Source organism: Chryseobacterium sp. UF-81 (assembly GCF_058245105.1).
In genome coordinates this window covers 519,045-576,715 of sequence record NZ_JBSIBX010000001.1, presented here as the reverse complement: position 1 = coordinate 576,715, position 57,671 = coordinate 519,045, and the positions used below count along the sequence as shown (strand labels likewise).

Annotated in this window: 54 protein-coding genes (2 of these 54 cut by a window edge); 19 read left to right on the top strand and 35 right to left on the bottom strand. The window is 37.0% G+C overall.

Translation table 11 applies throughout. The annotated features are described in order from the left end of the window. The 19 genes from AC4IFE_RS02740 to AC4IFE_RS02650 all read right to left on the bottom strand — a co-directional run. Positions 1-8, bottom strand: the 5' end (the start) of a protein-coding gene (locus tag AC4IFE_RS02740; RefSeq protein WP_490754680.1) for a COG1470 family protein. The gene continues 2,797 nt to the left of window position 1, outside the view; only the first 8 of its 2,805 coding nucleotides appear in the window; its start codon is at positions 6-8; the stop codon falls past the left edge of the window. A gap of 9 nt (positions 9-17) precedes the next feature. After that, positions 18-818: a fimbrial biogenesis chaperone gene (locus tag AC4IFE_RS02735; protein WP_490754679.1), complete on the bottom strand. Its 801-nt coding sequence runs from the start codon at positions 816-818 to the stop codon at positions 18-20. 81 nt (positions 819-899) lie between these two features. Then, complete coding sequence (locus AC4IFE_RS02730; RefSeq protein ID WP_490754677.1) at positions 900-1,445, bottom strand: peptidoglycan-binding protein LysM; 546 nt, start codon at positions 1,443-1,445, stop codon at positions 900-902. 207 nt (positions 1,446-1,652) lie between these two features. Continuing rightward, positions 1,653-2,198 (bottom strand): peptidoglycan-binding protein LysM, encoded by a 546-nt coding sequence (locus AC4IFE_RS02725; protein ID WP_490754675.1) that lies wholly within the window; start codon positions 2,196-2,198, stop codon positions 1,653-1,655. 200 nt (positions 2,199-2,398) lie between these two features. Further along, positions 2,399-2,944 (bottom strand): peptidoglycan-binding protein LysM, encoded by a 546-nt coding sequence (locus tag AC4IFE_RS02720; protein WP_490754673.1) that lies wholly within the window; start codon positions 2,942-2,944, stop codon positions 2,399-2,401. 652 nt (positions 2,945-3,596) lie between these two features. After that, the gene (locus AC4IFE_RS02715) at positions 3,597-4,142 is read right to left on the bottom strand and encodes a peptidoglycan-binding protein LysM (protein ID WP_490754800.1); all 546 of its coding nucleotides are present in this window, start codon (positions 4,140-4,142) and stop codon (positions 3,597-3,599) included. A gap of 202 nt (positions 4,143-4,344) precedes the next feature. Further along, positions 4,345-4,887 (bottom strand): peptidoglycan-binding protein LysM, encoded by a 543-nt coding sequence (locus AC4IFE_RS02710; RefSeq protein WP_490754672.1) that lies wholly within the window; start codon positions 4,885-4,887, stop codon positions 4,345-4,347. A gap of 549 nt (positions 4,888-5,436) precedes the next feature. After that, positions 5,437-5,955 (bottom strand): DUF2911 domain-containing protein, encoded by a 519-nt coding sequence (locus AC4IFE_RS02705; RefSeq protein ID WP_490754671.1) that lies wholly within the window; start codon positions 5,953-5,955, stop codon positions 5,437-5,439. Between the two features lie 22 nt (positions 5,956-5,977). Further along, the gene (locus AC4IFE_RS02700; RefSeq protein ID WP_490754670.1) at positions 5,978-7,669 is read right to left on the bottom strand and encodes a sodium:solute symporter family protein; all 1,692 of its coding nucleotides are present in this window, start codon (positions 7,667-7,669) and stop codon (positions 5,978-5,980) included. A 100-nt stretch (positions 7,670-7,769) separates the two neighbouring features. Beyond that, positions 7,770-10,274 (bottom strand): PIG-L family deacetylase, encoded by a 2,505-nt coding sequence (locus AC4IFE_RS02695; protein WP_490754668.1) that lies wholly within the window; start codon positions 10,272-10,274, stop codon positions 7,770-7,772. Between the two features lie 145 nt (positions 10,275-10,419). After that, positions 10,420-10,791 carry a VOC family protein gene (locus AC4IFE_RS02690; protein WP_490754666.1) on the bottom strand — a complete coding sequence of 124 codons (372 nt, stop codon included), beginning with the start codon at positions 10,789-10,791 and terminating at the stop codon, positions 10,420-10,422. 35 nt (positions 10,792-10,826) lie between these two features. Continuing rightward, positions 10,827-11,570, bottom strand: coding sequence for a helix-turn-helix domain-containing protein (locus tag AC4IFE_RS02685; protein ID WP_490754665.1), 744 nt, complete (start codon positions 11,568-11,570; stop codon positions 10,827-10,829). Positions 11,571-11,911: 341 nt separating this feature from the next. Further along, a complete protein-coding gene (locus AC4IFE_RS02680; RefSeq protein WP_490754663.1) occupies positions 11,912-12,730 on the bottom strand; it encodes a helix-turn-helix domain-containing protein in 819 nt (272 codons plus the stop codon). 123 nt (positions 12,731-12,853) lie between these two features. Next, positions 12,854-13,582 carry an SDR family oxidoreductase gene (locus tag AC4IFE_RS02675; protein WP_490754662.1) on the bottom strand — a complete coding sequence of 243 codons (729 nt, stop codon included), beginning with the start codon at positions 13,580-13,582 and terminating at the stop codon, positions 12,854-12,856. A gap of 10 nt (positions 13,583-13,592) precedes the next feature. Then, a complete protein-coding gene (locus AC4IFE_RS02670) occupies positions 13,593-14,588 on the bottom strand; it encodes an SDR family NAD(P)-dependent oxidoreductase (protein ID WP_490754660.1) in 996 nt (331 codons plus the stop codon). A 227-nt stretch (positions 14,589-14,815) separates the two neighbouring features. Further along, on the bottom strand, positions 14,816-15,343 hold the full coding sequence (locus AC4IFE_RS02665; RefSeq protein WP_490754659.1) for an SRPBCC family protein: 528 nt from the start codon (positions 15,341-15,343) through the stop codon (positions 14,816-14,818). A 27-nt stretch (positions 15,344-15,370) separates the two neighbouring features. Then, positions 15,371-16,240 carry an SDR family oxidoreductase gene (locus tag AC4IFE_RS02660; protein WP_490754658.1) on the bottom strand — a complete coding sequence of 290 codons (870 nt, stop codon included), beginning with the start codon at positions 16,238-16,240 and terminating at the stop codon, positions 15,371-15,373. 165 nt (positions 16,241-16,405) lie between these two features. Further along, complete coding sequence (locus AC4IFE_RS02655) at positions 16,406-17,233, bottom strand: AraC family transcriptional regulator (protein ID WP_490754656.1); 828 nt, start codon at positions 17,231-17,233, stop codon at positions 16,406-16,408. Positions 17,234-17,481: 248 nt separating this feature from the next. Continuing rightward, a complete protein-coding gene (locus tag AC4IFE_RS02650; protein WP_490754654.1) occupies positions 17,482-18,123 on the bottom strand; it encodes a DUF2652 domain-containing protein in 642 nt (213 codons plus the stop codon). Between the two features lie 277 nt (positions 18,124-18,400). Here AC4IFE_RS02650 and AC4IFE_RS02645 point away from each other — a divergent pair, with 277 nt between their 5' ends. After that, positions 18,401-18,817, top strand: a complete 417-nt coding sequence (locus tag AC4IFE_RS02645; RefSeq protein ID WP_490754652.1) for a nuclear transport factor 2 family protein — start codon at positions 18,401-18,403, stop codon at positions 18,815-18,817. Positions 18,818-19,004: 187 nt separating this feature from the next. On the opposite strand, the gene AC4IFE_RS02640 is transcribed toward AC4IFE_RS02645, so the two are convergent. Further along, positions 19,005-19,946 (bottom strand): alpha/beta fold hydrolase, encoded by a 942-nt coding sequence (locus tag AC4IFE_RS02640; RefSeq protein ID WP_490754651.1) that lies wholly within the window; start codon positions 19,944-19,946, stop codon positions 19,005-19,007. Between the two features lie 294 nt (positions 19,947-20,240). After that, on the bottom strand, positions 20,241-20,612 hold the full coding sequence (locus AC4IFE_RS02635; protein WP_490754649.1) for a helix-turn-helix domain-containing protein: 372 nt from the start codon (positions 20,610-20,612) through the stop codon (positions 20,241-20,243). Between the two features lie 211 nt (positions 20,613-20,823). Between AC4IFE_RS02635 and AC4IFE_RS02630 the strand changes: the two genes are divergently transcribed. The 3 genes from AC4IFE_RS02630 to AC4IFE_RS02620 all read left to right on the top strand — a co-directional run bounded on the left by AC4IFE_RS02630 (position 20,824) and on the right by AC4IFE_RS02620 (position 22,464). Continuing rightward, a complete protein-coding gene (locus AC4IFE_RS02630; RefSeq protein WP_490754798.1) occupies positions 20,824-21,579 on the top strand; it encodes an SDR family oxidoreductase in 756 nt (251 codons plus the stop codon). A gap of 359 nt (positions 21,580-21,938) precedes the next feature. Then, a complete protein-coding gene (locus tag AC4IFE_RS02625) occupies positions 21,939-22,259 on the top strand; it encodes a hypothetical protein (protein WP_490754648.1) in 321 nt (106 codons plus the stop codon). Between the two features lie 34 nt (positions 22,260-22,293). After that, positions 22,294-22,464 carry a lmo0937 family membrane protein gene (locus tag AC4IFE_RS02620; RefSeq protein WP_490754646.1) on the top strand — a complete coding sequence of 57 codons (171 nt, stop codon included), beginning with the start codon at positions 22,294-22,296 and terminating at the stop codon, positions 22,462-22,464. A gap of 135 nt (positions 22,465-22,599) precedes the next feature. Here the strand turns inward: AC4IFE_RS02620 and AC4IFE_RS02615 are convergent, their stop codons facing one another. Beyond that, a complete protein-coding gene (locus tag AC4IFE_RS02615; protein WP_490754644.1) occupies positions 22,600-23,529 on the bottom strand; it encodes a glutaminase in 930 nt (309 codons plus the stop codon). A 379-nt stretch (positions 23,530-23,908) separates the two neighbouring features. Between AC4IFE_RS02615 and AC4IFE_RS02610 the strand changes: the two genes are divergently transcribed. After that, positions 23,909-24,787, top strand: coding sequence for a DJ-1/PfpI family protein (locus tag AC4IFE_RS02610; RefSeq protein ID WP_490754643.1), 879 nt, complete (start codon positions 23,909-23,911; stop codon positions 24,785-24,787). Between the two features lie 193 nt (positions 24,788-24,980). Here the strand turns inward: AC4IFE_RS02610 and AC4IFE_RS02605 are convergent, their stop codons facing one another. After that, entirely contained in the window at positions 24,981-26,201 is a 1,221-nt protein-coding gene (locus tag AC4IFE_RS02605; protein WP_490754641.1) for a serine hydrolase domain-containing protein, read from the bottom strand. A 35-nt stretch (positions 26,202-26,236) separates the two neighbouring features. After that, positions 26,237-27,043 (bottom strand): class I SAM-dependent methyltransferase, encoded by an 807-nt coding sequence (locus AC4IFE_RS02600; RefSeq protein ID WP_490754640.1) that lies wholly within the window; start codon positions 27,041-27,043, stop codon positions 26,237-26,239. A 402-nt stretch (positions 27,044-27,445) separates the two neighbouring features. Between AC4IFE_RS02600 and AC4IFE_RS02595 the strand changes: the two genes are divergently transcribed. The 10 genes from AC4IFE_RS02595 to AC4IFE_RS02550 all read left to right on the top strand — a co-directional run bounded on the left by AC4IFE_RS02595 (position 27,446) and on the right by AC4IFE_RS02550 (position 39,353). Next, positions 27,446-28,957 carry a serine hydrolase domain-containing protein gene (locus tag AC4IFE_RS02595; protein ID WP_490754638.1) on the top strand — a complete coding sequence of 504 codons (1,512 nt, stop codon included), beginning with the start codon at positions 27,446-27,448 and terminating at the stop codon, positions 28,955-28,957. A 351-nt stretch (positions 28,958-29,308) separates the two neighbouring features. Next, positions 29,309-31,192, top strand: a complete 1,884-nt coding sequence (locus tag AC4IFE_RS02590; RefSeq protein WP_490754637.1) for a type VI secretion system Vgr family protein — start codon at positions 29,309-29,311, stop codon at positions 31,190-31,192. 90 nt (positions 31,193-31,282) lie between these two features. Continuing rightward, positions 31,283-32,956: a PAAR-like protein gene (locus tag AC4IFE_RS02585; RefSeq protein WP_490754636.1), complete on the top strand. Its 1,674-nt coding sequence runs from the start codon at positions 31,283-31,285 to the stop codon at positions 32,954-32,956. Further along, on the top strand, positions 32,937-33,512 hold the full coding sequence (locus AC4IFE_RS02580) for a hypothetical protein (RefSeq protein WP_490754635.1): 576 nt from the start codon (positions 32,937-32,939) through the stop codon (positions 33,510-33,512). Before AC4IFE_RS02585 ends, AC4IFE_RS02580 begins: the two co-directional genes overlap by 20 nt. A gap of 17 nt (positions 33,513-33,529) precedes the next feature. Continuing rightward, on the top strand, positions 33,530-35,197 hold the full coding sequence (locus tag AC4IFE_RS02575; protein WP_490754633.1) for a hypothetical protein: 1,668 nt from the start codon (positions 33,530-33,532) through the stop codon (positions 35,195-35,197). Next, a complete protein-coding gene (locus AC4IFE_RS02570; RefSeq protein ID WP_490754631.1) occupies positions 35,194-35,676 on the top strand; it encodes a hypothetical protein in 483 nt (160 codons plus the stop codon). The genes AC4IFE_RS02575 and AC4IFE_RS02570 overlap by 4 nt, the downstream gene beginning before the upstream one ends. Positions 35,677-35,723: 47 nt before the next feature. Beyond that, entirely contained in the window at positions 35,724-36,593 is an 870-nt protein-coding gene (locus tag AC4IFE_RS02565; protein ID WP_490754630.1) for a hypothetical protein, read from the top strand. After that, complete coding sequence (locus AC4IFE_RS02560) at positions 36,580-36,774, top strand: hypothetical protein (RefSeq protein WP_490754628.1); 195 nt, start codon at positions 36,580-36,582, stop codon at positions 36,772-36,774. Before AC4IFE_RS02565 ends, AC4IFE_RS02560 begins: the two co-directional genes overlap by 14 nt. A 7-nt stretch (positions 36,775-36,781) precedes the next feature. Next, positions 36,782-38,374 carry a hypothetical protein gene (locus tag AC4IFE_RS02555; RefSeq protein WP_490754627.1) on the top strand — a complete coding sequence of 531 codons (1,593 nt, stop codon included), beginning with the start codon at positions 36,782-36,784 and terminating at the stop codon, positions 38,372-38,374. Then, positions 38,367-39,353, top strand: coding sequence for a hypothetical protein (locus AC4IFE_RS02550; RefSeq protein WP_490754625.1), 987 nt, complete (start codon positions 38,367-38,369; stop codon positions 39,351-39,353). The genes AC4IFE_RS02555 and AC4IFE_RS02550 overlap by 8 nt, the downstream gene beginning before the upstream one ends. Positions 39,354-39,400: 47 nt before the next feature. Here AC4IFE_RS02550 and AC4IFE_RS02545 read toward each other — a convergent pair whose 3' ends face one another. Beyond that, positions 39,401-40,111 carry a hypothetical protein gene (locus AC4IFE_RS02545; RefSeq protein ID WP_490754624.1) on the bottom strand — a complete coding sequence of 237 codons (711 nt, stop codon included), beginning with the start codon at positions 40,109-40,111 and terminating at the stop codon, positions 39,401-39,403. A 519-nt stretch (positions 40,112-40,630) separates the two neighbouring features. After that, a complete protein-coding gene (locus tag AC4IFE_RS02540; protein WP_490754622.1) occupies positions 40,631-41,155 on the bottom strand; it encodes a hypothetical protein in 525 nt (174 codons plus the stop codon). A gap of 812 nt (positions 41,156-41,967) precedes the next feature. Here AC4IFE_RS02540 and AC4IFE_RS02535 point away from each other — a divergent pair. After that, on the top strand, positions 41,968-42,201 hold the full coding sequence (locus AC4IFE_RS02535) for a helix-turn-helix domain-containing protein (protein ID WP_490754621.1): 234 nt from the start codon (positions 41,968-41,970) through the stop codon (positions 42,199-42,201). Between the two features lie 194 nt (positions 42,202-42,395). Next, positions 42,396-42,542: a hypothetical protein gene (locus tag AC4IFE_RS02530; RefSeq protein WP_490754619.1), complete on the top strand. Its 147-nt coding sequence runs from the start codon at positions 42,396-42,398 to the stop codon at positions 42,540-42,542. Between the two features lie 179 nt (positions 42,543-42,721). On the opposite strand, the gene AC4IFE_RS02525 is transcribed toward AC4IFE_RS02530, so the two are convergent. After that, entirely contained in the window at positions 42,722-43,435 is a 714-nt protein-coding gene (locus AC4IFE_RS02525; protein ID WP_490754617.1) for a hypothetical protein, read from the bottom strand. A 45-nt stretch (positions 43,436-43,480) separates the two neighbouring features. After that, a complete protein-coding gene (locus AC4IFE_RS02520) occupies positions 43,481-45,394 on the bottom strand; it encodes an ATP-binding protein (protein WP_490754615.1) in 1,914 nt (637 codons plus the stop codon). Positions 45,395-46,795: 1,401 nt separating this feature from the next. Between AC4IFE_RS02520 and AC4IFE_RS02515 the strand changes: the two genes are divergently transcribed. Then, on the top strand, positions 46,796-47,260 hold the full coding sequence (locus tag AC4IFE_RS02515) for a hypothetical protein (RefSeq protein ID WP_490754613.1): 465 nt from the start codon (positions 46,796-46,798) through the stop codon (positions 47,258-47,260). A 166-nt stretch (positions 47,261-47,426) separates the two neighbouring features. Here AC4IFE_RS02515 and AC4IFE_RS02510 read toward each other — a convergent pair whose 3' ends face one another. Beyond that, positions 47,427-48,023, bottom strand: coding sequence for a Crp/Fnr family transcriptional regulator (locus AC4IFE_RS02510; protein WP_490754611.1), 597 nt, complete (start codon positions 48,021-48,023; stop codon positions 47,427-47,429). A 369-nt stretch (positions 48,024-48,392) separates the two neighbouring features. Here AC4IFE_RS02510 and AC4IFE_RS02505 point away from each other — a divergent pair, with 369 nt between their 5' ends. Next, positions 48,393-49,664, top strand: coding sequence for an NAD(P)/FAD-dependent oxidoreductase (locus AC4IFE_RS02505; protein WP_490754609.1), 1,272 nt, complete (start codon positions 48,393-48,395; stop codon positions 49,662-49,664). A gap of 33 nt (positions 49,665-49,697) precedes the next feature. On the opposite strand, the gene AC4IFE_RS02500 is transcribed toward AC4IFE_RS02505, so the two are convergent. The 6 genes from AC4IFE_RS02500 to AC4IFE_RS02475 all read right to left on the bottom strand — a co-directional run. Beyond that, on the bottom strand, positions 49,698-50,879 hold the full coding sequence (locus tag AC4IFE_RS02500) for an alpha/beta hydrolase (protein ID WP_490754608.1): 1,182 nt from the start codon (positions 50,877-50,879) through the stop codon (positions 49,698-49,700). 4 nt (positions 50,880-50,883) lie between these two features. Continuing rightward, positions 50,884-53,544 carry a TonB-dependent receptor domain-containing protein gene (locus AC4IFE_RS02495; protein ID WP_490754606.1) on the bottom strand — a complete coding sequence of 887 codons (2,661 nt, stop codon included), beginning with the start codon at positions 53,542-53,544 and terminating at the stop codon, positions 50,884-50,886. A 10-nt stretch (positions 53,545-53,554) separates the two neighbouring features. After that, positions 53,555-54,433 (bottom strand): prolyl oligopeptidase family serine peptidase, encoded by an 879-nt coding sequence (locus AC4IFE_RS02490; protein ID WP_490754604.1) that lies wholly within the window; start codon positions 54,431-54,433, stop codon positions 53,555-53,557. Continuing rightward, entirely contained in the window at positions 54,430-55,962 is a 1,533-nt protein-coding gene (locus AC4IFE_RS02485) for a long-chain-fatty-acid--CoA ligase (protein WP_490754603.1), read from the bottom strand. The genes AC4IFE_RS02490 and AC4IFE_RS02485 overlap by 4 nt, the downstream gene beginning before the upstream one ends. Before the next feature lie 230 nt (positions 55,963-56,192). Further along, on the bottom strand, positions 56,193-57,068 hold the full coding sequence (locus tag AC4IFE_RS02480) for a helix-turn-helix transcriptional regulator (protein ID WP_490754601.1): 876 nt from the start codon (positions 57,066-57,068) through the stop codon (positions 56,193-56,195). Between the two features lie 61 nt (positions 57,069-57,129). Beyond that, on the bottom strand, positions 57,130-57,671 hold the 3' portion of the coding sequence (locus tag AC4IFE_RS02475; protein WP_490754599.1) for an alpha/beta hydrolase-fold protein. 589 nt of this gene lie beyond the right edge of the window; the window shows 542 of its 1,131 coding nt (coding positions 590-1,131); its start codon lies beyond the right edge, outside the window — the gene reads right to left on this strand; its stop codon occupies positions 57,130-57,132.

Sequence of the window (57,671 nt, the reverse complement as noted above, 5' to 3'; positions counted from 1 at the left end):
GGTTTCAAAGCTTAATTTTAAAATTTAAAGTTTTTTTCTCCTACACGTAAATCATTGGATTCTGCCATTTTGATAATAACCACGCCAAGGAAGTTCCCTGAAATGTTCTCTGGTAAAGAAAACTGAACAACCTGATTGGTATCCGGAAGCATGGAGATTGAAATTGCGGGTAATTTTATTTCCTTACCACTGTCTGTATCGGTAAGTTCAAACTCAACGGTGGCATCATTGATGGTGTTTCCGTCATTATGGATGCTTACTGCGACTTTTCTGTTCGCTGCATTCTCCTTACTTACCTCTGAAATATTGGTAATATCCAAACTTTTTACATGGTTTCCCGGTGGAGTATAAAAGATGTGAAGTCCCACCTCAAATAAGGTAATAATACCAATACCATTCTGAATACGTGCCTTATCTGCCTGCTGAGGAAGCTGGGTGAAAAACAACATGCTGTTCGTAACGGCAGATTGTGATGCGTTCGCCGGAATCTGCATGGTTACTACAATCTCCTTTGTACTTTTCGCAGGAACTGTTACAGCATTTTCTAAGGTGGACACCCAGGAAGCATTGGAAGTTTTTGAACTGCCTGCTTCAAGATAAACCTTATTTCCGTCTTCTTCTCTAACCCAATCTTTATAGTTGAGATTAAAAACATAATCCTTATCCGAGCTGTTTTGAAGCGTGACTGTCTTTGTCACTTTTTCTCCTGGATTACCTGTGAAAAACAAGCGCGTAGGCGACATGGAGATACTTTGTGCCAGAAGTGAAGAAGATCCTGTGAGGATAAAGAAAATGAAAAGGTGAATGAACTTGTGCATGGTGTAAATAGTTTAATAATAAAAGATTCCCAAAACTACTGAAAACACAGCAAAAGGAACCTTTGCAAACTAAAAATTTTATTATAAAGCAGTCGCCGTATAAGTTACTGTTTGCGTGTAAGTTCCGGCCGGTTTACCTAAAATATCAGAAGATGATGATTTTGCCGCTGGAATAGTGTAGTCCAGATTCAGTGTTAATGCACTTCCAAGCGGAGCATTTGATACTAAGGTTTGATCCGTTGCAGATAAAACTACAGCGCTTTTTGTTCCGCCCATTGTTCCGGCTGCTGTAGCTGCTTTGATCGTCAGAACATTGACAGGGATTAGGTTGGTTCCATTCATAAAATTAGCACCTCCTGCTTTTACTTTAACATTAAAGTTCTTCGTGGAAGTAACTTTTAAAGAGTTCGCTTTAGTAATTGTTTGATCAGAGTTATAGTCTGCTGCAGTAGCATAGTTGAAATCAACCGTATTACCAATTGCAGTACTTCCTGCATCGATAGAGATTACATCGTTCAGGGTAATGTTTACCGTTGTGGTTGCGGTTGTATTTTGAGCCTGAACATGGTTAGTTCCTAATATCATGGCTCCAATAGTTAAGGCTGTGATTACGATTTGTTTTGTCATGGCAGTAATATTTAATTTTTATTCTTGTTTAATTGTTCTCTTTTGAACACTACAAATCTACAGCGGCAATAAAAGTTTCTTTGTAGTGGAAAAAGGAAGTTCATGTAGTAAAATCACTACAGGGTTACTCCTTTGGCTTAAATAAAAAACCCTCAATACTGGAAAGTGCTGAGGGCGCATATATATTGATGTGTTTTTTTATTTTTTTTATAAAGCAGTCGCTGTATAAGTTACCGTTTGCGTATAAGTTCCGGCCGGTTTACCTAAAATATCAGAGGATGATGATTTTGCCGCTGGAATAGTATAGTCCAGATTCAGTGTTAATGCACTTCCAAGCGGAGCATTTGCCACCAAGGTTTTTTCTCCTGCAGATAAAACCACATCCGTTTTTGTTCCGCCCATAGTTCCAGGAGCTGCTGCAGCTTTAATTGTTAAAACATCTACAGGGATTGAGTTTGAACCATTCACGAAATTCGGGCCACCTGCTTTTACTTTTACATTAAAATTCTTTGTTGAAGTAACTTTCAAAGCGTTGGCTTGGGCCACTGTTTTTTCCGAATTATAGTCTGCTGCAGTAACATAGTTAAAGGCAACTGCACCACCAATTGCGGTACTTCCTGCATCGATAGAGATTACATCGTTCAGGGTAATGTTTACGGCTGTGGTTGCAGTTGTATTTTGAGCCTGAACATGGTTAGTTCCTAATATCATGGCTCCAATAGTTAAGGCTGCGATTGCGATTTGTTTTTTCATGATCGTAATATTTAATTTTATTTTTATTTAATTGTTCTCTTTTGAACATTACAAATCTACAGCGGCAATAAAAGTTTCTTTGTAGTGGAAAAAGGAAGTTCATGTAGTAAAATCACTACAGGATTACTCATTGGGTTTAAATAGAAAAACCCTCAATACTGGAAAGTGCTGAGGGCAGATATAATGATGTGTTTTTTTTATTATAAAGCAGTCGCCGTATAAGTTACTGTTTGGGTATAAGTTCCGGCCGGTTTCCCTAAAATATCAGAAGATGATGATTTTGCCGCTGGAATAGTGTAGTCCAAGTTCAGTGTTAATGCACTTCCAAGCGGAGCATTTGATACTAAGGTTTGATCCGTTGCAGATAAAACTACAGCGCTTTTTGTTCCGCCCATTGTTCCGGCTGCTGTAGCTGCTTTGATCGTCAGAACATTGACAGGGATTAAGTTGGTTCCATTCATAAAATTAGCACCTCCTGCTTTTACTTTAACATTAAAGTTCTTCGTAGAAGTAACTTTTAAAGAGTTGGCTTTGGTAACCGTTTGATCAGAGTTGTAGTCTGCTGCAGTAACATAGTTAAAATCAACCGTATTACCAATGGCAGTACTTCCGGCGTCGATAGAGATGACATCGTTCAGGGTAATGTTTACCGTTGTGGTTGCAGTTGTATTTTGAGCCTGAACATTGTTAGTTCCTAATATGATGGCTCCAATAGTTAAGGCTGTGATTACGATTTGTTTTGTCATGGCAGTAATATTTAATTGTTATTCTTATTTAATTGTTCTCTTTTGAACACTACAAATCTACAGCGGCAATAAAAGTTTCTTTGTAGTGGAAAAAGGAAGTTCATGTAGTAAAATCACTACACGGTTTATTCATTTGACTTAAATAGTAAAACCCTCAACACTTTCTAAGTGTTGAGGGCGTATATAAATTCCTGTTATTTCTATTATAAAGCTGTCGTAATATAAATTACCGTTTGCGTATAACTTTTTTTAGGTTTTCACAAAAAATATTTATAGGTTGATAAATGTGTTATCATTGTTATTTAAGAGTATATTAGTAATATAACGCAAATAACTAATATAGTTAATTTGTTATTGTAATAATACACCAAGCATTCAGCAAACTACTTTCGTAAAAGCAAGTATTAATCGCTTTTTGAGATTTGATATCTTTAAAAAGATATAAAACGGTTAATAAATTTACTGAATGTTTGGTGTGATGTATTAATTAGATTTAAATGCCCAAAAGCATAGATTCTACCTTACAGATGACAGATACTTATTCCCGGATTTTGAATTTTATCTATATCAGTACAATACATACAAAATCAAAGGCCTCCTGAGGAAGCCTTCGAAACACCAAATCACAAAATATAATATGAAAAAAATTAACTTATAAAGCTGTTGCAGTATAAGTTACTGTTTGCGTATAAGTTCCGGCCGGTTTCCCTAAAATATCAGAAGATGATGATTTTGCCGCTGGAATGGTGTAGTCCAGGTTAAGTGTTAATGCACTTCCAAGAGGAGCATTGGCTACTAAGGTTTGATCCGTTGCAGATAAAACTACAGCGCTTTTTGTTCCACCCATTGTTCCGGCAGCAGTAGCTGCTTTGATAGTCAAAACATTTACAGGGATTAAATTCGTTCCATTCATGAAATTAGCACCTCCTGCTTTTACTTTAACATTAAAGTTCTTTGTGGAAGTAACCTTCAAAGAGTTGGCTTTAGTAACCGTTTGATCAGAATTATAGTCTGCTGCAGTAACATAATTAAAGTCAACCGTATTACCAATGGCAGTACTTCCGGCGTCGATAGAGATTACATCGTTCAGGGTAATGTTTACCGTTGTGGTTGCAGTTGTATTTTGAGCCTGAACATTGTTAGTTCCTAATATGATGGCTCCAATAGTTAAGGCTGTGATTACGATTTGTTTTGTTATGGTAGTAATATTTAATTGTTATTCTTATTTAATTGTTCTCTTTTGAACATTACAAATCTACAGCGGTGATAAAAGTTTCTTTGTAGTGGAAAACGGAAGTTCATGTAGTAAAATCACTACACGGTTTATTCATATGATAAATAGAAAAGCCCTCAATACTTTGACGGTATCGAGGGCTTTTCTATTTAAGATTGTTATTGACTTACAATGCAGTGGCAGTATAGGTTATTTTTTGTGTGTAAGTTCCCTGTGGTTTTCCCAGAAGAACCTTGGATGCATTTTCCGCTGAAATGGAGTAAGCAATATTTAAAGACTGTTTGGTACCTAAACTTGCATTACTCACCAGCACCTGGTCATTGGTAGATAAAGTGACCTCATTCAGGGTTCCCACCAGACTTCCGCCCGGTATTGCTTTTACCTGTAATATATCTACAGGAATTAAGTTTGCGCCACTTACAAAATGTGCACCTTCAGATTTTACTTTTACATCGAAATTTTTGGAGGAAATAACGACTAAACTGTTGGGAACCGTCACATTTTTTGATGAATTATAGTCTTTTGTATTCCCATAATTAAAATCTACAGAGCCTTCTGAAGCAACAGAGCCAATGTCCATTGCAATAACGTCCGATAAAATAATATTTACTGATGTACTCAACTGCTCTGAATTTTGTGCCATAACCTGTTTGGTTCCTAAGGCTATTGCTCCCAGAGACAGCGCAACGATAAAGATTTGTTTTTTCATGATTAATAAATTTAGTGAGGTGTAATAATATTGTAATTCAGAATTCAGAATTCATTATAAATCTAATAACATTATCTGAAATTACCAAAGTATTTTTCATCATTATTTAAGTATTATCATCATAAAGTTTGCAGATATTCAATGTGATAGATTTATTTCTTATTATTCACTATAAAAAACACTTTATCAAAATGAGATTTGTAATTCTTGTTTAATTGGGCTCAATCGAACCAAATCATCTATAAAAGTGTTTGAAGATATGCTTGTCTTGGTCACACAAAGCCAAATGAGGCTGTCTCAAAAGACAGTCTCTTTTTTATAAGTATAAAAACCTATTTATCAAACTCTTACAATCTGATATTAGTGTTCGATATTTTAAGCATAATATGCTTAGTTTGTTTTAAATAACAGACTGAAATTATCCCAGTAGGCTTATAATCTATTATCCTTGCAAGTTCGAAATATCCTTAAAGTACAATAGTAATTTTGATACAATATCAAACAAAAAAAATCCCACATTAACGGGATTTTAATTTTTCATACTTAAAATTATTTTATCTCTACAGGAACTGAAATTTTATCCCAATCCATTGTGAATCCATTATTATTTATTTTATAAACTAAAGTTTCCTGTGTTGCCGGTAAAGCCTTTGTTTTTACATCAACACGTAAAGCATCTTTAGCTTGTTCGTATTTATAAGCACCCCATTGTTTTGGCTCTTTGTTAAAAATGGCAGTCCAGGTTCCGCTTTGTTTAGGGATCAAGAAAAAGCTGTATTTACCCGCAGGCAGAGGTTTACCCTGAACGGTAATGTCTTTATCCGTTTCGAAAGTCGTTGCTTCATTGGCTCCCGCACGCCAAACTTTATCATAAGCTTCTAAACCACCCCAGATGGTACGTCCTTTTACTGAAGGGCTGCTATAGGCAATTGTAATGGTTGCATCTTTAATTTTCCCCGTTGCAGTAGCCGGAGGGCTCGCTGGTTTTTTAGTATCCTGTGCAAATGCATTTACTGAAATAGTCATTGCAGCAAAAAGTACGGTAGCAGATTTGATCATTGTTTTCATAATATTTTTGTTTGTTGTTTGTTTACGAATTTACTGCTTTCGGCTTATAAAACAATAACCCGATTGCTGAAAATATAATGACTGCCGCTGCCCCAATGACATTAAGCCAAAGGAAAGAAACGACATCGAACTGATAAACGGCAATAACCGCAATTTCTGATAAGATTGCAGAAATAAATACATTGGAACCGGTGATTTTTTTATAATAAAATGCAACAAGAAAAATCCCCAATATCGGGCCGTAGAAAAGAGAACCTAATACGTTAACCGCTTCAATAAGAGAACCCATCTGCGTTGCAAACATGGCTACGCCGATTGAGAAAATACCCCAGGCTAAAGTGTGCAGGCGACTGTACTTCAATTCGGTTTCATCATCAGGAATTTCTTTTTTAAATATCAGATGAACATCTTTTAATGAACAGGCAGCAAGGGAATTCAGTGCTGCAGAAATTGAACCCCAGCTGGCCAGAAAAATGACGGCAAACAGTAAACCGATCATCCCTACAGGCAGTGTATTTTTCACGAAATACAGGAAAATGTAGTTGGTATCCGTTTTCTCAGCATTATAGTTTGAATTATTGATCGCTTCTTCTACCCTGCCGTGAAGTGCTTTTACCTGGGTTTGTGTATGTTTAAAATCCTGAATTGTTTTTTTAAGTTGGGGAGAATGAGTTTCTTTCAACTTTAGAATTTCTTTCGATTCTGCATTAAATTTTATCTGCAAATCCTGATGCTCTTTTTCGAATACCGCAGCCTGTTCAGGTTGTGTTTCCTTTAAATATTGATAAGAGCGTTCGTTAAAATAAATGGGAGCCGGTTTCAGAGAAAAGAATGCAAAAAGTAAAGCTCCGATCAGGAGAATAGCAAATTGCATCGGAATTTTAACCAATCCGTTCAACAGCAAGCCCATTTTTGCGTTGGTATTGTCTTTCGCAGTGATATACCTCCCGACCTGACTCTGGTCCGTACCAAAATAAGAAAGTGCCAGAAAAAAACCACCAATCAGCCCGCTCCAGATATTGTATTTATCTTTCCAATCAAATTCTGTGGTGATTACATTGAGCTTTCCGGATTTCCCCGCCAGATAAAGCGCATCCTTAAAACCAACTCCATTCGGCATATTCTGTATAAGCAGATAACCTGCAAAAGCCATGGTTCCCAGAATAATGAGAAACTGTAGTTTTTGGGTGTGAGCGATCGCTTTTGCTCCGCCAACATAGGTATAAATCAACAGAATGCCGCCCGTTAAAACATTGGTTACATAAATATTCCAGTTTAAAACGCTTGACAAGATGATACTCGGAGCGTAAATGCTGATTCCTGTTGATAAGCCTCTTGAAAAAAGAAAAAGCAGTGAAGTGAGGACCCTTGTTTTTTTATCAAAACGGTTTTCTAAATATTCATAGGCCGTGTAAACATTTAAGCGCTGAAAAATCGGGATGAAAGTAATACAGATCACAATCATCGCCAAAGGCAGACCAAAATAATACTGAACGAAACGCAGGCCGTCTGTATATGCCTGGCCCGGTGCTGAAAGAAATGTAATGGCACTTGCCTGCGTGGCCATAATACCGATAAGCACAATGTACCAGGGCATTTTATTATCTGCTTTCAGGTAGGATTCGTTGCTTTTTTGGCCACGACCGATAAATACGCCATAAACCACCACTGCGACAAGTGTAAAAATGAGAACTGTCCAATCTATATTACTCATGCCCAGAATTTAGTAAACAAATAATAAAATATGATCTGGAATACTAATGCAGCTGCTAATAATATGTACCAGGTATTCCAGTTTTTAAGTTGCTTATTCATCAGTTTTTCTGTGCAGATAAAAAGTTTAAAAATAAACGTGCCGCCCCAACATTTCCCGCAGGCAGCTGTCTGAAAAATGCCAATGGTGTATAAACAAAATTACCCTTCCCGTATTTGGCATATAAAGTTGATCCCTGCAGAGGCTCTTCATCGGTATCGTGCATTTCAAAAAGCGGTTCATACGCTGCATCCCATTGAGCCGGGAAATAGGCGCCACGCTCCTGTACCCAACCTTTAAAATCATCCGCAGTAATTTTGTTCGGAAAGTTCAGTAATTTATGATTTGGATTTAAAAACGTAACCGCAGCATTTTCTTCGGTAACCCGCTTATTGGCAATACTGAAATTGTATATCCCCAATTTGTCAACGGTTGTATCCTGGCTGGTGTTATACTGCATCACCAGATTACCCCCGCCTTTTACATAAGACCATAAAAAAGGCATCCATCGACCCAGCTTTTTCTCTGTGTTATTGGCACGAACACCAAGTATAATGGCATCATATTGCGAGAGCTTGTTTTGACTGCCGTTTCCAGCAGATTCATCTGAGTTGCCATAAAAATCTTCGTCTTTCAGGACCTCTACCTGAATACCTGCAATGCGCAGGAACTCAGGAATGAAATCGCCCGCACCTTCTATGTAACCCACTTTTTTAGCTTTCGCCTGAATATCACCTTTCATCACGGTTACTGTTGCAGGCACAAAATATTGTAAGGAGGGTAAATGCGGGTACTGAATTAATACCTGTTTTTTATTATAAGTTACTCCTTCTGCAACAAAATTGGCATCCAGTTGCAAACGAGCCGAATTGATAGAGGCAAGCTTATTTTTTGGAATAACGTAATCGACGGTAAAATCTTTTCCTTTTATCGAACTTAAATCAGTGCCGCCTAACCGTTCTCCGTTATACATGAGGTTTAGATTACCGTTACTGTACTGTCTGTTAGAATTAACCTTAACATTTAAACTCAAATGTAAATCTTCATTTTCTTTGACCACATAAAGCGGTTGTGTAAATTTCAGTTCCAGTGCAGGAACAATACGCAAGCCTTCGACCACATCACCCCGCACCGGGTCTAATTTCTTGAAAGACAGAGGAAGTTTAACCTGAAAGTTTTCCGAACCGATTTTTAAATCAAGCAAAACATTCAGTGGTGATTCTGCCTCTGGCAAACCGACTAAAGTATCATTCGGAACAGAGAAAGTTGCCGCGTTCGTGGCTGGTTTTGCCAACCAATAAGGTTCTGTGAGTGCCGCATCTGCAGGAATCTGAAGGTTATGTTCAATGGTAATTAAAGAATCTTTTGATAGTTTTCTGTTGAAGCTTTCTGACTTACTTAACCATTTTACATTGTCTAAAACGACAGGGTTTGCAGCTCTTGAAATCAGATTCAACTTAAAATTGTAATGATCTCCGGCAACAGCCTCAGCCTGATTGGTAACTACTTCACCCATAAACCCTGCACAGCTTAAAATGATATTGTCAAGAGATTTAATTTTATCCTTTTTCAGGTCTGAATCTTGCAGTGCCATGACCTTTTTTCGCAAAGCAAGCAATGCAGGCAAGCTAAGTTCAGGATTATTGAAATTGAAAGCGGAAATAATTTTATCCAATGACTGGTCAATCTCAGCGTTTCCTTTTGCAGTCCAGGTTTTAAAGACTCCGTCAAAAAGTGTTGCTTTTGCAGGCTCGCCAGTAACGTGGGCAAAATATTCAGTTCTGATCCCGGCTACAGACTGTGTTCCCGCACCCTGGCTTTTATGTAAACTTCTGCTTAATCCTGCCAGTTCACCGTAGCCCATTCCCAATTGCGCATCATACTGCCCAACGGTAACTTTCAATTGATTTTCAGCTGTCGTATTAACCCCACCAAATCTGAAAGTATTCCACAATACGCGTTTTGGCTGCCATACATTTACATATTTTAGCTGATTTGGAAAAGCTGTTTTATCTCCTGCCAGCTTGAAAGCTTTTTCTGCAACCACAGCCGAAGCCGCATGCTGTCCGTGGCCTGCCGCAGCCGTAGGAGGAAAACGACAAATGATCACATCAGGACGGAATTTACGGATGACCCAAACTACATCAGCTGTAATACTATCTGCATCCCATTGTTTAAAGGTATCGGTCGTATTTTTAGAAAACCCGAAATCAATCGCCCGGGTAAAAAACTGTTGGGCACCGTCTAACTTTCTTGCCTCTAAAAGCTCATGCGTTCTGATTAAACCCAGTGCAGCACCTTGCTCTGTACCTAATAAATTCTGACCACCATCACCTCTGGTTAAAGACAGATAGCCCGTTTCTACATTTTGGTCGTTGATTAACCAGGAGAGTAGTCCTGTATTTTCATCATCGGGATGAGCTGCAAGGTATAGAACTTTCGGCAGCTGTTTAAGTGTTTTGAGTTCACGGTAAATTTCAGATGATTTGGAGGGCCGAACCTGTTGGGCCGAACAAAAAACCGTATTAAAGCCAAGGATAAGTACAGTGATTACTTTTTTGAACATTTGAATTTGCTTTGCAGGGCAAATATAAGTAAATCATCTTTCTTTCAACTAAAAAGAAAAAGCAATGAGCAACTCCAAACATTCTATTATATTCTTTGTCAAATCTTTGTGTGAAAGGTAAAAAACAATTGAAATAAACTAAAGATTAAAAGGGATTTACACTGACCTCAATCATCAGATTCTCAAAGTAAAAATAAAATCCAAAGGTATTCCGTATTTTTTTGGGTACGCCTTCCATTCTTAGATACAGTTCATCTTTAATTTTATCATAGATCTGCCATACGGCATTTTCATTTTCCTGATAAAATCCGATGTGAAAGTTTTGCGGATAATCCGGTATTTTTTCTTCATTGTTCATTACCTGTCCCCAAATTACCAGTGCGAAATTCTTGTTATTTTCCATAACAGCCATCTTACTATTGCGATTGGTAAGCAGCTCAAAGCCCATGTGTGTTCCGAACAGTTCAACAGCTTTATCGACATCTTTTACAACCAGATTAATGTGATTTAATTCCATTTTATTTAAGATTTGCTTTATTTTACAAAACAAAATTAATCATCAGATAATGTTGTCAATTGGATAAATCGGTCATTATTATTTTTGCTTAAAACACTAGGTTTAGTTCCGGAAAATTTCTTGACAGCTCTTATAAAGTGTGATTGGTCTGCATAGTTTAATTCTGGATAAAAGTGTCCACTTTTCACATGTTTGAGTGAATTGCAGAATTTGATGATGTCAATATAGGTTTTTAAAGGTATCCCAAACCATTTTCTGAAATATCGGTTTATTTCTCTGCTACTCCATCCGATTTCTGATGCAACTGCTTCAACCTTAGTTTCTCCTTTTGAGCGGTTAATCACATCAAACAGTCTTATCTTACGGTTATCGACCGGTTCAGTCAATATACCCTGTATGGTATCGCATGCTTTCCTGTAGAAACTCTTAAAATCCTGTATGTCCTCTTTATAGAAGCCCATAAAACCAGGTGGTAAAATGATTTTTTTATTAAGGGAATCGGAAAAGGAACGCTTAAATATATATTCTGCAGCTGTGGGATAAAAGCTTATGACAAACATGACCGATTTGGGAAAAGGATGTTTTATTATGGGTTCGTTACATATCCCTCCTGTGAAAATTTCAAAATAGCCCGTCTCGTCCAGAAATAAGAAAAGATCGATCTTTCCGTCTGGAAGAATTATTGATTCCACACTGTCTTCAGAATGATTCCGTACCATCCATATACTTTCAATAAGATGGCTTAGGCATTCTTGCGGCGGTAAAAAGATGTATTCCAAATCAGTTTTCAAAGGACACCACAAATTAAAATTAATTAAACTGCTTCGAGGACAGCTCAAGACAATAACAATCAACCACTTCCCATAACAAATATAGTGAATTTGATATTTGAAGGTGTGATTCAACGGCTTGAAAATGAACTAACCGCCTTAAAGAACAAGATTAAATCTCCGCTCAGCAATGATAATAATATTACCTGAAACTTGTACAATTGAAGAGCGCCTGAATTTGCTTATAATCCAAATAAAATCTTAGTACGGCGCAGATTCCTTTCCTCCATAATTTTCATGAGCTAAAAGGTCAGAATCAAATCTTTTACCAATTTTTGAGTATGAAATACTTATGAATTGTTCAGTAGATTCAGCAGTTCTGTAGGTGCGTACCCAAACTGTTTTTTGAATGCAAAAGAAAAGTGAGATAGATTTTCGAAGCCTGTTTCGTAACAAACATCGATCGGCTTTCTTTTTTTTTCCACAAATTGATAGTGTGCAAGTTCCAGTCGTTTTTGGGTAAGCCATCGTTGGGGCGTGCTGTTAAAAACTTTGCTGAAATCCCGCTTAAAAGTGGTAAGGCTGCGCCCTGTCAGGTAACTGAACTTTTCTAAAGGAAGATTGAACATAAAGTTCTTTTCCATATAGTTGACTAAATCAATTTTCCCTGGTTCTTCAAAATTGGCCAGCACATTGTCGACCTGTTTGTCTATACTCCGAAGAATTGTGATTGCTTCTGTTATTTTCAGCGATGCAATGTCTGAAGGAAGTTCTTCCATTTCAAAGTAGGGAATAACCGAAGAAAGGCAGCTCTCCAGCAAAGGATGATTGTTGAACACAAATATTTTTGGTGTTTCCGATAATTTTGGCCTTACCTCCAAATTGGCATAGAACTCCCTCAGTTTTTCCGTGGTAAGGTGCATCACAACTGTTTTATGAGGCTCCCCGTCCCTCGGATAATTGATGATGGTAGCCAGTTGATTCCTGGGAATCAGAAAGATATCTCCTTTCCTAAAAAGGTAGGTAGCGTCGGCCTGCACAATTTTTGTTTCACCTGAAATAAACCAGATGAGCATATGATGGTCGAACATAATATCAGACTTAAAAAACTTGTCCTCATAACAGGAAAGCTTGATATCCTCTGTTATATATTTTGCCTGGTATTCCATCTGCCTGTCCTTTTATTAATATTTATCAAATAATTGTCCGAACTGCCAACCGGCAATCGGTGAACAGTGGAGATAATGTTTAAAATTATTAAATTTTTCATAGAATAAACCTATTAGATAACATTATATGGACTGTCCGCCGTCGACTAAAAAGTTAGACCCTGTCATGTAAGATGATTCATCGCCTGCTAAAAAGGTGATGAGACTGGCTACCTCGCCTGCCTCTCCCATTCTTGCTAAAGGAATGCTATTTACCAATTGCTTTTCCAGGTTGTCATCTAAACCAATTTTATTCATAATTTCTGTAGCAATAGGACCAGGGCTTACCGTATTTACCCGTATTCTGCGTGGTGCAAGCTCGAGGGCTGCAATTTTACCTACGGCATTCATAGCGGCCTTGCTTGCTGCATATACCGAAGCACTTTGAGGCGAAATGGTAGCAGATGTTGAGGATAATAAAATAACAGATGCATTATCGTTCAAGATCGGGATCAATTTACTCAGCGTAAAATATACTCCTTTGAAATTTACGTCCATTATCTCATCAAATATAACCTCTGACATCGCCTCTATGGATGCAAATTTGGTGATACCTGCATTGATGAGCAAAATATCAACTTTCCCAAAATCGGCTTTCAATACCTCTACCAGTTTGTCGATATCGTTCAAACTTGACTGGTCTGCCAACAGGCCTGTTACACCTAGGTTTTTTGCTGCATTTTCAATTGCCTCCTTTCTTCTGCCGGTGATAATTACTTTTGCACCTTTTTCACTTAGGGATTTTGCCGCAGCATAACCAATACCACTGTTGCCGCCCGTAATGACGGCAACCTTATTTTCCAAATTTTCCATTTTAATACTTTTATATATTATTGAATTTTACACCTGTCATTTCTTCACTCAATGTCCATAAGCGTTTAGCATTGTCCTTATCTACCGAATATTCTTTCACTCCATGTGATGTATTTTCATCAGAAGCCAGTACAGCCACATCGCAATCTTCGCAGTAGACGCCGCCAAGATCATTAAGCAACGGACTTGTGGCACACCAGATGGTAGTAGCAGCACCCTGTGGTATGGTCTTGAGCGAAGCGGCTACTTCAGGCAATATATTGCCATTTTCATCCAGAAATCCCATTTTCTGAAGTAATTCCAAGGATGCTTCTCTTCCCAGTTCGGTACCACCAATAGAACCCGGATGAAGGGAATAGCTACGGACATTTTGACCTTTGCCCCGCTCATCCAGTTCCATAGCAAATAAATTAGTGGCGGTTTTGGATTGTCCATAAGCCTGTAAAGTTTCGTACTCACGGTGCAGGAAATTGGGATCTTCGAAATCGAATGGTGCGAACTGATGCCCTTGAGATGAAACATTAATTACCCTTGCGCCGCCGGCCTTTTCCAGGGCAGGCCAAAGCTTTGCTGTCAAATGAAAATGTGCCAGATAGTTGGTCGCCAATTGCGATTCGATACCTCTGTTGTTTTTGCGGAGCGGTACCCACATAATACCGGCATTGTTGATCAGTGTATGCAACGGCCGCCCCGATGCAATGAAGGTTTCTGCGAATGTATCAATGGAAGCCGGATCCATTAAATCCATAGGTTCAATTTCTACATTGGCAATGCCTTCCAGATTTCGCTTAGCTTTGTCAGTATCCCGGGCAGGAACAATCACTGTTGCTCCAGCGCCAGCTAATGTTTTGGTCGTTTCCAGGCCGATGCCTGTATTACCGCCGGTAATGATGACGATTTTTCCGGTAAGATCAATATCCCTGATCACATCCTTACTTGTCGATTTTGCGTTGAAGCCAGAACCTATTGGTTGCTGCAGGGCTCCCTGATAATTGTTTTGTACCATTTTTTAATGATTAACTGTTGTTGATACAAAAGTAGAACAGAAATAGCGAGGCAGGTTTGTTCAAAAGGCCGAATCAACTTTGTTTAAAAGACCAACTTAATATAGACGCTCACAACATAACCCTTAAGATTTCAGGTTTTTTAACAATACTATTAGAATCCGGAAAAGCCATACTTCTCCGGATTCGATTTATTTTGTAATATCTGACAGAATTTTTATCTTGAAACTTATCTTTTTTCTGCCTGAATTTTAAGATTTTTCAGCCAGATCTGCAATGAATTTTCCAAGCCCTTCTGAAATGTATTGCTTAATAGGGATACCAGCCAGCCTTCCATACTTTCTTCCACTTTTACTGTTGTTTTTCCATCGTGTTCAATAAATGACCAATTGTGTATAGCAAATGCTCCGAAAGCTTTACCTGACCAACCGATTTTATGTTCCGGCTGTACGGTATGCAGGGTGGAATGAATGGTTAATCCACCACTTTTCCAGTCAAAAGTGCTTCCTTTTTTAAACACTCCATTCAGCTTAGTATCTTTAACATCACTATGCCAATCTTCCCAATGATCTATATCACTCATAATGTGATACACTTTTTGGGCAGAAGCATTTATTGTGATTTCCTGGTAGGTTTTTACAGGAGCCTTTTTATTGATAGATTCCGATACAGTATATGAAGTGAATGCTTCCAGACACATAATGGTTATGGCAAGTATCCCTATGATTAAAAGTAAACTATAAACTAACTTTTTCATTTTTTTATTATTTTTTGGATGGTTAAACTATTTGAAAAACTTTAAATGATCATGAACAAACTGCTCGAAGCCGATCGCTTGTTTTCCCGTTATATCATGCACGGTATTAAAAATTTCAGCGGCCTCCCCTCTTGCATAATGAGCATAATCTTCAATAAGCCCTCCGATCTGCCATTCCGGAAATCCGGCAACAGTTAATGCTCCTTGCATTTGTTCAGAATTTAAATCTACATATGAGATTTCTGCTTCCAGGATGCGGGAAAGTATTTCTGCCATTTGGAAATGGGTGAGAGACTCTTTTCCTGTTATGTTGTAAATTTTGTTTTCATGTCCGGTCTCTGTTAACACTTTCGCCGCGACTCCTGCGATATCCCGAATATCAACTGCACTAACAGCAGCATTTCCCAGTGAACCATAAAATTTCCCTTCGTATTTGATGGAATGTCCAAACGCTATAAGACCCTGCATAAATAAATTGGGACGTAAGAATGTATAATCCAATCCTAAGTCTTTGATGCGGTTTTCAACACTAGCATGATATCTAAGGAAACGTACCGGAGAAGTTTCGGCAGCAGCCAGCTGAGATAGCTTCACAATATGCTTTACACCGGCTTTATGTGCTGCATTGACAAAATTGAGTTGTAGCTCTTCAGCATACTCTGAAGAGTTGGTAAGCAAAAATGCTTTTTCAATTCCCTGGAGTGCCCGTGCAAGGCTGTCGCTATCCGATAAATCACCAACTACTATTTCAGCCTGTGGCCAACTGCCCATCAGGTCTCCCTGATCATTGTTTCGTACAAGTGCTCTAAAAGAGACATTCGTATTCACTAAATTTTTAACGAGTTGTGTGCCTACACTTCCCGTTGCTCCTGTAATTAGAAGATTTGTCTGTTTCATAAAAACTGTTTTTTAATACCTCAAAATTCGTCCTATCAAAGGACTTAAAATTGTAAGAAAACGAAGTTTCTCTTTTAGCTATCGGTTGGTTAAAAAACATGACGAAACCAATCAATGATAACATTAATGGGTTTATTGTTTCAGCAAAAAATTGGTGAGTGTGAGTTAATTTTTGGGATCACAGATGGATTCCTGAAATTTAAGGTATTTTGAAGGACTGAGATTAATATAAAATTTGAAGTCTTTAATAAGCTGGCTTTGATCGTAATAGCCACATCGATTGATGATATCAAACCAATCTATTTTACTGTTTTGGCAAGAAAGGGACTGGATCATCTGAATTGCTTTTAAAAAACGTTGATATCGATAAATCTCTTTGGAGGTATAGCCAAAATGTTTTTTGTGATTCACCTGCAGTGATCTTTCGGATAACCGGTTCATTTTTGAAATTTCCTTTATTGGGCTGAAGGTAGTCCGGTCAAAGCTAGCAATTTGTTTCGCGATACCATTGCGATCCCGTAAATAAGGTTTACAGAAATCCAGCACAGCCTTAACTCGATTTTCATTAGAATCGATCTTTTTCAGCTCAGACCAAAGTGTTGTAAAGCAATTTTGATGCAGTAATTCATCAGGGTGCATTGCTAAACCATCTATCAAATCCCTATTCCCAAAGAATCTGAAAAAAGCATCATCTTTAAAATTACAAACCAGGATCTCCGCTCCACCAGGCAGAATATAGTTAAAAGCATGCTTTATGGGGCCTAATACAATACATTTTTCAACCTCAATCTCCTCTTTATTCTTGGAAATAAAAGATGCGGGAATACCAAAACTGAAAATCATTATCGTTTGATATGAAGGTAATAGCGTTTTTTCTACAACTTCTTCAGACCTATTTTCTGCATAATAAAAATGCGAAAAAACATCTTCAAATTCTGCCGGAGCAGATATTCGGTAGCTACTATAATCTTCCATATTCCTGACTGTTGCCATTTAAATATTTAGCATTTTTAAAGTAAAACAAATTGAACTGGTTGTACTTCAACAGACGCTTAGCCTGAACAAATTTATTTAAAATTTTACGATTTTACAGAACAATAAAAAAGCCATTGATGAATTTTCCTCATCAACGGCAACGGCCACCGGGATATTAGTCCCAAGCCATAAAGCCTTCATAGGCAAAATAAATTAAAGCCAGGTAAAAACCATACTTAATCAATTTTTTAGTTACCTTATAGCTTTTAAACACTACTGGATGGTAAGCTGACTTGTCGAATCTGCTTTTTGTTGTCTGTTCCATTTCTGTCGTTTTTTATGGTTGTTATAAAATTGTTTTCAAATTGATAGTTAATAAAGAAAAAATCTCTCTCTTTTTCTACCGATTTATCAGAGACAATGGCATTGGTCATCAAAATATAGGTCTTACTTTTTATATTGTTTTTCAAGAATGCATGTGCTTTAACGATTGGTTCTCCATAAAGTTTTTTAAAAGTTCCGATAGTATACTCTGAGAAAATCCCATAATGTGCTACAAGTTTTAAAGACAGCCCCAGTTCGTATCCAATTACAGTTTCAATTTCCTTAAGTTTGATAGTAAAGTTCTTCAGCATTATTTCATACAGCTTTACAATTTTCTGCACAGAAGGCTTTTTACCAAATCTGTAGAATAATATGGCATCGCCTTCTATTTCTGATACGTTCATTCCGTATGTATTGGCTTGCAAAATTGCAGAAAGCAGTTCTCTGGTAATATAACGACCTGCTTCGATGCATATACTATTTACAAACTCTGTATAGCCACTAATATCAGGAATAATTACAAGTCCTTCTTCAATTCGGATATTCTTATTTTCTGACAAGTATTGTTCGTATAAATATTTCATGATGATCCATTTTTATCTTCTTTCTGAGACAAATTTAGATACATCAAGAGAGCAGAAATTGTAAGAAAACGAAATAACGAAGAGTTTATTCGTTGACAGTGCAGAATCTACTGCATTTATAAATTACGTCAGACGGACAGATTGACAAAACTTAATTTTTTTTTATAAATTTGATATCAATTCAGGTTTAGCGTTTTTGCACATTTTCCCACGCGAACGCCTGGCTCCGAACCTTTAGCGCTCATTGTAAAAAGATAACTCATTCAAATTTAAAATCATGACAAACGACAATAAACATTTAAAAGACTTTGAAAATTTTATGCAAATAAGACTTAAAGTCTCGAAAGATTTTGTAGAGGGAAAATTTGAACCTTTAGAGAAGATATCTGTAAAAAACTCTCCTGCAACAATTTTCCCGCCACAAGGAATCTGTATTCAAGGTGCCAGCGAAGTGAATACTTTCAATAAAAAAGGTTCGGAAAATTTTCTGCCCGGTGCCAAAAATGAATTTGAGGTCATGCATCAGAATGCAGATGAGCATTTGGCATACTGGACAGGCATTCAACGTTCGACAGTGAAAATGAAAGGACAAGACAACGACGTTATATTTAATTTAAGAGTGACAGAGATATTTCGAAAAGAAAATAACGAATGGAAATTAATGCATCGTCATGCAGATAAGCTAACAGAATAATAAAAGGCAATGATAGTTTTTGTTTCTTCAAAATCGTAAAGAAATAATACAACACTATATTGAAGTATTGTGAGTAGCCTAATTATGACTGGTGCATTTATATAGTAATCTCTTAATTTATATTAACTCCGATTCTGACGCATCTCAATTCATCTGAATGCAAAAGCTTATGAGGCGATTATTCTTCCTACTTACTCTTTAAGGAAGATAGACAGTTCTTGTACGTATCTATCAAAGCTTCTGCTACAATTTTAGGGTCCTGTTGGTGTATTCCATGGCTGTAACGTGGCAGCAAGATAAGCCGGCTGCTGCTGTTATTTTTTATCATCTCTGCATAATGTTTTATTCTTAATTCATCCAACTCCTTCCACCAAGGGATTAAATTGATTCCTAATTTCAGATTTTCGTTCATTTCTGTTTCATAATGTTCAATATGCTTGTTGTATGAAATCATTACGGTTACAGGAACGTCCTTAAGAGGTGGTAAGGATTTGTATCTTTTAAAGAATTCCGGTGAACTTTCTTTCAGTTCTCTCTGTGCCTCATTTCGAAAGCCATCCGATGTTGAGGTATCACTGATAATGTTTTTAAGATTTAACACAAATAATTCCCTATAGCCTGTAGAGCTTGATGTATTAATTTTAACTTTATTGTCTTCGCCTTCTGTAAGCATAAAATCTGTCGGATCAATGAAAAATAGACCGCAAATTTCATTTGGATACATTGAGGCATACAAACGTATAAACGGTCCGCCTATAGAGTGTCCTACTAATAGATAAGGCGGACTAATTTTTAAAGCTGCTAACATATCATGAAGTCTTCTGACAACATCTTCATCTTTTTTTATGGAAGTATCAATTTCTGACTCTCCAATTCCATTTCGGTCATAAACTATCCCTGCAAATTTTTTTTGGATGAAAGGAAATAAACTTTCATAACCTCCACCTCCTGAACCGAGACCACTTTCAAAGATTACCATTGGCTCATTAGCTTTTCTTTCATCAAGTCCAAAAATTTTATATGCAATTTGCTTATTGTTAATCGATACAAATTTTCTTTCAGAAGTCTGTGAAAAAACTAATGTTATTGAAAAAAAATATATAAATAAAGATATTATTATGGATTTCATCTTTTTTGATTGGGTATAATTGTCAGGTCTTAAAATTACGGTTGACTTAAACACACAGTGTATATTCTGAACATTTTAAACAATATTAGTGAATTTCTATGTGACTATATATTTTAATGTACTTTAAGGCTGAGTTTTATCAAAATATCTTTTGCAGATCTTTAGTTTCACCACAAATTCGGCCGCATTTGGGGAAAGACTGTATTTTCCTGAAAGGATTCACTGGAATTTATAAATTCAAAGATTGTGCTGCCGGTGAAGATCTGAGGGATTTCCCATTGAATCTCGGTTCCTTTATTTTTCAGGAATTACAGAACTCCTGCTGCTTTCTCTGTAATAACCCGGAGTTACACCCGTCCATTTTTTAAAAAATTTTGAAAAATTGGAGGGATCATATGTAAAAAGCAAGGCAATTTTGGCTATGGAATTTGACGAAGTGGTAAGCATTTGTTTCGCCCTGTCTATGATCTTTTGGTCATAAAAATGACATGGATGATTTCCTAACTCCGACTGTACGACATCTGTCAGGTGCTTATGTGATATGGCAAGATCTGAAGCAATCTTGTTGATCTCCATGAATTCCGGCGTTTCTCCTGCTATAACATCTTCAATATGTTTGTCAAGAAAGTTTAAAAAATTATTACAAATCTCTTCGTTCCGTCTCATGTATTAGTATTAAAAAATTATTCTCTTAAACTTAAAAACTTAGTAAATGCTTAAGGATAAAGATCGGAAAAATTTTCTATCCATTTTTAATTTATTGACATTGAATATAGAATAGCTCAAAATGAAGCTTTCAGGTTTTCCGAAAAGTTCACCATGTAAATATAATTTTCAATCATCACATTTGTATGATAACATTTTAAATAATTATATGATGTCAACACACAACGTAAAAGGAAAAGTGGTTTTAATCGCGGGTGGCGGTAAGAACCTTGGTGGATTATTAAGTAAGGATTTCGCTGCAAAAGGCGCAAAGTTAGCAATACATTACAACAGTGAAAGCTCTAAAGAGGAAAGCGAAAAAACTTTAGCAGAAGTTCAGGCTTTAGGAGCCGAGGCATTTTTATTTCAGGGTGATCTTACAAAGGTGGATAATCTGAGCAGATTCTTTGATGAAGCTATAGCCAGATTCGGAGGTATTGATATTGCCATCAACACTGTGGGAATGGTATTAAAAAAGCCTTTCACAGAAACCACCGAAGATGAATATGATAAGATGTTCAATATCAATTCAAAATCAGCTTACTTCTTCTTGCAGGAAGCCGGAAAGAAACTGAATGACAATGGGAAGATCTGTACGATCGTCACCTCATTATTAGCGGCTTATACGGGATTATACTCCACATATGCCGGAGCTAAAGCCCCTGTTGAGCACTTTACAAGAGCTGCTTCTAAAGAATTCGGTTCAAGAGGAATTTCTGTAACAGCAGTTGCCCCGGGCCCGATGGATACTCCATTTTTCTACGGCCAGGAAACTGATGATGCGGTAGCTTATCACAAGTCGGCATCTGCATTGGGCGGACTGACAAATATCGAAGACATTGCTCCATTAGTAGAGTTTTTGGTAACTGATGGCTGGTGGATTACAGGACAAACAATTTTTGCCAACGGAGGTTACACCACAAGATAACAGACCCGAAACTTAAAATCATAAACGAACAAAATCAAATAATATAATTAGAAAACGAAGCCTACTTTCACAAGAAAAAAGTTCTGTGTTTTATTTCGAACTACGGAATGGAAGTCGGATTTTTTGCTGAAATATAACCACAACCCGATGAAAAATGAGAAGGATGCTGCAGAGCATCCTTCTTTGTTCTGCGTAAAACTGATCTCATCTGCTGTACACTTGTATATGGTTGGGAAAGTGCAGATCACAGTCTTAAATCAATTAACCAAACGGCAAATAAGAAAAAGCATCCAATATAAAAAAGTACCACATTTCTTCCGATGGCAGAAAATTTGTAATCATATCAACAAAAACATCGTATGAACAATGTAGTAAAAATAGCGTTAGCCCTAGCCGCGGGAAGTTCTTTACTTTATGTGGGCCTGCGAAGAAAAAACAAAAAGAAAGAAGTATTTCTTGCCCCTGACGGAAATACCTATCAGGAAGATGAAATTTATCGTACTTACGACAATAAACTGTTTAAGAATGGTAAAGAGTTTCATTTTCATACTCCAAAATTAGATGATCACTCAGATACATCAGGCACCGTTTACGGTATGGTGGATAAGAATGTTCATTTAAAGCATCAGACGGTCAAAAAAAATGTTGCCTATCATCATAAAGGGATAAGGCATCAATAATTTTTACTTATAACTAACCACAAAAAATATTATTATGAGAAGTTTATTATGGCTTGTTGCAGTAATCTGCATCATTGTATGGCTATTAGGAATGTTGGGAATTATCCCCGGCATGGACACCGGAAGTTTAATCCATACTCTTCTGGTTATCGCTGTTATCGTTATTCTGATCAATTTATTTACAGGACGGAAACCACTGAATTAAAACAAGACAAAACCACTAAAAGGATGCTGATCAGCATCCTTTTTCACTTGTTTATCATTCCATGGGATATGTATTCTGCCCTTCAGAAAATAATTTCACCAAGCGGCAAGTATTCAGTAATAGAGCTTATGAAGTCTAGAAAATAGAATCTTCTGTGGCTGTTGTAAATTCTTCCAGGAATTTCATTCCCCTGTAAGAGTTTCCTTTAGGATTTAATTTTGGACTCCATACAGAAACAATGTATTGTTTGGGCATTACAGCCACAATTCCTCCACCTACACCACTTTTTCCCGGTAAACCAACACGGAAAGAGAATTCTCCGGACTCGTCATAAAACCCGCAGGTCTGCATAATAGCATTGACTCTTTTGGTTTGACTGTTTGATAAAATTTCCTGATGATCAAATAAATTTTTTCCTTTATTGGCTAAAAATGAGAAAGTTTTGCTCAGTTCCAGGCAGGTCATTTCTATTGAACAGATATGAACATATAAATCCAATACTTCATCAGGTGAATGATGTATATTTCCTAAAGATTTTAAAAAATTCGTTAACGCGGCGTTCCTGTAAGCAGTTGTAAACTCACTTTTTGCAATCTTTTCTGAATATTGAATTACATTATTTCCGGATACTTTCCGTATAAAATTTAAAAAATATTCTTTCGGATGATCGCAGATACCAATTAATATATCGCAAACAACTAATGCCCCGGAATTAATGAACGGATTTCTGGGAATTCCTTTGTCAGATTCTAACTGTAATAACGAGTTGAAAGGAGTTCCTGATGGTTCCACATCAACTCTTTCCCAGATTTTTTCTCCAATTTCCCCATAGACCAAAGCTAAAAGTAAAACTTTTGAAATACTTTGGATGGAAAATTTTTCCTGATAATCTCCAAATCCAAATTGAAGCTGATCCATTAACAATATTGAGACTCCAAACTTTTCACCATCTATTTTTGATAATTCAGGAATGTAGCTGGCTGTTTCCCCTACATTTTCTTCATGAATAACTTTTTGATAGATCCGGTTAATTATTTCAAAATATTCTTTTTCTCTGGAAAGCATAGGATTTTCTCTACATTATTAAGGATTGGAATTTATTTTAACTGCAGGGCGCAAAGTTAAGAGACTTTTAAGTATAGAGCCGCATGGTCCTGAATAAATTTTTAGAGCATAAAAAATCAGTGTTCATTTTCAAATATGAAAGCTTTAAATCCATGTATCGCTAAATCCTGAGGCTAAAAGATGACTGAAATTGCTTCGAAATTTCTCACATTTTTTGAGAACAGCATAATTTTTGACGTTCTTATGTTTTAAAAGAGATTAAAAAATTTTGATATAAATTCAGATGAAACCAGAAAAATATGCAGCAATAGAAGCTATTGAAATACTATCAATTATTGGTTTATAAAAGATCCTAATTACTAATCATAAATTTATTACTATGTCATTATTTTCAAACGATTTGAGCAAAGAGCCGGTATTTGACGGCATTGGTTACGAACCGTCATTCTTTTCAAGAAAAGCGATGGTATCTTCAAAAACAGATTACAGCAAAAATTCTTATAGCGATGGCAATACGGATCCAACAAAAAAGATTCTGGTTGTCTGTACCGAAGAACGTTATATGACAATGAAAAATGGCAAGAAATTTTCTACAGGCAATCATCCGGTAGAAACACTTGTCCCGATCCTCCACTTTGAAGAAGCCGGATATGAGGTTGAATTTTGTACACCAACGGGAAACTCCGTAAAAATGGAAATGTGGGCGATGCCCTATGAAGATGAGAATATTGGTAAGATTCTCGAAAAATACAATTCACAATTGGCCAATCCAAAGAGTCTGAAAGACTTTGTTGCCAGCCATATGACATCCGATGCTGAGTATGTTGCTGTTTTTATTCCCGGAGGACATGGTGCAATGCTGGGATTACCGGAAAATGGAGATCTTAAAAAACTCATCCAATGGGTGGTTGCCGAAGATAAATATCTGCTGGCCATCTGCCACGGCCCGGCAGCGCTGCTGAGTGCGGCATCTAATGGCAGTGAGGCAGATTTTCCTTATAAAGGATATAAAATCAATTCATTTCCTGATGAAATGGACCTTACTTTGCCGGAAAGCGATTATCAGCCTGGAGAAATGCCCTGGTTTTACGGGGAAAAGCTTAAAGAACTGGGCGTAGAAATTTTAAATAAGAAAATTGCAGGAGATTGCCATGTTGACAGAAAACTGATTACGGGAGACAGTCCACTGGCAGCCGATCAATTCGGCAAAATCTGTGTAAAGGAGATTCTTGCCAGTGAAAAATCAAAATTGAAATAAGTGCAGATTTGCTTACTTATAACAACTCATTTAGACGAGCAGAACCTTTTTTATTGGAAATTTTAAACCACAAAAGTCACAAAAGTTTTTTATTTTCAAAAGTTTTATATCCTGAAAATATTAAGTACACATAAACCTACTGTTAAACTATTAAAATATAAACGGCATCTTTTGAAGATGCCGTTTAAACGATTTACTTTTTTACATTATAAGGCGTAAAACGGTCCCATTCCCACGGTGTAAAGGTATCGCCGATCAACTTTTCCAGCAATTCCTTAAATATCCGTTCACCATTTCCGCTGTTACACATGATGACGATAGCTATTCCTTTCTGAGGGAAACTGATACTGTAATTACGCCAGCAGTCATCATGACCGCCTTTAAAAAATGCAGTTCCGTAAGGTGTATTGATGATACCCCAGCCTAAGCCGTAGGACAGTTTAATTTTATCATCACGGTCCGTAGTTTCATCGAGCATGGTTGGAAATTCGTAGAGTGAGCGGATGCGGATCTGTGGCTTTAACATTTCCTTAAAGGTCTTAGTGCTCAGCCCTTCACGACGCATGACATAGGAAATAAAGCGAGAATGGTCACTTATGGTAGTAAGCATCGATCCAGCTCCCACAGCCCTCCGCGAACGGACTTTACCCCCGGCGATCCCGTCTTCATCATAACCAATGGCAGAGTTTGCTTCAAATTCAGCCTGCCAAAGATAACTGGTTCTGTTCATTTTAGCCGGCAAAAACAGTTCCTCATGGGCTATCTTTTCCAGATCTTTTCCCAGATATACTTCCTCAATGCGCTGCAGCAGCTTAAAACCTTCACCGGAATAAGCATAGCGGCTTCCCGGCTCAAAATATAAGCGGTTTACCAGCGTTGTATCCCGTATTCCGGTCTTCACATTCATCCACCAAACATTCGGCAGACCTGTGGTGTGGCTTAGGCACATTCTTGGGGTAATCTTCTTCCAACGTTCATCTTTTTCGAGTTCCTCATAGTTCCCATACTCTCTCAGCGGCTTTTTTAAGTAGTAAACCAAAGGTTTATCCAGGTCAATGAGACCCTTCTCCACCAGCCTCATATTTATATAGGCAAAAACAGCCTTACTGAAAGAAGCTCCATACATCACTGTGCTTGTGTCCAGCGGGATGTTCTTCTCTTTATCTTTAAAACCATAGGCTTTTTGGTAAGCTACCCGGTTATTGTTGATTACAGCAAGCCCCAGCCCTTCCACCTTTGCCGCTGCCATCAGGTGTTTAACCGTATTGTCAATTTGTGAAACGGACAATGAAGATCCATCGAGACGTTTTATAGAACCGGTTTGTCCTAAACCTGCCACGCTTTTTACGCACATTAGCAATATTATAAGTGCTTTAAAGTAAACGGACTGCTTTTGTAAATGAAGTTTTTTCATATTTATAAATTTTAATATTTATGCCTATTAGTTTTTTATTTTTTTGCGGCCAACATGATATGGGGGCTGAAACACAGCAGCTCCCGATCGTGTTCTGTTAATTGAATCAATTCCAGAAGTTTATTTCTTTTCGTCATTTCTGCCCAGCTTTCAAAAAAATTACCGTCCAGCCAGGCAATTCCTTCCACAGGCAATAAATCAAGCTGTTCAAATCCCGCCATTTCAAACTCCTCAATGAAGTCAGAGGGCCGGTGACAGAAACCTTTCGGAAGCATTAACGGATAATTTACCGGAGGGAAGTGATCACCGGACTGTAGTTCACTAATGCACATGGCAAAGAGCTCTTGATCATGAATAAGCCCACTTTGCAGAGTCGCTATTGCGGATGCCGAATGAGTTATAGCGAATCCCAGAAGAATACCCCCTCTTTTTAATATTCTTTTAGCTTCTTTAAGTACAGCCAAACGTTCGTCCAGCTGTTGTAAATGATAGAGAGGTCCATGAAGAAGAACCAGCTCCTGGCTCGAGTCTGCTAAAGGTATTTTACGGGCCTCCCCTTGTAGACATGTGAACTGAAAACCCTGCGTTGAGCGTCTTTTTGCCTGTTCAATGTGCTTTTTTACAGGGTCAATTAAAGTTACGCTATGCCCCATTCCCGCCAGCCACTGCGCATAATGGCCGGGGCCTCCGCCCACATCTGCAATGTGAATTGATTGATTGAGGTAACGTTTGATCAATATTTTAGTGCGTTCAAATTCTAACGGACCTAAGCCTATGGAAAGTCTATTTTCTTCTTGCCTTTTAGTATAAAAGCTATCGATTGAAGGATCTATAAGATTCATATTGTTTCATTAAAGTTAATACAGAGTTTGTTGACCGGTCCTGGAAAAGGCTGGCAATAATGACGTCGAATACGTCTGATAATATTTAAGAAACAATTTTGATACTGTAAATATAAAAATTTTAAGTGTATGGAAATCTTTATGTTATAATATTTTTTTATGTGAACTGCTTAGTGGAAAAAAATAATATATACCGATGAAAGTAATGGAAATTCGTTTTTCACAAGGATGTATCAAAAATCTATTGGACTAAATCCGGCTCATGAAACGGGAAAACAAATCCTGTTGAAAATTGAAAAGAAATAAACAATAAAACAGAAGATACAGAAAAAAACAGTCCTTGATGTAATAAAACATACTTTTGAATCGTCTTTATATTGAAATAGATAACCAGAAACAAAAATGAAAAAACTACCTCTCATCCTAATGCTGTCTTTAACCCTGAATATTTTTGCACAAAATGTCAAGGATAAAATAAAATCATTTGAAGACAACCTGCTCAGTTGGGATAAATCGAAAACCAAAAAATGGACTTTAAAAGACAGGATGGCTTTCTACAATATGAATGCGGTAAGCATCGCAGTCATTAAAAATTATAAAGTAGAATGGAGTAAAGCTTACGGTTATGCAGATGTTGCTGAAAACAGACCTGCGACTGTTCAAACATTATTTCAGGCTGCATCTGTCAGTAAATCCATTAATAGTTTAGGACAATTAAAATTGGTTGAACAGGGAAAATTAAGTTTGGATGATGACATCAATAATCATTTGAAAAGCTGGAAATTCCCGTACGATTCGCTTTCAAAAGGAAAAAAAATCTCTATTGCGAACCTTTTGAGCCATAAAGCAGGCTTGTCTGTTCACGGTTTCGGAGGCTATAAAAAAGGAAAGGAGCTCCCTACAATAATCCAAATTCTCGACGGACAAAAACCCGCCAATTCTCCAGCAGTTCGGTCTGCGTTTGAGCCTGACCTTAAATTCCAGTATTCGGGTGGAGGAACAACCATTTCACAGCTAATCCTTGAAAACACAACAGGAGAAAAGTATGAAGATTATATGCTGAAAAATGTTTTGATGCCATTAGGAATGAATGAAAGTTCTTATAACCAACCTCCCTCTCCAGATAAAGAAAAATTGCTGGCAACAGCTTATAACAACGGAAAAGAGGTACAAGGAAAATATCATGTCTATCCCGAAAAAGCGGCAGCCGGTTTATGGACCAATCCCAATGATCTGGCAAAATATATCATTGAAACACAATTGTCATTACTGGGAAAATCAAATAAAATCCTGTCCAAAGAAATGTCGGTAAAAAGAATTGAGAATAACTACGGTGTATTTCTGAATGATTTCAAAGGCACAAAATATTTCGGACATAGTGGCGGAAATGAAGGGTTTGTATGCTACTATATTGGAAGCGTTGAAGATGGAAACGGTTTAGCAGTGATGACTAACGGTAATAATTTTAAGTTGATAGAAGAAATCCTTTTAAGCATTGCCAGTCTGAACCAATGGAAAAACTACCCTATCGAACCACAAAAGGAATCTATTGGCTTAACCATCCGAAAAGAATGCCTGAAAAATATCGATAAGGGAATTGCACTATACAAAGACCTTAAGAAAAATAAGCCTAATGACTACAATTTCTCCAACGAAAATGAATTGAATGAACTTGGTTATGAATTTCTAAGAGATAATCAATTAGATGCAGCGCTGAAGATTTTTGATTTAAATGTCTATGAATTTCCAAAATCAGGAAATGTCTATGACAGTCGGGGCGAAGCTTATTTTAATAAAAAAGAATACGAATTATCAAAAAGCGATTATCAGAAATCATTAGAATTGGACCCAGCCAATCATAATGCAAAGGAAATGATTTTGAAGATCAATCAAATTTTTTCCACCAAAAATTAAATTGAATTTTTGAGTGATCCTGTTTTTTAAAATAATCCTGTCGGGGTTAAAAAGCGGCAAATATCTAAGATATTTGCCGCTTTTTATTGCTCCATTTTTTCAACCTGCGAAAAGAATTTTGGATCAGGCAACACCCTTATTATCTGAAACTGTAGAAAACTGCTATTTCAGAGCCTTAATCAAATTTGATCACCCTTTATTTTCAGATCATGAACTAAAGCTACTCTGAGCAGGATTTTCAGGTCAATCGTAGTTTTACTACAATTTTGAAGATTTAAGAAAATTTTACATTTAATAGTCAATTTTTATCTAACTTAGGTGACATAATATAAAAAAACCGCACAAAATATTATGAAAAACACCTCAAATTCTGATAAAGTTTCAGAAAACCACATTTCAGGGATTAACCGTGTGGTCAAACTGGACATTGTGGTTGAGGGCAAGGCTGTCAATCACTTTAAGCACTTTCGTCTACAACAGAGTGCAAGAAGGCATCATGATTTTGAACTGGTACTAGCTCATGACTCTCTGGGCGAGGCCCAAAATCATAACCTTGAACAGGCCCAAAAGTTTTTAGGAAAAAGAATCACCATTGTTTTTAAATATAAAGATGCTGAAACCGAAAGCCCCGAAAGAACATTTGTGGGCCTCATTACCAAAGTGGCATTCAGCCAGGAAAAAATGAGCCTGGGAAATATTATTTTAAAAGGCAAGAGTCCCACTATTTTGATGGATTCTGCTCCACATACCCAAAGTTTCGGAGGAAGCCAGGAGGTGAATACCAATATTATTGCCAACCGGATTATCAAGGAGACATTAGGATCAAATAAATTTGATTTCAGGATAGACACCCAAAACAAAAGTTACATCAGTTACAGTTCACAATATAACGAAACCCATTACAATTACCTTACAAGAATTGCAGAAGCCTACGGAGAACAGTTTTATTATGACGGCGAAATTCTTCATTTCGGTAAGCTCCCCTCTTCAGAAAAACCTATCCTGCTGGTGTATGGAAGCAATGTAAATGATGTGAATGTTGAGCTGAAAGCCGTTCACACCAAACCGGAATACTTTGGTTATAACAGCAGCAGCCATACTAAAATGTCGGGTGCTGATGATCGTATACAGCATTTGGGAGAATTATCCTCCAAAGCCTATGAACTGAATGACGCTATTTTCACAACCCGGTCATTGACGCCTACTCCCATCAATGCCAATATGTTCCGTGATGTGGATGATTCCCAAAAAAGCGCAAGAGGAAGTAAAGCAGTAGAAGTCTTTACCGTTTCAGGGCAAACCACAGTTCCATTTCTGTATATTGGCTGTGTTGCAGATTTAGCCATGCGAAAGACCGGCAGCAATGAAACCTCACATTTTACAACGCTTATGATTACAGAGGTAAGTCACGAAGTTGATGCAAGAGGCTATTATACAGGAAGCTTTGAGGCCATTGCTGAAGGCACTGGTTTTATGCCAAAACCTGATTTTGAAATGCCTAAAGCTGAACCGCAGGTGGCCACTGTTATATCCAATGTAGATCCACTGAACCAGGGCAGAATACAGGTCCGGTTTGACTGGCAGGTAAATGATACCACCCACTTTATCCGGATGATGAGCCCTGATGCAGGGGGAACAGATGCCATAACCCAAAACAGAGGTTTTGTAGCTGTTCCTGAAATTGGCGATCAGGTCATGGTGGGATTTGAATACCATAACCCCGATTTTCCGTTTGCCATGGGTGGAATGTTTCACGGCAAGGTAGGCTTGGGCGGTGGCGTGGACAATCATTTGAAATCTATACAGACGAGAAGCGGTATTAAGGTGCTAATGAATGATGCCGAAAAAAGTGTAACCATTAAAGATCCAAGTGGAAATACTTATTTCATGGATGGTCAGGGTAACATTCATGTTACTGCACCAAAGAATATGACCTTTACGGCAGGGGAAGATATGCATATTTCTGTGGGAAGGAATATGACCACCAAGATTGGGAAGGACAGCACCATGCATATTGGAAATGACCATACCGAATCCATTACAAAGAGATACACCCAAACATCTGAAAATAAAAGTGTTACTGTTAAGAAAGATCAGACAGAAAGCACAGGCAATACCTTTAAAAGTATTTCCGGAGAAGCCGATATACAGACCTCTAAAGGCGATTTAAAACTGAGAGGAACATCATTAGCTGTATTCCAGGGAGGAAAAGACGTTAAAGTAAGTAAAGGCTAAATCTATGATGAGATGAAAGTAAATTTTCATTGGTTGCCTACGAATGTGACTCCAGCCTTAACCATTGAAAGCAATCCAAAATATTAATAAATGGAAGATCAGAATACTTCAGCGCATGATCAAAAACTTTCTGAAAAAAGAGCAGAAAAACAAAAAAAATCCAACGAAGATTCTCCTTCAGAAAAGAGGGAAATGGTATTGCATGGAGCCAAGTTGAAGTGTCCCTATGCTCAGGCGCCCGGAGAACTGAAAGTGACCTCTAATGAAATAAACCTTCAGGATAAGATATTTGCAACAGAAGGTGATGGAAACAATATGGTAAACCTTCAGTTTAAAGGAACCTGCGGACACCCGAAATGGCCTGCCAGAAATATGTCTCCCCCACCCTGTATGAGCGTTATAAAATTAACACCCTGGCAAAACCTGGGAACCTCTATTATACAGGAACAAACTGTTTTGGTAAAAGAATCCTATATCAATTGTGATCCTGAGTTCAATGCAGCCACTGCAACACCGATTCCGCAGGCAGCAAGCATAAAAAGTGAAATTCAAAACAATGAAATTCCTAAAATTATTGATGCCTACTTTGTGAAATGGATTTCTGAGAAAGGCACTCCTGTTGAAAAGGAAGAGGAAGTCTACAACAAAAAACTGGGTAAAAAAGTTACTGTTAAAAAGAAAGTAAAGAGCACGAAAATATCTACAGAAAGAATATCAGAACGGGGATTAAGCTATCAGGTTGCTTTAATTGTTGAAACTGAAGGGCTTTCTGGAAAAAAAGTCAAGGTTAAGATCAAAAGCGGTAAAAATAAAGTTTTAACAGATGTTGATACTGAGCTGAGTTTAATTGATCTAAAAGAGGTAGAAAAAGTGACAGATGCTGCGAAATATGCAAGTATAAAAGCAAAAAGTGAATTTGAAATTGATGTTGATAATTTTGCAAATGATCCGACAATAGAGAATGCAGGCCAGTTCAAAAACAAAGCAGTGCTCAGGCTAATGCTCAATCAGCGTGCTGATGATTTATCATTTGATTTGGCAAAACTCATAGCCGCAAGTCCTGACAAAGAAGCATCGGTATATATTGAAGTGACTTCTGATGATCCAAAGACCGAATATCTTGGTAAAGAAGGTAAAAGTAATTTAAAAAACACCTTTTTAAATGGAACCTATTTTAAAATAAAATATTTTGAACAGCCATGGATTGTTAAAGCCCGTGAAGAACAGGAGCTTGGCGTTTCAGAAACAACGCACTGTAAAAAAATAATAGATGAATATCATGCCATCAACCGACAGAATAAACCAACTGCCTGCGCCAATACCGACAACAGCTCCTGGTGTGCCTCATTTGTGGGCTGGTGTTTAAAAAACAGCGGATATTCTGCCCAATTAGATCCTGGTGCCTATTCATACGGACATGAAGAAACCAGATACAGAGCAGGATTTAAGAAAAATGCAACCGATAAAAAAGGTCTGGAAAAAGAAGAATTTAGTGAGCCGATATGGGGAAAACTTATAGCGGGCAACCAACCTTTACTAGGCTCAATATGTGTTTTATTAAATAAGCATCATGTAAGCATGGCTGTTGGAAAGAGCAGTGACGGTAAAACAATATATTATCTTGGAGGAAATCAGGGAAACAAAGTCTGTGTGGGAACTTTCGGGCAAAGAACCTCTTCCATATACCCCGTAGAATATACCAGAAAATCTGAAGATGATGAATTACCTATTTATTATACCAAAAATGAAAAGCTTAGTTACTAGTTTCATATTATTGTTCTTTATTCCTGTTTGCGGACAAAAGCAGGTTAATGATACTTTGAAAAGGTATTATCAGGATTCATTGATCATACATAAAAACTTTAAAAACGGAGCTGTATCCAATAAGCTTACAGTAAAAGTAATTAATCCCTGCAACTCTGAAAAAGAGAGATTTGACGGAGCGGTAACCATTATCAGTGCTACTGTTAAAACTAAAAACTATAGCGATAGTGTAGTTTACAATTATCCATATGCACAATCCGGTTTAATCAATTTAAAAACAGATAATATATCTAATCATAACATCAATAAGCATCAGGCGGTTTTCATACCCTTTACCTATTGTGGGAATTGGGATAACGATACAAAAGTCTCCTACATTATATTTTATAACCATAAAAAATATCTGTATCATATAAAATACTATTGTGGAGAAGATGGCAAATGTAAACTAAATGATAATCTGAATATTATATTAAAAGATCTACCCTCAACATTAAGATTAAAAGTTAGTAAAGACTTGGAAACAAAATATAATAGCTCAAATGATTTTCAATAAGCTCAAAATAAAATGGTATGAGTGAAGTACAAGAAAAAGATGATTATTCTGTAAACCCCAATCAGAAAGTTTATGATCTCCCCCACCAGGTAGATCATGAAGTGAATGTGGTAAAAATATATTTTGCGAAACAAGTTCCTAAAATGACCTGGGAAACCAAAGAAGAAACTTATACTGTTAAAAGTGGAGGTCTGGTATCGGACGTCAAAAAGAAGTACGAAAAAAAAGGAAGAAGGAACCTGAAGGCAGATCAGGAAGATTCTGTAAAATTAAAGGCAAAAGAATCGGTAAAAATCACTTGGGAAGAAGAAGTACAGGCAAAAAAAGCTGATGGCAGTCCTGATTTTGATTTTGAAAGAATAAACAGCACCACCATTAAAAAGAAAGTATGGGTAGTAGCCAATTGTGAAGGAGCAACCGGAAAGCTGTCTGTTGAGATCCATGAAAATAAACTGAAAAATACAGAAAACGTATATGAAAATCCTGTCAAGTTTTTAGATGGCGAGGAAGAAAAAAACAAAATAGAATTCACTATCAACGGCACACTGGTATATGCAAAAGAAATAACGATGCGTCCCAAAAGTGATGAAGATTTGAAGAAATTAATAGATAAACTGAATAAGAGAGAGGACTTAAATGCCTTTTTATATTTCAAAGCTGAAGTAACGGGGACAGAAGATGAAGTGAAATTTCCGGATGATACGCATGAGTTTTTAAACAAAGACGGCGAAAGGTTTGAGATCAGATATTGTAATTGCGGAAAGAATTATGATATTACCTGTACCCGGTATAGTGGGAAATATGGGCCAGCCTACTGGGGATCGAAAAAACTTGAAAATTATTCCGATTGGGATACATTGATTGAGGAAAAGAAGATTACAGCTGAAGAAAAAGCTATTTTGGTGGGAATGTCCGAAAATGAAGGTAAATTAGATTCTGTTCAATCCTATGACTGGGACCTTTCAGGTGAACAGATGATATTAACGGCAGGAGCCATGCAGAAAACAGTAGATCATACCGGAAAGGGTGAATTCACTACACAGGTTGAAGAATTTAAAGCTCAGCATCCTGAAAAATATGACGAATTATTTGCATCATGCGGCTGGACGGTGGACTCCGGGATTTTATACTATAAAGACCCGGCAGATCCTAAAGCGGAGAAAATTACAGGAAATACATTATCAAATAAAATCAGAGAAAACTGTAAAGAATCTTTATTTGGAAAAACAGTAGAATGTAAGCCTCTGCAACCGATCGTAAATGCCGTTATTGATAAAGTATTCCAGGAAAAACAAGTGCTGGATTTTATTAAAAGATTGAAAGAAGTGGTACTTCCTTTAACTCCTACAGGCTATTCATATAAATTGTCGGATTATTTAAAATCAAAATTAGGCAAAGCAACTGTATTGGATCATCATATTAACAGACCGGGATACGTACAAGACGATTTCGGCTCTGCATTAGGCCGTTTTTTTGCAAAAAAAGATGCTAACACAGCCAAAGAAAATAAAACCAGAAAAGAAGGTGAAAAACTAGAAAAAATATCAAGAAATCCTGGTGAATGGGGAGATATGCACAGCAAATACGAGCAGGAAATTCTTGATGATTACGGAAATAAAAGAAGAGGTACCGATATGGATAAACGCTATGAAAAAATGGAAAAAAACGCAAACTTAACATCATGAAAAAATTGACATCCTTTCTAATAATTCTAATCATTTTTATTACCTGTGGAAACGTTGTTTCCCAAAAACATCATGATGCACAGAATAAAACGGTAAAGAAAGATACCATAATCGCTTTAAATGATACCTTATCATTGTATTATGCTTCTTACAACAGCCCTATGAAACTATGGTATAATCTCCATATTATTAATAAAAAGAAAAAAATAAAAGTAGGTAAAGGAAGCGAATTTAAAGGTACCGGAAGTGAGCTCTTTTCTTCACTGTCCCCTAATGCAAAATATGTGGTAGTGGACGGCATTATCAAAGAATACGTGCATGAAAGTGATAAAGACAGTACCCTGCATGAAAACTACACGTGTGCGATTATTGATATAAAAAAAGCAAAAATAATTAAACAGATGCAGCAGGACTGCGATGGGTCGTGGAACAAAAAAAGCCAATGGGTTTCCTCTGGTGGAAAGGTAATTTTTAAGTAAATAATGGTTAAATGGGCAGCTATAAGTTGTAAAATGAGCGAAAAATTATGGAGCCAGTGTTTCCCTTAGATATTAAATTAAACCTTTTCGAAGGAAAGAAATTTTACCGCTATACCTATAATGAATACACCACCATCAATGGAAAAACTCACAGAAGCGAGCTTAACAAAAATTGTCATGTTGCGCTGAAGCGTTTGGAAAAAGAAAGGTTTGAATACCATATCGAAATTTTTGACAGAGTTCACAGAGATAAGCAACTATCACTGTCTGAAAAAGATTTTTTAGCCAGAATTGCAGAGATCAATGACGATGTAGTGCTTATAACGGATGACCATGGAAATTTGAAAAATGTACATGGTTTGCCAGCTCTTCAGGATAGAGCGGAAAAAACGGTAGAAAAGCTCTCCAGATCGTATGTTGGCCAACAGGCAGAAGATTCGTATCAGTTTTTAAAAGCATTTTACCAACAGGAAAGTTTGGTGGGTAAAGATTTTTTAAAGAATATTCATTTTGGAATGATCCTCCATAAATTTTATGGAAGGTATGAGAAGGAAAATCAGGTAAAGTATAGTGTACGTTACCGTAATTTTATGACCAATACCGTAATAGATATAGAAGAGCATGTACAAACGGAGGCCATGCGTTGTGATGATGAACTACTGCTGTTACAGTATACCGGAAATATCCCTTCGGATAAAAATTGGGAAATGTTTTACGGAGAAATGAAAAGAAAGGAAATAGCTTATCATCATGAAACAGATTTCCCAAAACTGGACAAATATAAAGGGCAGATTTTATTAGATTTTAAAACCAAAGAAGTTTTGGAGCATAAACTTACCATAGAATTTTCCCTGGGAGAAAACTACCAAAAGAAAATCATCTATCATATAAAAGAAATAAGCTATGAAGAACTGTAAAAATACAGGATGGATTGAAGAACTGAAGGACCAGCCGGATGAAAAATCCGGTAAAGGATTATACCATACCGGTTTTGTGTTTTTATCATTTGGAGAGCTGAGCCTTAAGTCATTTACGGAAAATAACATCCCGGATAATCCTCGTCAGGAAATATCAAAAGCTCCCGTATTAAAAAAATAATCTTACAATGGCGACACGTATTACAATAACAGATTCCGGGCAAACACAGACCTTAAATGGGCCATTGGCTCCGGATACTCCTGATGATTCATTACAGCGTATCACTGAAGTGTATTTTGCCAAGAAAACGACAACAGATAACGGAACAAGAGTCAGTTTCACAAAAATTGACTCTGCCCATGTTCAGCAGGATCATGATAATCAAAATATCCCCTACGACTCCATATTGGGAAAAACAGTGTATCTGGTTATAGAAACCACCAATATGACAGACTTGAGCATAGATGCCGTGATAAGGCCTTCAGCAGGTACCATGACAGAAAATACAGATCCATTACAGTTAATGCGTTTTGTATCTCCTGACCGGTATGAGGCGCAGAGGCTGTTCACCGTACAGGTAGGAAATTTTGATGCCCTTAACAACAGAGATGGCAGCCATGATCATTACACTAATTTACGGGCTGACCATATCAACAAAGCCATTATTAAGCTGCAGCTCAGGCCTGATGGAAGAGCCACTTTTGATGACTGGACAAGAAGACTCGCAGATGGCAGTATTAATTTGGAGGTCGCAGTAGAAAGAACAGACAATAATCCTTGTGCCTATAGAGATGGGCAGGAAGAGGTAAACGGAGCCGGTATTTTCCTGAATGATGACACCGGAAGATTCAGAGTGGTGAATAGAAATATCTATACCATTCATCATGGCAGCAATACGTACAATACTTTACAGGTGATCAGTACAAATCCGGAAAGAAGAAGAAGGATTCAGAAGGTTCTGAATAACCATTCCACTGAAATTATCTTTTTCTATTACGACCAAAACGACAATGAACACAGGATCTGTGCCAGAACTAAAGAAACTGTAACCAGAAAAAGAAGAGTCAACACCATTCCACCGCTGGCCCAAAGAGGGAATCTTCTGGATACCATAGATTTCACAGCGAACAGAGCTGCCGGAGAACAGATAGATGCCCATCAGCTATTGGTGTATGCTAACGGAACTCTTGGTGATGGAGCCACCGACAAATGGTACGCCAATCTACCGGGAAATGTAGAGTTGGTCGATATGGATATTTTAGCCAATAACGGTGTGGGACCACAGATTTTTGAAGCTTTCAATTATAATCAAAATGGAGTTATCATCCGGTATGGATTTCAGCATACCCGAAGAAGAAGCATCCAGCCTGATTTATTTGCAGGTTTCTTAGGAGCATTGGCACAATTCAGACAGGAAGGACACAATCATTATATCGTATCTCAGGGGTTTTCTTACTCAGATGCGTCGTGCTATCCCAGCGCAGAACACGTGAACGGAGAAGCAGGAGACCTGAATTTATTAACGGCCCAGCAAAATGGAGTCAATACGATCCTTACGGCCGCTAATTTTGATTATGACAACCAGGTCATTCTCCGGAATATTCTTTTTGATTTTGGATTTGGATCAGGCCGGTCAGAGAATTTCTCCAACACCTCAAATGCCAGTACGGCAGACAATGCCAGTACACGGTTGCCTCATACCACGCATACCGCTACCCCAAGACATAATAACCATTTGCATGTTCACGGTTTCACCCCAATATTAGATATATATGCCTAAAATTAATATCGCCTGTTTTGCTGTTCTGTTTTTCCTTTTTTCCTGCTACAGTAAGGCTCAAACAGAAAATAAGCCCATAAGCACAGCATCTCGTTCCACAGATCAAGGATCAGTTTTCTTTAACACAAATAAAGCTGATTGCATTCCTCTGCCATTTGGATATCAAGATATTTCAAAACGGATAACCGTAGATTCCATTCTTTCTGCCATACAGGATGAAAATAAATTAAAGGAAATCAATGCATTACAATTTGACAAAGTAATAAAAAAAGATCTTATACAGCTTCCTGAAGAATATGATGTTTTCCTGCCATTCAGCACTACTGTCAATGAAAAATATGACCGGATTAAAATAGCCTCTCGTTTTCTGTGTTACGGAGACTATTCACTGTACTTTATGGCGGTCTATAATACTATTCGTTATGCCGAACCGTTTATTGAAAAAATGTATTTAATGTCAACAAAGGACGGCAAGCCTGTCGATATAAAAAGAATCTATCTCAATCATCAGGGAGAAATGGGATTTGCCCACTATACCCTGTTTAATATCGATAAAGATTATATCATTTCTCTACAGGATTATGAATTGACTGAAAATCCTTTTAAACTAAAGCCCTCAAGTAAATACCAGATTCTGCCCTCCGGAAAATTTGCCGGATACTATGATAAGGATGGCCCTTATAAAAATGATGAAGAACAGGGCATGGTAAAAAACCACCACAAAGAAGGAAAATGGATAGAAACCAAACCAAACGGATCTATAGATTTACAAAAATACCCTGAATTTACAGATCCCTATACTTATCTGGAAGCGGAGTATAAAAATGGTTTACCTGTTGGAACATGGAAATTTTACAAATTACTGCAAAAATATAATGAAGAAACAGGAGAACCTCTTTTCAATACAAGAAAAAAAGGACAATTGATCTATACTGAAATGTATAGAGACGGGGGTTTAGAAAAGCGGGAATTTCATTAAAGCAATGGAAGGCTTCAAAAGGAAAAGTCTTCCATTGCACTCATCTCTTAATTTTTAATATTTTCCAACCATTGCTGAGCAAGGGTTTCTACATAATCAACAAATGTCGTTACACGATTAATTGTGTAAAAGGTATATTCTGGTTGGCCTTTTAAAACTTCAACATTTTCAAAACTATGATCAGAAGCAAAAAGTAAAACCTGTTTTGTATTTGAGTCATAAAAGGTTTCATTTCCATTCGCTTCCTGAGCAAAACAAAGCAGATCTTTTGTGTCAATTTGCTTTACATTTTCATCTTTACAAACTTGGTCATATAAGTCAATCCAGTCACCTAAACCTTTTGTGAGTTCGGATGTAATGAAAATAAAATTCTGATTATCGGTCAGCATTTCAGTTTCTGTATCAAAGCTGTGATAAGTTTCCTTTATCCCGCCCATTTCGTCTAAAAGTAACTGATGTTCAGATAAAACATCAATTTCACTATGAATTTGTTCAATCTTGCACAACCAACCACATTTAAAGCCATTCCTGTCCGTCCAGGTATATAGATAATAGTTTGATTTTTTGTTTTTAGCTGTTGTTATATCAACACTCAAAATTGAAGTCGATTGTAGCAATAGTTGATATAAAGTTGGAAATGTATTGATAAATTCCGGACTGAAAGTTTTACTGATGATATGTTTAATTTCAACGCTATCATTTTGTCCTACAAACCAACTTACCTCTTGCTTGAAATTTTCAAAATCCTTTTGGTTCATTATTTTTTGATTTAATTAATTTTTTTTTTCACATAACGCAAAATGAGAACTTGATAATGGCTGAACAGATTTCACATAGCTTTCACCTGCATTTTGCCAAATAAATCTTTGTTTTTTTTAACCATCGAATATACACTTTTAAAAATTTCTTTAAGACAGTCAATAAGTGGTTTGAGTTGAGAAAAAATACTTTTGTTTTTTATTCGCTGATGAAGCAGCCTGATAAAACGCGCGCTTCATCAAATCAATCAAGGGTTGATTCCTTCTTTGCCTCCTACTTTATGCATTATTATAGTAACCTTTGCATCAATGAAATTGCTATTCAGATTTTAACGCAAAGTTTTTTTAAGATCCTGATGATTTTAAGGAAAGCAAAGAGTGGCGGCTTCACCGCTGATGAAGCAACCCTGATAAAACGTTCGCTTCATCGAATCAATTAAGAATTGATTCCTTCTTTGCCTCCTACTCTATGCATGATTATAGTAAACCTTTGCGTTAAAGAAATTCTATTCGTTAGTCTTACTTCTTCCCTCTTCTTTCAAGAATGAGGTGTGCCGCATCCAGCATTTTAGTCAGATGAATGTACGGACTGATGATATTCCTTTCCGGCAGATTCTCATAGACACCCATTGAAAAATAAACCATCCCGGATATAAAATAATCAAATTCCTGTACACTGTATTCTCTGAATGCTTTTTTAAAAACCAACAGAGGGTTTCGGTATTCTTTCTCCGAAAGCAAGCCAAGAACCAACGGAGAAACATCTTCCAACTGAGTATTGGCGGCCCATTTCTTTTCCTTCAGCGTGATGAGATAACCTGCACAGACAAACAACTGTATAGACTGCCGAAACTGAAGAATAACAGCCGGATCTTCGCTGATCCAGACATTTCTATTTACCGCATAGTTCATAATGCTGTTTAACCTCTTTTTAGAGGCAGCCAGATCATTGAACTGAAAGAATATCTTCATTTGCCATAATGCAGAGCGTTTCTTATGATCCGCCCAACACCAGGCTTCAAAATCTGTTCCGGTCTTTTTCATGTGTTTGTGGTTTTATTAAATGATAAAATAAATGTGATTTTTTTTAACCATTAAGAGCTTTTTAAGGGTTTAAGAATCATTAAGATCATAGCTGAAGCTATGGATGAAGCGAACTGCTTTATCCATCTTTGATGGGGCTTAACTTATCTTAATATCTTCATTTCCCTTAATGGTTTAAAATAATTTTTCTTTACCATTAAGAGTTTTAAGGGATTAAGAATCATCAAGATCATAGCTGAAGCTATGTATTCAGCCAGCTGCTTCATCCATCTTTGATGGAGCTTAACTTATCTTATCCTCTTCATTTTTCTTAATGGTTTATATTTTTTGTTTTTACTGGCCGCATAGGAGGAAATCCCGACAATGTCTGAACTTCCTGCCCATACAAACCAAGGATAATATGATAGAATTTGTGTTTTCTAAAGCCCTAAAGCCGCAATAGGTTGTACACCCCATTGTAACATATCATGATACTTTATGTGGTGAAGCAGCTTAGAAAAAGATAATTGTAGAAAGCAGAAAAGCATGAAAATAAAACGGCATGGGACTCTACAATATCCGCTCTGAGGTACTGGTATACCTTACGTACAGATAAGAGAGCCCACGCCTAGGTCGTGAGCTTCTAGCTTATCATCTCGTACGCTTAAAATTACCAGTTTTCAGAGCGAGAATCTAAGCAATAGCTTCTTTTTATTCTTTGAAGTATCGCAAAGCTACTTTTATTGTAGCTTATTTTACAAATGTAATAAAAATATTTTAATTACGGTCGATCGACCGTGTTTTTTTATTTTTTAATTATTTCATTTGTTTATATGACAGATATAAACGAAAAAATTTGCTCATACATTACAAAAAACTGGTTGATACCTTGGCTTCAGGAAGGCAAGTCACAGACTTCTTTTGCGAAAAACCATGGTATAGAAGAAAGTACCATTAGAAAGATTAAAAGTGGAGAACCTTACAGAATACCTGTCGAAACACTTTTTAAAATGTGTGAAACTAGAAAAATTAGTTTATCTGATTTTTTTAAATTTATAAATGCATGAATCCTGACGAGAGTTGGTTTTTTATAGCCAAATTGTTGAGGTTTTGACGGATATCGTTCTTTGAAATCTTTAAGAAATTCCGTGAAAATACGGATTGAAAATTTTGAGATTATTTTTTATTGTTGTTTACGGAAGGCCGTAATTTATTATTTTATATAATCTGTAATTTTATTATTATTAAATAAATCAATTTTATGGAAACAATTAAAGCAATTAAACCAGGTCCAAAACCCAATAAACCTGATGGTACTCCTGACAAAAGACCTCGCGTAACACCTGCGAACCAACCAAAACATCCTGCATTAAAACCACACAAACATAAACCAGGAGATTCTAAATGATCGATAACTGATCACAGAACAATTAAAGGAAATTTGAAAATCCCGGCATAGCTGGAATTTTTGTGTTCAATTATGTTTTTATAAAAAACTTTATTAAAAGTGGTTGAATAAAACCACACAATACAATCGTGTGGTAGCGATAGGAATAAAGTTATTCAATTTCCTATTAAGCATTTAAACTAGTTTTTGTCATCAATCATTTTTAAATTGTTATACCTAAATAAATCCTGAAATTCACATACAATATAGCTTGTTTTATCATTGTTTTTAGGTGTTACTCTATAAATAATATATTTGTCATTCGAATATAAGTAAGTAATATTATCATACTGTTTTCCTAATTCTTTTTTGACATTACTAAAATTTACAATTCCATTTTCATTTTCAACTACTGTTAATATCTTATCTATAAATATTGAAAATATTGTGGCTAAGAGCAAAAGATAAATTATTTTAAGTTTACGAGTTCTTAAATCTTTTTTTTGATATATAAAGGATAATAAGACTAATATGTTCCCGATTGTATAGGAGAGTACTTGGAAAAAATTATAGGTATTGTTATTAAAATAAAATAATGATAGAAAAACAATACATAAAGAAGCTAATGTTAATGAAAGTAGGACTCCGCCTTTTTTACTTATTTCTGTAATGAAGATATAATTAAAAATACCAAAAAGTAGCATTGGAATACTAAGTATTGTTAGAACTCCATCAATAATTAATTGAGTTACAGAAAAGCATTTATTTATCAAAAAAGGCGAAATGTTCGAAATAATAAAAAATTGTTTTAACCCTCCCAGGAATGTAGGGATAAATATTATTATGGAAAGATAATCCTTTAAGAATATTATTATACTATCATTTTTAATTTCATCAATTAGTTTTTTTATCATATTAAGAGTTTAAGTATTCATTACTTATTTATGCCTTCGATAAATTTAGATTACAATTTTTTTCTGGGTACTTAAAATATCTTGTTCTGTAAACTCGGAATATCGCTCTGAAAGTTTATCTCTTAGGTTGAATAATCTTTTTTCCGAAGAGTCAACAATTTGAGAAAATAAGCAAATTTGGACTTTACCCATTTCAACTTTATTATCATTTGATACAGCATGGATGGGTTGAATTTTCTCAGAAAATGATTCACCAACAAGAAAAGCATTAATGTAAGGATTTCCAATTATAGTTCCACAGTTCATAAAGTCTTCAACATAACCAACAGCTTGATTTTTTTCTTCACGGCTAAGCTTAAATCCACCTCTTTTTAGCTCTATAATTAAGATTTTCTTTATATTTGATATACCCGTATCTGTATCAAAATCATTTATACAGTTGATTGAAAAAGTTGAGTCTCCCATTATAACAAGATCAGGTCTTTTTTTATTATTATTGAAGTTGCTTTTATCTATTTTCTTACCAAAAACTTTTTGTACGGTTGTATGTAATTGATTATTATAAGAATATTCAGGAGAATCATATTCAGCCCCAAATATCCATCTTGCACTAGCAATTAGAGGATGTAAAACATGAAGTTCATCTACTGTTTTGTCTGAAGAAAGTTTTCTTATAGACTCAATAACAGAAATTCTTTTATCAATTTCATCTAAAACTATCAATGCATCTTTAATAGACCAATTATCCAAAAGTTTATTTAATCCATCAATATCTTCGCTGGTAAGAGTAGATATCTTTTGAAGTAATTCTGAACCATTCCTAGTATTTTCCAAATTAATCAATGTTTCCATGGCAAGGCTAATTGACTCTTGCTTTGCTGTCGGGTTTGTTTTAGCGATATGGTCTAAAGCTTCATTAAATTCGTATTTTGCAAGTGGTGTTAAAGAGGCATAATCTTTATTATATTGGTGTTTTACATTCTTTTTTGTTTCTTCTATATTTTCTATAGCAATTTCATTAAAGATACTTGAAATTTCATCTGAAAGCTTATCAAAAATTAAGTCTAAATCTCTACTTTTTTTGAAACCAGACCAATCTTCTCGAATATAATTTTCGAGATCGTTAGTTTGAATAATAATAGAATATTTTTTAGCTTCTTGAGTACGTCCATCTAGTACGATATTAGTTCCTAATGCCCATGAAGGCTCTCCAATTAATCGACCAGATTGCCAAATTGCGATACCTTGATAAAGTGTATTTTTTCTGGATTTTTTAGTGTCTATTAAACTTATTATAAAATTAGATTTATCAATAATGATAGGAACCGTTTTAACTACACCAGAATGATTTTCTAAATTAATGATTTCTCTATTTATGGTAATTTTAAAATTAGGGTCATGTAAAAATCTTGCTGAAATTATGTTATTTATCTCAGAAGATTTAGGTAGGTTTTTTTTTACTATTACTTCTAATTTTGTTCCCGGAGAATTCGATTTTGTAAATTCTTCTTTTTTTACAACAAATGGTTCTGTTTCATTTTTTGTGGTAATAGTAAATGATGATTGTTTTCCATCTTTATTTGTTACTATTTTATATTCATCATTAAAACATAATAGCCCATGTCTTCCTACACCATTTCTGCCATAAGCAATTCTCTTGAGATCTACACCTTTTCCAAATTCAACTTTTTTTCCTTGATTTTTCAGCCTATTATATCCAAGTTTCATCCATCTGGCTTTAAATTCATCAGCAGTTAAACCAACACCATTGTCTTTTATTATAAGAGGCTGTCCATAATCATCAGGTAAAAATATTTCTACTTCAGTAGCTCCTGCATCCCATGCATTTGCTACTAATTCTGTTAAAGCAATATCTGGTTGGGAAGCTAAATTACCTAACGTTCTAATGAGAAAATCTTCTTCAAATAGCGATCCTTGGACGAAATCACGTTTATTCATTTGTGTTTGGTTAAATTTGAAACAATAATATTAAAAATCTTTTAAAATATTAGCATATTAAAGTTAAAATATTGATTGAAAATATTTGAATTTTATTCTACTATTATTTAGTGAGAAAACATCCAAACATCAACAAAACTCCACACAAAGCCTGTAAACCCTTCCAAAGACCCGCCAGGCACTTTCCGCTACCGCACGAACCTTTCGTGTGGTTTCTAGCATTGTACATCAAACATTCTAAAAATATCCAAAGACTAACAAAACCCCACCACAAAATCCTGTAGGCCCTTCCGAAGGGTCTGCAGGTACTTCTCCCCCCTGGAGGGTCTTCCGAGCGGCCTTCAGACCCTTATCCAAGGGAGTGCAGCCCATTGTCAAACTCCCTTGAGGAGGTTATGTCCCCCGGAAACTGAGAAATGTCTACTATTTGCTTTTGTCAATTATTTTCACTATCTTGTAACATGAAAAAAATTGAAAATCAAGGGAGTATAACCCATGCAGGCAGAATGAACGAACGAACAAGAGCGTTGGAAGTTCTTGAAAAAGCCAAGCAAACACAGGGGAAAATTACCTTTCTAAGACAAGGGGTCGGTAGAAACTTTAAGCCAAAAACTGAGGAGTCTTAAATCGGAATTGATTTAATTGATATCTTCAAAGAATGGTATATTATCTCGTGGACAGAGAGAACCCGAAAATAATATACTGGAAGAAGAAAAATACATCCAACCTAAGGACATAACGGCAATAAGCTGTATGATGTTGACAGGATTCTAAATATCTCAATCGACAATCGTAAAGCATTTCTTCAGCGTATGGTAGATGATAAGAAAAATAGTGATTGGAGGTAGCGCAAACGAGCATATGATTATGCTGCCAAAATAAAGCAAAGCCCCTGAATTATCAGGGGTTATTTTTTGTGTTATATCGTTTTCCAAGGCCTAAACTGCCGGAGAAAATGTTTGCTTACTATCTTTGTTGGAAAATCGCAGAAGGCAAGTTTTTTTAATGCAAAGGTTTTTGTAAGATGCTTATAATTTTAAGGAAAACAAAGGGTGGCGGTTTCACCACTTATAAAATGTTCGCTTCATCAGATCAATCAAAGATTCCAACTTTTTATAATACACAACTTATAAAGTAATCAATCTGAAAAAACAGGAATGATTGTCATTTTTCCACGTTGGTGGGTTCCGTGGGTTAATTGAGGGTCATTGTACGGAAGCATTTGCCCGTTCTCCAAATTCTTCAAACTTGGAGCATTTTTAAAGGATTTTTTTGTTTTAGTGACTCAAATTCAGGAGATTTTTTACAATGGTCCATAAGAAAAATTGTCTCTCGATATTTTTTTACAGGATCTATCAAAACAAACTCCCAAATATTCCGTTTAATTCTTAAATTTGGCTCATGCGAAAGAATCTTTATTTCATCATTATATTATGTTCCCTTACCAGCTGCTATACGTACCAGGTAAAAAAGCCAGCAGATCCGGCAGCCGACAATAAGCAGGAATCTAAAAAAAATGCTGCTATGGCTGGTAATAATACTGCCTCAATGAAAAATGCAGCAGCCGAATCCCCAAATCAACAGCCAATGCCTGCCCCTGTCAATATTCAGGAGAAACTTGCCGCCGGTAAAAATGTGAAAATAGATGTGGATGGCAGGAGCTATAAAGTAATCGTTGATAAGTGGGAAAGCGACAGTCTGGTGGCACACCCGGTTCATAATCCTAACAAAATTCTGAAATTCCATAAGAACCAGATCAATGCCGAGAAAATTGCAGAAAAACGTTTTTCACAACCCATCGCTGATATTATTACGGTTGTGGCTTATGCCGCAATTGGTGTCGGAATCTATCTTCTTGTCCGCTAGTTTTTTTAACCCTTTCCAGTTGTTATAGAAAATATTATTAGGTAATAATAAAACATACCGTCCATGAAACGGGTCAATAAAATAACGCCATATGATTCATATGACGTTATTTTATAAAAATTTAATAATCAATGGAGTAATAAAAATGAAGACGATTCAGAATACCTTAATAAAGTATTTTCCGGCCTTCAATTTTAACCATATTTTCATTTTCCATTTTCTTCACGGTTCTTATGACCGTTTCAACACGTAGCCCTGTAAGGTTGGCAATCTGCTGTCGGGTATAAGGCACCTGAAAAGTCTGGCTACGATCATTACCCTGGGTTGCCTTCAGGTAGTCCATAACCGTTTTGATTTTGAACTGCGGATCCGTAGATGAAATATTAAAAAGCATTAAATACTTGTAGTAGAGCCGGTCGGACATGCATTTAAACATATCCATCATCACCTCCTTATTTTGATGAATAAGTGAACAGAAATCTGCCTGAGGCAGTTTCATGATGGTACATTGTGTTTTGGCAACGGCAGTCATGGGGTACGGCTTATCGTTAAAAAGTAACGATTCTCCGATGCTTTGTCCATCGGAAAGAATATTCTGTGTGAATTCTTTACCATCCTCATGGTAATTATTGAGCTCTACAACACCATTAACAATTTGAAAATAAAATTTAGCAAAGCTCCCTTCACTAAAAATAATTTCATTCGGTAAATAGGTTTCACATTCACCCCCATAAGCTAACAAAAGGTCTTCACTGATTATCATATCTTAAAATTTTTATTGTTAGGTTAAGTAATGAACATCTTGGTAAAAATTGGTGCTTTTCCAATATCAAAAAGCAAGCCATATTAATTTATTGTTACGAAAAACATTAAACAAAACCATGTGTTTATGATCAGGATAATAATTCAGACCAGAAGTGTTTGCTAATTTTATAAAAGATTAGCACGCCTGATGGTAAGTATTAACCATGTTGTATACTAACAGGAACCAGATCTGCTGTTTACAGCGATTGCTTTTTTATAAGTGTTGCTGTATTGCATTTCCGGACCTGTTAAGCTCAATGTAACATACTGATCTATTTTTGGTGCCATTATTGGAGGATAATCGAAACAATTCCAAATATCAATTAACATGAAAAAGCGTATCATTATTGTTGGTGGAGGATTTGCAGGAATTAATCTTATTAAATCCCTAAAAAATGACAATAGGTTTCTTATCACGCTTGTTGATAAGAACAATTATCATTTCTTTCCTCCCCTTATTTACCAGGTGGCTACCTCTTTTATTCAGGCCTCCAACATCAGCTATCCTTTCCGGAGATTATTTTCAACCTACAAAAATGTGAATTTTCACATGGGAAGCCTCCTTAAAGTTGATCCCCAAAGCAATACCATAGAAACCGATACGGGAAACCTTACCTATGATTATCTGGTTATTGCATTGGGAACTGAATCCAACTTTTTCGGAATGGATAATGTCCAGAGATGTGCACTTCCGATGAAAAATATTGAGGAGGCACTTTACCTGCGAAATCATATGCTCCTCAACCTTGAGGAAGCGGCCAGAAATAAAGACCCGAAAACGGCAGAAAAATTACAGAATGTGGTTATAGCAGGCGGCGGGCCTACCGGAGTAGAACTGGCAGGGATGATCGCAGAAATGGGAAAATATATTGCTGAAAAAGAATACCCTGAGATCAGGCTCAGCCTTTCCAATCTGTATCTGATTGATGCGTTGCCTACCCTGCTTTCCCCGATGAGTAAAATGGCGCAGGAAACTTCATACAAGACCTTACAGGAGCTTGGTGTAAAAATACTTCTTAACGTTTCGGTAAAAGACTATGTGAATAATCAGGTGCTCCTGTCCGACGGAACATTCATAGATACTGAAACCCTCATCTGGACCTCCGGAGTTATAGGGCGCGAAGTCCCTGGAATTCCGGAAGACAAAATCGGCAAAGGAAGAAGAATTTTAACCGATGAATACAACCGGGTTGAAGGAATGGATAACATTTACGCTGCAGGAGATATCGCTCTACAGCTAACTGATAAAGAGTTCCCGAAAGGACATCCCCAGCTGGCCCAGGTAGCCATACAGCAGGCTAAAAATCTGGCTAAAAATTTCATAAGACAAGAAGAAGGAAAAACACTCATTCCGTTCAAATACAATGATAAAGGCAGTATGGCAATCATTTCAAAGTTCAATGCCGTGGTAGATCTGCCTAAATTTTCATTCAAAGGTTTCCTGGCCTGGCTTACCTGGCTGTTTATCCATATCATTCCGCTGGTAGGCTTCAGAAGCAAAATCAGGCTGGCACTGGATTGGTTCCGGCTGTTTATCACCAATAACCCGTCCATCCGTTTAATTCTTTATCCAAAAAAGAATACAAGTAAACAACAATAATCTGCCTAAAAAAAGTTTATTATCATGCTCCCATCAGTTTTCCAGATGATTATTTTTTAAAAACTCTTCTATTTTATTCCATTCAATCTGGCCGGCAATGGAATTGGAATTGGCGTCAAAAACATGTTCCCCGTAAGGAATTTCAACATAAGAAACAGGAAGCTTCATTTCCTTCGCCTGTTTTACAAATTTTCTTGTAGCTTCTACATTTACGACATGATCTATTTCGCCGGCAATAATGAACGTCGGGGAGATTCCTTCGGAAAGCTGGTCTATTAAATTCAGTTGTGCATAGCGCTGTGGGAACTCGGTGGGTGAACCTCCGAGATATTTTCTGGCCGCATATTTGAGATCAATATTCTTTTTTTCATCTATTTTCTGCCAGAGCTCGGATAAGCTGACAGGCGGATAAATAGCAATAACTCCGGCCGGAACCGGAGGCTGTGGGGAATCGTAAGATTTTGCAAAACCTTTCCTTAATCCCAAATCAGCCTGCATCACTAAAGCTGCCCCGGCAGAGCCCCCTACCAAAACTATTCTGTTGGGGTCAACATTGAATTTTTTTGAATTTTTCACCACAAAACCCATTGAAGTCACGACTGAATTAACAGCAGACTCCCAATTATGCCGGTCTTCTTTTCCTAAAGGATAATCAATGGAAAAAACAGTGTATCCATGATCTTTAAACCAGTTGGCAGCATAACCTACCTGGGTTCTGTTTCCTTCAATAAAAGCACCTCCATGAACAAGAATAACAGGGATCGCAGGTGCAGAAGATTTTGTTTCCGGGCGGAAAACATCTATATGCTGTTCTTCATTATAAATCGTAAGATAAGAATAAGTCTCCGTAGGTTTTACCGGAATTCCAGAACTTTTTAATCCCTGGGAAAAAGAAACTGCAGTATTGTATTTTTTTGCAGTAGAAAACATGACGGCAGTGAAGTAAATCTGGGTAAGAAAAAACAGAACCGAAAGGATTAAATTAGCTGTCATTAATTTCCGCCAGTATTTTCCATATCTGTAAAAAAGAAAACAGATCAATAGTAAAACCAACCCCAAAACAACAAACTGTGAATTGAACTGCATGGCAAACGAACTGCTGTAACCGCTCAGAAGCATGGGTGCTTTCAGATACACAGAAATCATGGGAATAACCAATAATATCAGGATAATGAAGAGCAGAACTGCAAAGAATATATGTAAGAACTTTCTCATGATATTAAAATTTATAAGTTACCGTAAAATATCCGGAAGTGGGTGGAATGGCAATTGTAAAATAAGGAGTATTATTAGCCACTGCAGAAGCATATTCGGCCTGGGTAAAGTTTTCGAAGCCGGCAAGCTGCTGCTGAAGGGTTCCCGGTCTCTGGTAGCTCATCACCCCATATTTATTAAATACATTGTTCACATTAATAAGCATGCTGAGATTTTCATTTAAATTGTATCCGAGCCCGAGGTCAAATTGGGAAAATCCCGGCAATTTGTAAACGTTGGTATTACTGCCTTCCCTTTTCCCCATATAATTCCAGGTTACAAATCCGAATGCTTTACCCACTTTCAGATTGGGAGTTATATTGGCCATAATTTTCGGTGTATAGGCAATGGTAGTTCCTGAATATGAAAATACAGTATCATCCGCAGGGCCTGGTGCGCTTCCCAGATTCCATAAATAGCCTTCCTTTACTTTCGGGTCCTGCAGTGTAAGTACAGCCCTGACGCTGAAGTTATCGGTTGGTCTTATATTGGTTTCCAGTTCAATGCCATAGGTTTCGTTTTTGTTATATAATGAAGGAGTGGTATAGAATCCGCCTTTCCCGTCATCAGCCAGAAAGCTGTAGGGAACATTACTCAGTAAACTGTAGAATGGGGTTATAAAAGCATCAAAATATGTTGTTTTAGCCTTAAATCCCATTTCCACCTGCTGTGTTTTTCTGGATTGCGGATCGAGTAAACCTATTGTTTCCGGTCTGTTGGCCGCAAAGAACATATCGAGATCCGGAGATTTGCTTCCTTTGGAATATCTGGCGTATACGGCAAGGTTATTATTGAATTTATAGTTCAGTGCAGCTGAATAGGAAAAGTTTTCCAGCTGTCTGCTATAAACAACATTTGTAAGTTTTGTCAAGGCATTGTTATTGTAAAGGGTATAGATGCTGCCATCCGTACCTCCGTTTTTATCTGAAAACAGATAGGTTCGGGTATTATCTCCTTTGATCCACACTTTTTCATACCGAATTCCCCAATCCAGCGTCAGATGATCTGTAATATCCCAGGTATGCCCGAAAAACACGGCTCCCTGCTGCTGTTTAGCTTTGAATTCAAGTAAATCTCCAGTGCTTCCGGCTGCCTGTGCAAAACCATCATTATTCGTCAGCTGATACACTCCCGGTTTTGTAAAATCTAAGGTGGTAACCCCTGTTAAACTTAAGGTCAGCATTCTTGGCCGGTTCTCTAAGGTGGTAAGTCCTATCCCATTGATTCCGGAAAAGCGCCACACATCGGAATAACCGTAATAACCGCCAAATGAGAAATTCATATTGTTCCATTTCTTATTAATGGTCAGCTGATTCATAGATTCCTTCACCTTATTTTCATAAAAATTAAGGGCTGACATTAAAAATGAATTATTCTGAATAGACTGACCCGGCAACTGATTCTTAGTAATCTGGTAAACAGGCAGGCCACCGGCTCCCAGGGCAGCATTCACACTGGCAAGTTCCTGTCCTGTAAGCGCATCCTTAAAGGAATAAGTCCCCACTCCCAGTCCTCCAACCAAAAAATAAGAAGTCAGATCATCCAGCGACGTAAGAAAAGAATTTCCTACACTGTTCTGCACCACATCATTATCAGAATATTTGCTTGCCAGGAAAAGTTTCCAGCCATTTCCAAGATTATGGTCCCAGTTCAGTCCTACGGAACGGTATTTATTGCTAACCAGACGGCCCGAGTTATAATCTATATTCCCTCCATGAATAAAATCCGGAGAATTGTACTGTAATTTCGGAATCAGTAAGGATGAACTGCTGCTGAACCCTTCTGCCGGCTCCGGGTCTGTATAGTTTCTGGTAGGAACCAATTGAGCATAACCGTTTTTGTCGTTCAGGTATTTTAGAAATACTTTCAGGCTTCCTTTACTGTATTTTTTTACAATATTTGCTTTTACCTGTCCTCCATTATTAAAAGGATATCCGGCATATCTGGCTCCTAGATCGTACCGGTAAAATCCCCCGATATTATAAAACCAGTTGTCTCCCAAAGGGCCTCCAAAGTTGGCATCGATCCTGTGATATCCGGAATTATCTGCTCCCTGAACACCATATTTTGCCCGGATTTCACCTCCGAATGTATTGCCGCCCGTTTTGGAAATATAATTGAAAATTCCGCCCGGTGCATTGGCAGCAGTAATAGAAGCAGGGCCTCCTCTCACCGCATCAATCTGAGAAATAGTAGCATCCGCTCTCAGAAAAAAGTCGGGACCGTAATTATAGTAGGTGGTATTGGTTACAGGCAAACCGTCTTCCTGCATAGATATATACTCGTAAGCAAAAGTACCGTCTGAAGAACCTGCACTGATTCCTCTTGAGCTTACATTATTTCTGATCTCTCCCAAGGATGAATTCACATAGACTCCGGGAACATTTTTGAGCAGGTCCGCAGCACTGTTGGGAACCTGCTTTTCAATGACATCGCTTTTCAGAACAGAGATTGCAACAGGCGCGTTCATTCTTGTTCTTTTATCAAATACTCCGGTCATAATCACCTCATCAATATCTTTTGTTTTTGCAGTGTCAGCTTCTTTTTTCTGGGCTGTTACATGGGAAAAGGCTGCCAGGAAAAGTGCAGCTGCCGTAATTTTTGTATTTAAAAATGTAGTCTTCATAGTTTTATCATTAATTTGTGCCATACTTTTTAAGCCATTCCGCCACATTGGCGAATACCACCTGCTCATCTGCCGGTAATTTTGTAATAAGATGCCCTGCGCCGGGAACTACGACCAATTTGTACTGAACACCTTTTGCCTTCAGGGCTTTTTCCAGAATATAAGCTTGCTGGATAGGAACCACTTCATCCTTATCACCATGAATAATCATGGTAGGAATCTGGTTAACAAATTTTACAGGACTGGTTTTAGCGTAAGCTTCCGGAATAGCATCACCGGGATTCCAGACTGTTTTGTTTCCTGACATTTTATCCAGGACCTCCAGAAGGTTAGCTGCTTTTACATACGTCAGAGTCTGAACATCCGTAAAATCTACGGGACCACACATGTCTATAATGGTTTTGATCTGAGGATTTTTTGTATAGGCATACATCAGCGAAACATGCGCACCGGAGCTTCCTCCGGAAATTGAAAACCCTTTTTTTCTGGTATTCCACTCATTGGAATGGGAAGAAAGATATTTTACAACCCCATCAATATCATCTAAAAGTTCAGGAAGATGGGTGTCGGTAAGATTGGCATACCGGTAATCGAGGTTGGCAACGGCAATCCCTTGTGAAAGAAGATATTCGGAAATTTTACCATCATATTTTCTGTCACCCTGCGTCCAGGCTCCGCCATGGATATTAACAAGAAAGGCGGTTTTCGGGCTTCTGTTTGCCGGTAGATAAACATCCATTACGTTCCTTTCGTGTGAACCGTATTGTATGCCGGTAAGTTTTTCTTCTTTCTGGTTTACAGAAACCGTTTTGGTTTTTTCAACATTTTGTGTTGCGCAGCTTACGGCCAATAATGTAATGGACAGGGCTGCAATTTTAAAATAATTCATTTCAGTTGTTTTTTTAAATTCTTTTTAAGTATTTTTCCTGTGGCGCTTAATGGCATCTCGTCTATAAATTCTATGATTCTCGGATATTTATATTGGGCAATTCTTTCTTTTGTCCACAACTTAATATCTTCCTCGGAAGCGTTGCTTTCTTTTTTTTTCACCACAAATGCTTTAATTTCTTCACCCAGCTTCTCATCATCAACGCCGATGATGGCCACCATGGAAATATCAGGGCTTCTCATCATCACTTCCTCTACTTCACGGGGATAAACATTCATTCCGCCCCGGATAATCATTTCTTTTTTACGGTCAACGATGAAGAAAAAACCATCTTCATCCTTTACAGCGATGTCTCCGGAAAACATCCATCCGTTTTTCAGAACCTCTTCAGTTTCTTCAGGCTTTTTGTAATAGGCTTTCATTACATTGGGACCGCGATAGATCAGTTCTCCTTTTTCACCAACCGGCAGTTCGTTGCATGTGTCATCTACAATTCTCACATCAACTCCCCAAATCGGCGTTCCGATAGAACCCGGTTTACGTCCCACTGCCAGCTGATTGAATGTCACCACGGGAGAACCTTCGGACATTCCATATCCTTCAATAATAGGAACCCCGAAACGGTTTTCAAATTCATCAATAATTTTTACAGGAAGGGATGCTCCGCCGGAAACGCAGATCCTTAATTGCTTAATGATATTTCTGTTTTCTTCAGTATCTTCTTCATCCAGAAGTGCCCAATACATGGAGGGAACCCCTGCAAAAATTCTGATATCGAAATAGGTAATAAGCCGGTAAACCGTTTTGGCATCAAATTTTGGCATCAGGATCAGATGAAGTGATCTCCGGATTCCGGCAAGCATCATCACCGTTAAACCGAAAATGTGAAATAATGGTAGAACGACAAGCTGGGCTTCAAATTCAGCAGATGCAATGATGCTCGTGCTGGCTTCTGCATTGGTAAAAAGATTAATATGTGAAAGTTCCGCTCCTTTTGGCTTCCCTGTAGTTCCTGAAGTATAAATAATGACGGCTGTATCTTCTGATGAGGTCATATAAGATTCAAAATCTGTTTTTTCATTTTTAATGAAATCATCAAAGTCCTGAATATCTTCTGCTATAGAACCTATACTGATAAAGTCTTTGCATGACACACTTCTGTCAAAACCTTCTTTCCCGAATTGTCCGACAGGCATTTCCGGAGTTCCGGCAAAACACAGAAACATGGTACTGTCGGAATCAGAAAGCTGGTAAGCGATCTCTTCAGGTTTAAGAAAAATACTAAACGGAACAACAGCTGCTCCGGTCTTTAATATGGCAAAAAAAATAACCGGGAATTGAAGAATATTAGGACAGAGCAAAGCAACCTTATCTCCATAACCTATTCCTTTTTTTGTCAATGCATTGGCCGTCTGGCAGACCTTTTCATGGAAATTTCTATAATTGACTGTAGTGTCTCCAAGGCTTAAAGCTGGTTTTTCGGGATCTCTTCTCGCACTTTCTTCCACTAAAATTGATAAGTTCAGCATAGTTTTATTCATATTAAGTTAATATTGATATGAAAAAGGCCTTGGTTAAAGGATATTTCATATGAACTAATCTTAACTCCAAATTAATGATATGCTGAACAGGTGCTGACACGAAAAGGAAATTCCGTGATACGAAAAAGAAATTTTTTCCAGGTGTATAAAAATGCAACTTCACGCCAATGTCAGGTATAAAAGACATTCACGATATTTTGTATAAGAGTGTTTAAGTTTTACAGACGTTCTTCGGAAGGAAGTTTTCCAAAATGACGGAGATAAAGCTGGGAAAAATGCCCACGGTTATTATACCCGATAAAATCGCTGATCTCTCCTACCGATTTTTCGGTTTCCAGAAGCATGGACCGGGCTGTTTCCATCCTGGCCTTAATGATGTATTGATGAATAGGTAATTGAGTATAGTCCTTAAATCCTTTTTTCAGATCACTGCTGTTGAGCCCGCAATAACGGCTGATTTCCCTGATCGCCAAAGTCTGGAATGTATTGGTATCCACAAAATCTTTCGCCAGTTTTATTTTGTCTTCAAATGCCTTCTTGTGCTCAAAGGTTTTTTCATCAGAAAGAAGATAATGAATCCAGTAACTCAAAAATTCCAGAATTCTGCTTTCAAGAATGATACTGCAGGAAGCATCATCAAACGGGGTATCGAAGATAGTTTTGAGCTTATCCTGACTCATATAATTGCGCTGTGCATTTTCCAGCTTCTCTTTCAGGAGTCCGTTATCTTTTGGAAAGATACTTTTCGGGACAAAAATTCTTACCCCGTCAATATCTGTCGTATTGTGCTCAAATTCTTTTTCATTATTAATAAAATTACTGCTGATCTTTCCTTCTTTGTTGATCCGGAAATCCATCATTCCGTTGTCTCCTACTTTATGCGGGGAATGGAAAATAGTTTCTTCATGAAAGTTCCAGGTTCCGCGGAAAAAATGAAAATTACGTTTATTGAAAAGAATCAGTTTCCCGGTTCCTAAATCCTCCGGCATCTCCAGAACAGTAGAGTTCAGGAAATCTTTATCACAAAATCTGTAATCCTTCATCAGACCTTGTTTAAATCCATCCGGTTCCAGATAAGGAAGGAGTAATTCCATACGACGGTAATTTATTCGTGTAAGTTAATAAAATTTCAAAATATGACAAATATCATGTTTTTTATTTGAAAATCTGCTGGGCAAACTGGTAGAGAGATCTTCTCCAGGTAAGCCATTCATGGCGGGTTTCAGGGGATTTGTATTGGAAATAAGGATAATTATTCCGGTTTAAGAAATCCGTCAATAATTGATCGAATTTAAAAAACATGGCGTCTTCTTTTTCCCCGATTCCGATAAAGAAGTAAGGTTTTTTCTTAGACTTCAGCAAGTTTCCGATGGGGAGTTCTTTAAAAGGTTCTGCCTCAGTTCCTTCATAAATCACAGGACTGAATGCTCCGACCGCCGAAAATGTTTCAGGATGGGAAGTCCCGATAAGCATAGCCTGGTAACTGCCGCGGGAAAGCCCTGCAATAGCTTTTTTACCTGAAGTTTTATACTTCTTGTCAATATAGGGAATCAGCTCCTGCGTAACGATTTTATCAAGATTTTTGGAAGAAAGCACTGTTCTGGGATAGTTGTCGGGCATTTTTTCCTGTTCCGGATTCAAGGCAACTCCATAGTCCATCACCACTATCATTTCCCTGGCCTTTTTTTCTGCGAAAA

What these genes read in the sequence shown, in the direction of transcription:
- AC4IFE_RS02735 (WP_490754679.1), bottom strand. Translation starts at nt 818, where the DNA reads ATGCACAAGTTCATTCACCTTTTCATTTTCTTTATCCTCACAGGATCT.
- AC4IFE_RS02730 (WP_490754677.1), bottom strand. Translation starts at nt 1,445, where the DNA reads ATGACAAAACAAATCGTAATCACAGCCTTAACTATTGGAGCCATGATA.
- AC4IFE_RS02725 (WP_490754675.1), bottom strand. Translation starts at nt 2,198, where the DNA reads ATGAAAAAACAAATCGCAATCGCAGCCTTAACTATTGGAGCCATGATA.
- AC4IFE_RS02720 (WP_490754673.1), bottom strand. Translation starts at nt 2,944, where the DNA reads ATGACAAAACAAATCGTAATCACAGCCTTAACTATTGGAGCCATCATA.
- AC4IFE_RS02710 (WP_490754672.1), bottom strand. Translation starts at nt 4,887, where the DNA reads ATGAAAAAACAAATCTTTATCGTTGCGCTGTCTCTGGGAGCAATAGCC.
- AC4IFE_RS02705 (WP_490754671.1), bottom strand. Translation starts at nt 5,955, where the DNA reads ATGAAAACAATGATCAAATCTGCTACCGTACTTTTTGCTGCAATGACT.
- AC4IFE_RS02700 (WP_490754670.1), bottom strand. Translation starts at nt 7,669, where the DNA reads ATGAGTAATATAGATTGGACAGTTCTCATTTTTACACTTGTCGCAGTG.
- AC4IFE_RS02695 (WP_490754668.1), bottom strand. Translation starts at nt 10,274, where the DNA reads ATGTTCAAAAAAGTAATCACTGTACTTATCCTTGGCTTTAATACGGTT.
- AC4IFE_RS02690 (WP_490754666.1), bottom strand. Translation starts at nt 10,791, where the DNA reads ATGGAATTAAATCACATTAATCTGGTTGTAAAAGATGTCGATAAAGCT.
- AC4IFE_RS02680 (WP_490754663.1), bottom strand. Translation starts at nt 12,730, where the DNA reads ATGGAATACCAGGCAAAATATATAACAGAGGATATCAAGCTTTCCTGT.
- AC4IFE_RS02675 (WP_490754662.1), bottom strand. Translation starts at nt 13,582, where the DNA reads ATGGAAAATTTGGAAAATAAGGTTGCCGTCATTACGGGCGGCAACAGT.
- AC4IFE_RS02670 (WP_490754660.1), bottom strand. Translation starts at nt 14,588, where the DNA reads ATGGTACAAAACAATTATCAGGGAGCCCTGCAGCAACCAATAGGTTCT.
- AC4IFE_RS02665 (WP_490754659.1), bottom strand. Translation starts at nt 15,343, where the DNA reads ATGAAAAAGTTAGTTTATAGTTTACTTTTAATCATAGGGATACTTGCC.
- AC4IFE_RS02660 (WP_490754658.1), bottom strand. Translation starts at nt 16,240, where the DNA reads ATGAAACAGACAAATCTTCTAATTACAGGAGCAACGGGAAGTGTAGGC.
- AC4IFE_RS02655 (WP_490754656.1), bottom strand. Translation starts at nt 17,233, where the DNA reads ATGGCAACAGTCAGGAATATGGAAGATTATAGTAGCTACCGAATATCT.
- AC4IFE_RS02650 (WP_490754654.1), bottom strand. Translation starts at nt 18,123, where the DNA reads ATGAAATATTTATACGAACAATACTTGTCAGAAAATAAGAATATCCGA.
- AC4IFE_RS02645 (WP_490754652.1), top strand. Translation starts at nt 18,401, where the DNA reads ATGACAAACGACAATAAACATTTAAAAGACTTTGAAAATTTTATGCAA.
- AC4IFE_RS02640 (WP_490754651.1), bottom strand. Translation starts at nt 19,946, where the DNA reads ATGAAATCCATAATAATATCTTTATTTATATATTTTTTTTCAATAACA.
- AC4IFE_RS02635 (WP_490754649.1), bottom strand. Translation starts at nt 20,612, where the DNA reads ATGAGACGGAACGAAGAGATTTGTAATAATTTTTTAAACTTTCTTGAC.
- AC4IFE_RS02630 (WP_490754798.1), top strand. Translation starts at nt 20,824, where the DNA reads ATGTCAACACACAACGTAAAAGGAAAAGTGGTTTTAATCGCGGGTGGC.
- AC4IFE_RS02625 (WP_490754648.1), top strand. Translation starts at nt 21,939, where the DNA reads ATGAACAATGTAGTAAAAATAGCGTTAGCCCTAGCCGCGGGAAGTTCT.
- AC4IFE_RS02620 (WP_490754646.1), top strand. Translation starts at nt 22,294, where the DNA reads ATGAGAAGTTTATTATGGCTTGTTGCAGTAATCTGCATCATTGTATGG.
- AC4IFE_RS02615 (WP_490754644.1), bottom strand. Translation starts at nt 23,529, where the DNA reads ATGCTTTCCAGAGAAAAAGAATATTTTGAAATAATTAACCGGATCTAT.
- AC4IFE_RS02610 (WP_490754643.1), top strand. Translation starts at nt 23,909, where the DNA reads ATGTCATTATTTTCAAACGATTTGAGCAAAGAGCCGGTATTTGACGGC.
- AC4IFE_RS02605 (WP_490754641.1), bottom strand. Translation starts at nt 26,201, where the DNA reads ATGAAAAAACTTCATTTACAAAAGCAGTCCGTTTACTTTAAAGCACTT.
- AC4IFE_RS02600 (WP_490754640.1), bottom strand. Translation starts at nt 27,043, where the DNA reads ATGAATCTTATAGATCCTTCAATCGATAGCTTTTATACTAAAAGGCAA.
- AC4IFE_RS02595 (WP_490754638.1), top strand. Translation starts at nt 27,446, where the DNA reads ATGAAAAAACTACCTCTCATCCTAATGCTGTCTTTAACCCTGAATATT.
- AC4IFE_RS02590 (WP_490754637.1), top strand. Translation starts at nt 29,309, where the DNA reads ATGAAAAACACCTCAAATTCTGATAAAGTTTCAGAAAACCACATTTCA.
- AC4IFE_RS02585 (WP_490754636.1), top strand. Translation starts at nt 31,283, where the DNA reads ATGGAAGATCAGAATACTTCAGCGCATGATCAAAAACTTTCTGAAAAA.
- AC4IFE_RS02580 (WP_490754635.1), top strand. Translation starts at nt 32,937, where the DNA reads ATGAAAAGCTTAGTTACTAGTTTCATATTATTGTTCTTTATTCCTGTT.
- AC4IFE_RS02575 (WP_490754633.1), top strand. Translation starts at nt 33,530, where the DNA reads ATGAGTGAAGTACAAGAAAAAGATGATTATTCTGTAAACCCCAATCAG.
- AC4IFE_RS02570 (WP_490754631.1), top strand. Translation starts at nt 35,194, where the DNA reads ATGAAAAAATTGACATCCTTTCTAATAATTCTAATCATTTTTATTACC.
- AC4IFE_RS02565 (WP_490754630.1), top strand. Translation starts at nt 35,724, where the DNA reads ATGGAGCCAGTGTTTCCCTTAGATATTAAATTAAACCTTTTCGAAGGA.
- AC4IFE_RS02560 (WP_490754628.1), top strand. Translation starts at nt 36,580, where the DNA reads ATGAAGAACTGTAAAAATACAGGATGGATTGAAGAACTGAAGGACCAG.
- AC4IFE_RS02555 (WP_490754627.1), top strand. Translation starts at nt 36,782, where the DNA reads ATGGCGACACGTATTACAATAACAGATTCCGGGCAAACACAGACCTTA.
- AC4IFE_RS02550 (WP_490754625.1), top strand. Translation starts at nt 38,367, where the DNA reads ATGCCTAAAATTAATATCGCCTGTTTTGCTGTTCTGTTTTTCCTTTTT.
- AC4IFE_RS02545 (WP_490754624.1), bottom strand. Translation starts at nt 40,111, where the DNA reads ATGAACCAAAAGGATTTTGAAAATTTCAAGCAAGAGGTAAGTTGGTTT.
- AC4IFE_RS02540 (WP_490754622.1), bottom strand. Translation starts at nt 41,155, where the DNA reads ATGAAAAAGACCGGAACAGATTTTGAAGCCTGGTGTTGGGCGGATCAT.
- AC4IFE_RS02535 (WP_490754621.1), top strand. Translation starts at nt 41,968, where the DNA reads ATGACAGATATAAACGAAAAAATTTGCTCATACATTACAAAAAACTGG.
- AC4IFE_RS02530 (WP_490754619.1), top strand. Translation starts at nt 42,396, where the DNA reads ATGGAAACAATTAAAGCAATTAAACCAGGTCCAAAACCCAATAAACCT.
- AC4IFE_RS02525 (WP_490754617.1), bottom strand. Translation starts at nt 43,435, where the DNA reads ATGATAAAAAAACTAATTGATGAAATTAAAAATGATAGTATAATAATA.
- AC4IFE_RS02520 (WP_490754615.1), bottom strand. Translation starts at nt 45,394, where the DNA reads ATGAATAAACGTGATTTCGTCCAAGGATCGCTATTTGAAGAAGATTTT.
- AC4IFE_RS02515 (WP_490754613.1), top strand. Translation starts at nt 46,796, where the DNA reads ATGCGAAAGAATCTTTATTTCATCATTATATTATGTTCCCTTACCAGC.
- AC4IFE_RS02510 (WP_490754611.1), bottom strand. Translation starts at nt 48,023, where the DNA reads ATGATAATCAGTGAAGACCTTTTGTTAGCTTATGGGGGTGAATGTGAA.
- AC4IFE_RS02505 (WP_490754609.1), top strand. Translation starts at nt 48,393, where the DNA reads ATGAAAAAGCGTATCATTATTGTTGGTGGAGGATTTGCAGGAATTAAT.
- AC4IFE_RS02500 (WP_490754608.1), bottom strand. Translation starts at nt 50,879, where the DNA reads ATGAGAAAGTTCTTACATATATTCTTTGCAGTTCTGCTCTTCATTATC.
- AC4IFE_RS02495 (WP_490754606.1), bottom strand. Translation starts at nt 53,544, where the DNA reads ATGAAGACTACATTTTTAAATACAAAAATTACGGCAGCTGCACTTTTC.
- AC4IFE_RS02490 (WP_490754604.1), bottom strand. Translation starts at nt 54,433, where the DNA reads ATGAATTATTTTAAAATTGCAGCCCTGTCCATTACATTATTGGCCGTA.
- AC4IFE_RS02485 (WP_490754603.1), bottom strand. Translation starts at nt 55,962, where the DNA reads ATGCTGAACTTATCAATTTTAGTGGAAGAAAGTGCGAGAAGAGATCCC.
- AC4IFE_RS02480 (WP_490754601.1), bottom strand. Translation starts at nt 57,068, where the DNA reads ATGGAATTACTCCTTCCTTATCTGGAACCGGATGGATTTAAACAAGGT.